At 72.7% G+C, this 56,013-nt stretch carries 56 protein-coding genes and 2 tRNA genes (2 of these 58 only partly in view); 22 read left to right on the top strand and 36 right to left on the bottom strand.

Translation table 11 applies throughout. From position 1 onward, the window contains the following. From O7607_RS12305 to O7607_RS12325, 5 genes are all read right to left on the bottom strand, one after another. Positions 1-783, bottom strand: partial view of an acetyl-CoA carboxylase biotin carboxylase subunit gene (locus O7607_RS12305; protein ID WP_269706955.1) — the 5' portion only. Its footprint begins 555 nt before the window's first position; the window shows 783 of its 1,338 coding nt (coding positions 1-783); it begins with the start codon at positions 781-783; the stop codon falls past the left edge of the window. A 77-nt stretch (positions 784-860) separates the two neighbouring features. Beyond that, positions 861-1,475: a TetR/AcrR family transcriptional regulator gene (locus O7607_RS12310; RefSeq protein WP_120572441.1), complete on the bottom strand. Its 615-nt coding sequence runs from the start codon at positions 1,473-1,475 to the stop codon at positions 861-863. A gap of 71 nt (positions 1,476-1,546) precedes the next feature. Further along, a complete protein-coding gene (locus O7607_RS12315; RefSeq protein ID WP_269703247.1) occupies positions 1,547-4,390 on the bottom strand; it encodes a hypothetical protein in 2,844 nt (947 codons plus the stop codon). Continuing rightward, positions 4,383-6,176, bottom strand: coding sequence for an HSP90 family protein (locus O7607_RS12320; protein WP_269703249.1), 1,794 nt, complete (start codon positions 6,174-6,176; stop codon positions 4,383-4,385). The genes O7607_RS12315 and O7607_RS12320 overlap by 8 nt, the downstream gene beginning before the upstream one ends. A 164-nt stretch (positions 6,177-6,340) precedes the next feature. Then, on the bottom strand, positions 6,341-7,480 hold the full coding sequence (locus O7607_RS12325) for an FAD-dependent oxidoreductase (protein ID WP_269703251.1): 1,140 nt from the start codon (positions 7,478-7,480) through the stop codon (positions 6,341-6,343). 98 nt (positions 7,481-7,578) lie between these two features. On the opposite strand from O7607_RS12325, the gene O7607_RS12330 reads away from it, so the two are divergent. The 3 genes from O7607_RS12330 to O7607_RS12340 are packed head-to-tail and all read left to right on the top strand — an operon-like array spanning position 7,579 to position 9,909. Then, the gene (locus tag O7607_RS12330) at positions 7,579-8,199 is read left to right on the top strand and encodes a TetR/AcrR family transcriptional regulator (protein WP_269703253.1); all 621 of its coding nucleotides are present in this window, start codon (positions 7,579-7,581) and stop codon (positions 8,197-8,199) included. Next, positions 8,189-8,719 (top strand): SigE family RNA polymerase sigma factor, encoded by a 531-nt coding sequence (locus O7607_RS12335; protein ID WP_269703254.1) that lies wholly within the window; start codon positions 8,189-8,191, stop codon positions 8,717-8,719. The genes O7607_RS12330 and O7607_RS12335 overlap by 11 nt, the downstream gene beginning before the upstream one ends. Beyond that, positions 8,716-9,909, top strand: coding sequence for a hypothetical protein (locus tag O7607_RS12340; RefSeq protein WP_269703256.1), 1,194 nt, complete (start codon positions 8,716-8,718; stop codon positions 9,907-9,909). Before O7607_RS12335 ends, O7607_RS12340 begins: the two co-directional genes overlap by 4 nt. A 44-nt stretch (positions 9,910-9,953) precedes the next feature. On the opposite strand, the gene O7607_RS12345 is transcribed toward O7607_RS12340, so the two are convergent. The 4 genes from O7607_RS12345 to O7607_RS12360 form a co-directional block, all read right to left on the bottom strand. Then, positions 9,954-10,856: a sulfurtransferase gene (locus O7607_RS12345; protein ID WP_269703259.1), complete on the bottom strand. Its 903-nt coding sequence runs from the start codon at positions 10,854-10,856 to the stop codon at positions 9,954-9,956. An 89-nt stretch (positions 10,857-10,945) separates the two neighbouring features. Next, positions 10,946-13,879, bottom strand: coding sequence for a hypothetical protein (locus O7607_RS12350; RefSeq protein WP_269703261.1), 2,934 nt, complete (start codon positions 13,877-13,879; stop codon positions 10,946-10,948). A gap of 158 nt (positions 13,880-14,037) precedes the next feature. Further along, on the bottom strand, positions 14,038-14,484 hold the full coding sequence (locus O7607_RS12355; protein ID WP_269703263.1) for a hypothetical protein: 447 nt from the start codon (positions 14,482-14,484) through the stop codon (positions 14,038-14,040). 2 nt (positions 14,485-14,486) lie between these two features. Next, the gene (locus O7607_RS12360; protein ID WP_269703265.1) at positions 14,487-15,257 is read right to left on the bottom strand and encodes an SGNH/GDSL hydrolase family protein; all 771 of its coding nucleotides are present in this window, start codon (positions 15,255-15,257) and stop codon (positions 14,487-14,489) included. A gap of 254 nt (positions 15,258-15,511) precedes the next feature. Here O7607_RS12360 and O7607_RS12365 point away from each other — a divergent pair, with 254 nt between their 5' ends. Then, on the top strand, positions 15,512-16,996 hold the full coding sequence (locus O7607_RS12365; RefSeq protein ID WP_269703267.1) for a hypothetical protein: 1,485 nt from the start codon (positions 15,512-15,514) through the stop codon (positions 16,994-16,996). 19 nt (positions 16,997-17,015) lie between these two features. Further along, positions 17,016-18,422: a PQQ-like beta-propeller repeat protein gene (locus O7607_RS12370; protein WP_269703269.1), complete on the top strand. Its 1,407-nt coding sequence runs from the start codon at positions 17,016-17,018 to the stop codon at positions 18,420-18,422. Positions 18,423-18,434: 12 nt separating this feature from the next. Here O7607_RS12370 and O7607_RS12375 read toward each other — a convergent pair whose 3' ends face one another. From O7607_RS12375 to O7607_RS12385, 3 genes are read right to left on the bottom strand one after another with little or no spacing between them, the layout of a single operon-like run. Further along, entirely contained in the window at positions 18,435-18,950 is a 516-nt protein-coding gene (locus tag O7607_RS12375) for a putative immunity protein (protein WP_269703271.1), read from the bottom strand. Next, positions 18,947-19,504 carry a putative immunity protein gene (locus tag O7607_RS12380; protein ID WP_269703273.1) on the bottom strand — a complete coding sequence of 186 codons (558 nt, stop codon included), beginning with the start codon at positions 19,502-19,504 and terminating at the stop codon, positions 18,947-18,949. The genes O7607_RS12375 and O7607_RS12380 overlap by 4 nt, the downstream gene beginning before the upstream one ends. Then, the gene (locus tag O7607_RS12385) at positions 19,501-19,836 is read right to left on the bottom strand and encodes a hypothetical protein (protein ID WP_269703275.1); all 336 of its coding nucleotides are present in this window, start codon (positions 19,834-19,836) and stop codon (positions 19,501-19,503) included. The genes O7607_RS12380 and O7607_RS12385 overlap by 4 nt, the downstream gene beginning before the upstream one ends. Positions 19,837-19,931: 95 nt before the next feature. Here O7607_RS12385 and O7607_RS12390 point away from each other — a divergent pair, with 95 nt between their 5' ends. After that, positions 19,932-20,735 carry a helix-turn-helix domain-containing protein gene (locus tag O7607_RS12390; RefSeq protein ID WP_269703277.1) on the top strand — a complete coding sequence of 268 codons (804 nt, stop codon included), beginning with the start codon at positions 19,932-19,934 and terminating at the stop codon, positions 20,733-20,735. Then, a complete protein-coding gene (locus tag O7607_RS12395) occupies positions 20,726-20,920 on the top strand; it encodes a DUF397 domain-containing protein (protein ID WP_269703279.1) in 195 nt (64 codons plus the stop codon). Before O7607_RS12390 ends, O7607_RS12395 begins: the two co-directional genes overlap by 10 nt. On the opposite strand, the gene O7607_RS12400 is transcribed toward O7607_RS12395, so the two are convergent. Continuing rightward, positions 20,895-21,668, bottom strand: a complete 774-nt coding sequence (locus O7607_RS12400; RefSeq protein ID WP_269703280.1) for a class I SAM-dependent methyltransferase — start codon at positions 21,666-21,668, stop codon at positions 20,895-20,897. The genes O7607_RS12395 and O7607_RS12400 overlap by 26 nt on opposite strands. Then, positions 21,665-22,042, bottom strand: coding sequence for a VOC family protein (locus O7607_RS12405; RefSeq protein WP_269703282.1), 378 nt, complete (start codon positions 22,040-22,042; stop codon positions 21,665-21,667). The genes O7607_RS12400 and O7607_RS12405 overlap by 4 nt, the downstream gene beginning before the upstream one ends. Positions 22,043-22,216: 174 nt before the next feature. Here O7607_RS12405 and O7607_RS12410 point away from each other — a divergent pair, with 174 nt between their 5' ends. The 4 genes from O7607_RS12410 to O7607_RS12425 all read left to right on the top strand — a co-directional run bounded on the left by O7607_RS12410 (position 22,217) and on the right by O7607_RS12425 (position 25,619). Next, positions 22,217-23,986, top strand: a complete 1,770-nt coding sequence (locus tag O7607_RS12410) for a proline--tRNA ligase (RefSeq protein ID WP_269703284.1) — start codon at positions 22,217-22,219, stop codon at positions 23,984-23,986. A gap of 54 nt (positions 23,987-24,040) precedes the next feature. Then, positions 24,041-24,460, top strand: a complete 420-nt coding sequence (locus O7607_RS12415) for a CBS domain-containing protein (RefSeq protein WP_269703286.1) — start codon at positions 24,041-24,043, stop codon at positions 24,458-24,460. 80 nt (positions 24,461-24,540) lie between these two features. After that, a complete protein-coding gene (locus O7607_RS12420) occupies positions 24,541-24,966 on the top strand; it encodes a SufE family protein (RefSeq protein WP_013283255.1) in 426 nt (141 codons plus the stop codon). A 20-nt stretch (positions 24,967-24,986) separates the two neighbouring features. Next, a complete protein-coding gene (locus O7607_RS12425; protein WP_269703288.1) occupies positions 24,987-25,619 on the top strand; it encodes a DsbA family oxidoreductase in 633 nt (210 codons plus the stop codon). Positions 25,620-25,655: 36 nt separating this feature from the next. Here O7607_RS12425 and O7607_RS12430 read toward each other — a convergent pair whose 3' ends face one another. The 4 genes from O7607_RS12430 to O7607_RS12445 form a co-directional block, all read right to left on the bottom strand. Further along, the gene (locus tag O7607_RS12430) at positions 25,656-26,204 is read right to left on the bottom strand and encodes a YbaK/EbsC family protein (protein ID WP_269706956.1); all 549 of its coding nucleotides are present in this window, start codon (positions 26,202-26,204) and stop codon (positions 25,656-25,658) included. 59 nt (positions 26,205-26,263) lie between these two features. Beyond that, a complete protein-coding gene (locus O7607_RS12435; RefSeq protein WP_269703290.1) occupies positions 26,264-26,461 on the bottom strand; it encodes a hypothetical protein in 198 nt (65 codons plus the stop codon). Positions 26,462-26,497: 36 nt separating this feature from the next. Next, positions 26,498-27,277 (bottom strand): SDR family oxidoreductase, encoded by a 780-nt coding sequence (locus O7607_RS12440; RefSeq protein ID WP_269703291.1) that lies wholly within the window; start codon positions 27,275-27,277, stop codon positions 26,498-26,500. 286 nt (positions 27,278-27,563) lie between these two features. Further along, entirely contained in the window at positions 27,564-28,940 is a 1,377-nt protein-coding gene (locus O7607_RS12445) for an MFS transporter (RefSeq protein WP_269703293.1), read from the bottom strand. 159 nt (positions 28,941-29,099) lie between these two features. Between O7607_RS12445 and O7607_RS12450 the strand changes: the two genes are divergently transcribed. Continuing rightward, a complete protein-coding gene (locus O7607_RS12450) occupies positions 29,100-33,596 on the top strand; it encodes a cation-translocating P-type ATPase (RefSeq protein WP_269703296.1) in 4,497 nt (1,498 codons plus the stop codon). On the opposite strand, the gene O7607_RS12455 is transcribed toward O7607_RS12450, so the two are convergent. Beyond that, positions 33,593-34,540 carry an L-threonylcarbamoyladenylate synthase gene (locus O7607_RS12455; protein ID WP_269706957.1) on the bottom strand — a complete coding sequence of 316 codons (948 nt, stop codon included), beginning with the start codon at positions 34,538-34,540 and terminating at the stop codon, positions 33,593-33,595. The two genes, O7607_RS12450 and O7607_RS12455, sit on opposite strands and share 4 nt — an antisense overlap. Before the next feature lie 86 nt (positions 34,541-34,626). Further along, complete coding sequence (locus O7607_RS12460) at positions 34,627-35,205, bottom strand: winged helix-turn-helix domain-containing protein (RefSeq protein ID WP_269703297.1); 579 nt, start codon at positions 35,203-35,205, stop codon at positions 34,627-34,629. 65 nt (positions 35,206-35,270) lie between these two features. Between O7607_RS12460 and O7607_RS12465 the strand changes: the two genes are divergently transcribed. Further along, a complete protein-coding gene (locus O7607_RS12465; protein ID WP_269703298.1) occupies positions 35,271-35,861 on the top strand; it encodes a dienelactone hydrolase family protein in 591 nt (196 codons plus the stop codon). Positions 35,862-35,866: 5 nt separating this feature from the next. Here O7607_RS12465 and O7607_RS12470 read toward each other — a convergent pair whose 3' ends face one another. The 4 genes from O7607_RS12470 to O7607_RS12485 are packed head-to-tail and all read right to left on the bottom strand — an operon-like array spanning position 35,867 to position 37,854. Continuing rightward, complete coding sequence (locus O7607_RS12470) at positions 35,867-36,565, bottom strand: PH domain-containing protein (RefSeq protein WP_269703299.1); 699 nt, start codon at positions 36,563-36,565, stop codon at positions 35,867-35,869. 42 nt (positions 36,566-36,607) lie between these two features. Then, a complete protein-coding gene (locus tag O7607_RS12475) occupies positions 36,608-37,156 on the bottom strand; it encodes a hypothetical protein (protein WP_269703301.1) in 549 nt (182 codons plus the stop codon). Positions 37,157-37,165: 9 nt separating this feature from the next. Next, the gene (locus O7607_RS12480; protein ID WP_269703302.1) at positions 37,166-37,552 is read right to left on the bottom strand and encodes a VOC family protein; all 387 of its coding nucleotides are present in this window, start codon (positions 37,550-37,552) and stop codon (positions 37,166-37,168) included. Then, positions 37,549-37,854 carry an ArsR/SmtB family transcription factor gene (locus O7607_RS12485; RefSeq protein ID WP_269703303.1) on the bottom strand — a complete coding sequence of 102 codons (306 nt, stop codon included), beginning with the start codon at positions 37,852-37,854 and terminating at the stop codon, positions 37,549-37,551. Before O7607_RS12485 ends, O7607_RS12480 begins: the two co-directional genes overlap by 4 nt. Positions 37,855-37,905: 51 nt before the next feature. On the opposite strand from O7607_RS12485, the gene O7607_RS12490 reads away from it, so the two are divergent. The 7 genes from O7607_RS12490 to O7607_RS12520 all read left to right on the top strand — a co-directional run bounded on the left by O7607_RS12490 (position 37,906) and on the right by O7607_RS12520 (position 42,381). After that, positions 37,906-38,442, top strand: a complete 537-nt coding sequence (locus O7607_RS12490) for an ATP-binding protein (RefSeq protein ID WP_269703304.1) — start codon at positions 37,906-37,908, stop codon at positions 38,440-38,442. A 79-nt stretch (positions 38,443-38,521) separates the two neighbouring features. Then, the gene (locus tag O7607_RS12495) at positions 38,522-39,262 is read left to right on the top strand and encodes an LPXTG cell wall anchor domain-containing protein (protein WP_269706958.1); all 741 of its coding nucleotides are present in this window, start codon (positions 38,522-38,524) and stop codon (positions 39,260-39,262) included. A 112-nt stretch (positions 39,263-39,374) separates the two neighbouring features. Then, entirely contained in the window at positions 39,375-39,506 is a 132-nt protein-coding gene (locus O7607_RS12500; RefSeq protein ID WP_269703305.1) for a hypothetical protein, read from the top strand. Positions 39,507-39,540: 34 nt separating this feature from the next. Continuing rightward, positions 39,541-39,819: a hypothetical protein gene (locus O7607_RS12505; protein ID WP_269703306.1), complete on the top strand. Its 279-nt coding sequence runs from the start codon at positions 39,541-39,543 to the stop codon at positions 39,817-39,819. 158 nt (positions 39,820-39,977) lie between these two features. Continuing rightward, positions 39,978-40,871, top strand: a complete 894-nt coding sequence (locus O7607_RS12510; RefSeq protein ID WP_269703308.1) for an NAD(P)H-binding protein — start codon at positions 39,978-39,980, stop codon at positions 40,869-40,871. After that, positions 40,868-41,704, top strand: a complete 837-nt coding sequence (locus tag O7607_RS12515) for an NAD(P)H-binding protein (protein ID WP_269703309.1) — start codon at positions 40,868-40,870, stop codon at positions 41,702-41,704. The genes O7607_RS12510 and O7607_RS12515 overlap by 4 nt, the downstream gene beginning before the upstream one ends. 299 nt (positions 41,705-42,003) lie before the next feature. Beyond that, positions 42,004-42,381 (top strand): carboxymuconolactone decarboxylase family protein, encoded by a 378-nt coding sequence (locus O7607_RS12520; protein WP_269703310.1) that lies wholly within the window; start codon positions 42,004-42,006, stop codon positions 42,379-42,381. 47 nt (positions 42,382-42,428) lie between these two features. Here the strand turns inward: O7607_RS12520 and O7607_RS12525 are convergent. From O7607_RS12525 to gyrB, 6 genes are all read right to left on the bottom strand, one after another. Then, positions 42,429-42,504, bottom strand: a tRNA-Ala gene (locus O7607_RS12525). Positions 42,505-42,514: 10 nt separating this feature from the next. After that, positions 42,515-42,643: a DLW-39 family protein gene (locus O7607_RS12530; protein WP_013283222.1), complete on the bottom strand. Its 129-nt coding sequence runs from the start codon at positions 42,641-42,643 to the stop codon at positions 42,515-42,517. A 43-nt stretch (positions 42,644-42,686) separates the two neighbouring features. Further along, a tRNA-Ile gene (locus tag O7607_RS12535) sits at positions 42,687-42,760 on the bottom strand. Between the two features lie 144 nt (positions 42,761-42,904). Continuing rightward, entirely contained in the window at positions 42,905-43,834 is a 930-nt protein-coding gene (locus O7607_RS12540) for a DUF3566 domain-containing protein (protein WP_269703312.1), read from the bottom strand. Positions 43,835-43,837: 3 nt separating this feature from the next. Then, entirely contained in the window at positions 43,838-46,357 is a 2,520-nt protein-coding gene (gene gyrA, locus O7607_RS12545; protein ID WP_269703313.1) for a DNA gyrase subunit A, read from the bottom strand. Positions 46,358-46,488: 131 nt separating this feature from the next. After that, on the bottom strand, positions 46,489-48,435 hold the full coding sequence (gene gyrB / locus O7607_RS12550; RefSeq protein WP_269703316.1) for a DNA topoisomerase (ATP-hydrolyzing) subunit B: 1,947 nt from the start codon (positions 48,433-48,435) through the stop codon (positions 46,489-46,491). 547 nt (positions 48,436-48,982) lie between these two features. Between gyrB and O7607_RS12555 the strand changes: the two genes are divergently transcribed. After that, positions 48,983-49,537 carry a hypothetical protein gene (locus tag O7607_RS12555; RefSeq protein ID WP_269703319.1) on the top strand — a complete coding sequence of 185 codons (555 nt, stop codon included), beginning with the start codon at positions 48,983-48,985 and terminating at the stop codon, positions 49,535-49,537. Here O7607_RS12555 and O7607_RS12560 read toward each other — a convergent pair. Further along, positions 49,522-50,010 (bottom strand): MarR family winged helix-turn-helix transcriptional regulator, encoded by a 489-nt coding sequence (locus O7607_RS12560; RefSeq protein ID WP_269703321.1) that lies wholly within the window; start codon positions 50,008-50,010, stop codon positions 49,522-49,524. The two genes, O7607_RS12555 and O7607_RS12560, sit on opposite strands and share 16 nt — an antisense overlap. Before the next feature lie 86 nt (positions 50,011-50,096). Here O7607_RS12560 and O7607_RS12565 point away from each other — a divergent pair, with 86 nt between their 5' ends. Next, positions 50,097-50,336 (top strand): hypothetical protein, encoded by a 240-nt coding sequence (locus O7607_RS12565; protein WP_269703323.1) that lies wholly within the window; start codon positions 50,097-50,099, stop codon positions 50,334-50,336. Here the strand turns inward: O7607_RS12565 and O7607_RS12570 are convergent. The 5 genes from O7607_RS12570 to dnaA all read right to left on the bottom strand — a co-directional run. Next, positions 50,327-50,932 (bottom strand): DUF721 domain-containing protein, encoded by a 606-nt coding sequence (locus tag O7607_RS12570; RefSeq protein ID WP_442929479.1) that lies wholly within the window; start codon positions 50,930-50,932, stop codon positions 50,327-50,329. The two genes, O7607_RS12565 and O7607_RS12570, sit on opposite strands and share 10 nt — an antisense overlap. Further along, entirely contained in the window at positions 50,922-52,055 is a 1,134-nt protein-coding gene (gene recF / locus O7607_RS12575) for a DNA replication/repair protein RecF (RefSeq protein ID WP_269703325.1), read from the bottom strand. Before recF ends, O7607_RS12570 begins: the two co-directional genes overlap by 11 nt. Positions 52,056-52,071: 16 nt before the next feature. Next, on the bottom strand, positions 52,072-52,944 hold the full coding sequence (gnd, locus tag O7607_RS12580) for a phosphogluconate dehydrogenase (NAD(+)-dependent, decarboxylating) (RefSeq protein ID WP_269703327.1): 873 nt from the start codon (positions 52,942-52,944) through the stop codon (positions 52,072-52,074). Positions 52,945-52,983: 39 nt separating this feature from the next. Continuing rightward, positions 52,984-54,117 (bottom strand): DNA polymerase III subunit beta, encoded by a 1,134-nt coding sequence (dnaN, locus tag O7607_RS12585; protein WP_269703328.1) that lies wholly within the window; start codon positions 54,115-54,117, stop codon positions 52,984-52,986. Positions 54,118-55,172: 1,055 nt separating this feature from the next. After that, positions 55,173-56,013, bottom strand: the 3' portion of a protein-coding gene (dnaA, locus tag O7607_RS12590) for a chromosomal replication initiator protein DnaA (protein WP_269703330.1). 1,037 nt of this gene lie beyond the right edge of the window; 841 of the gene's 1,878 nt are visible here — the last part of the coding sequence; its start codon lies off the right edge, out of view — the gene reads right to left on this strand; it ends in the stop codon at positions 55,173-55,175.

Consider the following 56,013-nt stretch of genomic DNA (forward strand, 5'->3'; position numbering starts at 1 on the left):
GCGTACCGCGGCGGCCAGGAAGCGCTCGCGCAGCTCGGGCGAGACCGCCGGGGACGGCGACTCCTCGACCAGCTTCTGGTTGCGCCGCTGCACCGAGCACTCCCGCTCGCCGAGCGCCACCACCCGGCCGTCGGCCAGGCCGAGGATCTGCACCTCGACGTGGCGTACCCGGGGGAAGTACCGCTCGATCAGCACCGAGCCGTCGCCGAACATCCGCTCGGCGAACGCGCGGACCTTGTCGTACTCGGTGCGCAGCGCCGCCTCGTCGGCGGCCACGCCCATGCCCATGCCGCCGCCACCGGCGGCGGCCTTGACCATCACCGGGTAGCCGATCTCCGCGGCGGCCGCGACCGCCGCGTCCAGGTCGCCCGCCGGTTCGGCGGTGCCGGGCGCGACCGGCACGCCCGCGGCGGCCATCAGGTTCCGGGCGTTGATCTTGTCGCCCATCGCGGTGATCGCGTCGGCGCCGGGCCCGACCCAGATCAGGCCGGCCCCTTCGACGGTACGGGCGAAGTCCGCGTTCTCGGACAGGAAGCCGTAGCCGGGGTGGATCGCCTGCGCCCCGGTGCTCCGGGCGGCGTCGAGGATCGCGTCGGCGTTCCGGTAGCTCTGCGCCGGGTTCGCCGGGCCGACACAGACCGCCTCGTCGGCCTCGGTCACGAACGGCAGCGCGCCGTCGGCCTCCGAGTGCACCGCGATCGTCCGGATCCCGAGCCGCCTACCGGTACGGATGATCCGCCGCGCGATCTCCCCCCGATTCGCGACCAACAACGATTCGATCATCTTCTGCACGGACGTGACCCCTTCTCGACGTGAAGCCGGGGTCCCTTCTTAACACGCGTTAAGGTGCGCGCGGCGTGTCAGGTCGGGTCGGTGGGCGCGAGCAGGGCCGCAAGGGTCGCGCCGCGCAGCAGTTCGGCCCGGCGCCGGCGATCCACCTCGCCGCCGAGGAACGGGGTCGAGTTCATCAGACCGAACGCCGCGTGGGCGAGCACCCGGGCCTCGCCGTCGGGCAGGCCGGGGTGCAGCGCGGTCAGCACGGTGACCCATTCCTCGACGTACATCCGCTGGAGCCGGCGGATCCGGCGGCGCGGCTCGTCCGGGAGGCGGTCCAGTTCGTGCAGGTGCAACGCGATCACGGCCGGGTTGGCCAGCGCGAAGTCGACGTGGAAGTCGATCAGCGACTCCAGCGCGGCACGCGGATCGCCCGGGTGACCGGCGGCGCGTTCCCGCCCGCCCGCGAGCAACCCCTCACTCACCGGGATCAGCGCGGCGACGAGCATCGCCTCCTTGCCGGCGAAGTGGTGGTAGAGCGCCGGCCCGGTGACCCCGGCCGCCGCGCCGATGTCGTCCATCGACACACCGTGGTAGCCGCGCGCCGCGAAGAGGCCGACCGCGATCTCCAGGATCTCGTCCCGCCGGGACCGGCGCCGGGCCGCGCCCGCCGCCCCCCGTGCCTGCTGTTCCACCGCCACCGGGCCAGCCTAGACCTCGTGTTCGCGCTGGGGCAGCCGCGGTTACCCAACGGTTGCCCCAGCCCGCCGCGTCAGTCCTCCTCGATGCCGTGGTCGGCGCGGATCTTCGCCGCCTCGGCCTCCCGGCCCTGCTCGTCGAGCGCACGGGCCAGCAGCCAGGCGGCCTGCGTGGCCGGACGGGAACCGCTGGGCAGCCCGCCGAGGACCGGGCGCAGCAGCCCTTCGGCCTGCTCCGGGCGCCCGTCGCGCAGCAGCAACTCGCCGGTCAGCACCTCGACCTGCGCCGCCTCGCCGAACGCCTCGATCGACCGCAGGCGCTCCGGTACGCCGGCCACCCGGTCCAGCGCGGCGGTGAGCCGGTCCTCGCCGATCAGCACCCGGGCCACCGCGTCGTCGGCCATCGCCCGCTCGTACGTCACCACGGGACGCTCGTCGGCCCCGGCCGGGAGCGCGGCCGCCGCCTCGTCCACCCGCTCGATCGCGGCGACCGCGGCCGGCAGGTCACCGGACCAGTGCAGGGCGAGCAGTTCCCGCCGCCGGGCCCGCAGCTCGTCGACCTGGAAACCGGCCAGCCGCCAGGCGGTCGCCGCCGCCGCGAACCGCTGCGCGGCCAGGGCGTCCCGGTCGGCGTCGTAGAGCAGGCCGCCGGACTCCTCCAGCACCTGCGCGCGGTGGGGGAGATTGTCCGGCCCGTCCAGGTTGTCGGCGAGCGTGTCGAGCACCGCGAGCGCCAGATCCGTCTCGCCGAGACCCGCGTAGATGCCGGACAGCATGTGCCGGCAGCGGTCCGCCTCGGCCTGCGCGCCTGCCCGGTCGAGCCCGAGCACCGCCTCCTCGGCCACCTCGGCGGCCTCCGCCAGCCGCCCGGCGACCCGGTACGCGTCGGCCAGCTCCCAGCGCAGCAGCGCGTCGCCCTCCAGCCCCTGCTCGACGCAGAGGGTGACCGCCTCGGCCAGATCCTCCACCGCCTCACCGGCCCGGTCGGCGGCCATCAGCGCCCGGCCCCGGGTCACCCGCAGCGGCAGGTACGCGCCGGCCGGCGCGACCGACAGCGCCTCGTCGCAGGCGGCCACCGCGTCGGCCGCGTCGTCGGTGGCCCGGGCGTACGCCAGGCAGGCGCCGGTGAGCATCTCGGCGTCGCCCAGCTCGCCCGACAGCCGACGGGACCGCACCGCCGCCTCCCGGAACTCCTCGGCCCGCTCCAGCTGCTCCAGCACGTGTGTGCGGTGCAGCGCGACCCGCCCCGCGAGCCACGGATCGGCGTCGGCCTCCGCCTCGGCCCGGTCCAGCGCGTCGAGTGCCTCCGCCCACCGCTCGCCGTGCACGTGGGCCAGGGCGAGCCGGTCCCAGCCGGCGGCCCGGTCACGGGGTCCGCCGTGCTCGCTCAGGTAGTCGGCCGACTCCCGGGCCAGGGTCAGCCCTTCGTCGGCGCTCTCCTCGACCATGCTGAGCAGCACACCGAGCCGGCCGGCCACGACCTGGGCGCGCAGCGGGTCCGGCACCTCCCGCCACGCGGCCAGCGCCTCCTGGTTGACCTCGATCGCCGCCGGGACGCTGTCGTCGTCCTGGGACAGCTCACCGGCCCGCAGCTCCAGCCGCCAGGCCCGGGTGGTCGGGGGCAGGTCGGCGTCGCCGAACCGCTCGTCGTACGCGTGCAACGCGGCGACCAGGCCGTCCCGGCGGTTGGTGCGCCAGCACTCCTCGGCCAGCGCGAGCAGCTCGTCGGCACCGGCGTCGGCGGGCACCGTCACCGGCTGCGGAGAGGTCGCCGGGCCGTCCGGCCCGGTACGCGGCGCGGGCACCGTCGGGCGGCGCAGGCTCGCCGACAGCGGCAGGTGCTCACCGACCGGCCCGGCCGCCAGCTTGCGGGCGATCAGGCCCGACTGGTGCGTGGTGCCGTTGCGGGCGTCGAAGCGCTCGGCCAGCGCGGTCGCCGTACCGGCCAGCTCGTCGGCGAGCACGCCCACCGGCACGTCGGCCGCCGGTCGCTCGCCGGAGGCGCGGCGGTGCACTGTCAACTCGGCCGGCACCTGACGCAGCGCGGCCGAGGCGGCGGCCGCGAAGTGCATCGCGGCGGCCGGGGTGGGCGCCCGGTCCAGCCAGTCCAGGTGCCGCTCGACCAGTTCCAGCGCGCGGGCCTCGTTGCCGGTCACCGTGCAGAACTCGACGTGCTCGCCGATGTCCCACAGGTCGGCGAGGTGCCCGCGCACCCGCCGGTACGCCTCCCGGTGCGCGTCCCGCGCCGCGTCGGTCCGGCCGGTCTCGCGGTAGGGCGTGAGCAGCGCGGTGAGGATCCCCTGCGGCTGCTCGCTACAGGTCAGCCGCCCGGCGAGCACCGGCTCGGCCAGCGCCACCGCCTCCTCGTGCCGGCCGTGCCGCGCCAGGTGCGCGACCTGCGTGGTCGGGTCACACCCGGCGCAGTCGGACAGCGCGTCCCGGGGCGTGGTCATCCACTTGCGGTACCACTGCTCCGCCGCCTCGTCGTCGCCCAGGTGCGCGGCCACCAGGTAGCGGTGCTTGTAGACGGCCTGCAGCGAGTGCCCGGAGTCGCGGTAGCGCCGTTCCATGTCGTCGAGCACCGCGTACGTCCGGTCCAGCGGCAGCTCCGGGAACTTCACCATGGCGTTGACCATGTACTTGAAGAACCAGAGCAGCTGGTGCGTGTAGCGCTGGTGGTAGGGCTGCGGATCCTTGTCGTACTCGGCGAGGCACCAGGAGAACGTGACGAAGGACTTCGCCGGTTCGCCGCCGTAGACGTACGCGGTGGTGCCGGTGACCCGGGCGGCGAAGGCGAGGTGCCGGTCGTCGCCCGCGTCGGCGCGCCGCAGCAGCTGTTCCAGCGCGGCGATCTGCCCCGGCCCGTACGGCATGGATTCGATCTCGTGGTGCATCCGCCAGAGGTCGTCGTCAGTCACGGATCTCTCCCGGTACGGCCCGGCCGAGCAGGCCGAGGAAGGAACTGTTCAGCAGTGCGGCGTCGGCCGCCCGGATCGGGTGGTGCCCGAGCAGCAGGGCCTGCCCGTAGAGCGCCTCGACGGCCAGCCCGACCAGTTCCGGGTCGGCGAGCGTGGTGACCCGGCGGACCAGCGGGTTGCGGTGGTTGAGCACCAGTTGCGGGCGGTCCGGCGGGGCGGAGGCGGCGAGCGCGTCGAGCACGCCGCCCCACAGCTCGTCGGCCCGGTCCCGGCTGGCGGCGAGCTGGTCGTGGAACGCGGCCGAGCGGGACACCAGGTAGAGCGCCGGCAGCGAGACCGGGTCGTACGCGCGGATCACGACCTCGCAGCCGAGCCGTTCCAGGGCCCGCTGCGCGGCGGTGAGGAACGGCCGCAGGGCCAGCTCGGTCGCCGGGTCGAGGATCTCGAACCGGGTGGTCAGGTCGCTCGGCTCCAGCCGCTCGATCAGCACCGAGCGGTCCACCGCGGGCAGTCGCTCGATCAGCTCGGTGTCGTACGTGTAGCCGCCGTTGACGACTGCCAGGTCCTGCGCGGCGGCCACGGCGGCGAGCTGGCGGAACTCGTCCAGGCTGGCGGCGTACCGGAGCACGCCGTGCCGCTGCCGGAACTCGGCGAGCGTCATCGTGCCGACGTTGGTGTCCATCGGCCACCACTGGTCGACCAGCCGCAGCATCTCGTCGTCGTGGATCGCGAGCGCCTTGACCCCGAGGTGGTGCACCTGGAGGAACTCGCCGAGCCGGCGCGGGTCGTGCTTGGCGAGCCGGACCAGCCACCCGCGGATCTGGTCGCCGAGCGCGTCCCGGACGGAGGTGAGCAGCGTGTCCTCGTAGAGCGCCTCGCGGCTGGCGGTGGGCCGCAGCTCGCTGGCGTCGATCACGCAGTGGGCGAAGAAGGCCCACTCCGGCAGCAGCCCGTCGGCGTGCTCGCTGAGCAGCATCCGCTTGAGGTAGACCCGGTGCCCGGCCCGGGCGGCCGGGTTCACCGCGGCGGGCAGGATGAACGCCACCCCGGTGAGGCCGGCCTCGGGCACCGACAGCGGCACCACGTCGAACGGGGCGAAGCCGAGCAGCTCCTGCGCGTACCGCTGGAGCGCGGCCCGGTCGACAGGCGCCCCGGGTGTGGTCGGCCACGGCGGCGGGCCGCTGGTGGTCGGCGTGTCACCGACCCGGACGTCGACCGGCAGCAGGCTGCCGTAGAGGCGGGCCAGTTCGGTGACGGTGGGTACGCCGAGCCACTGGTCGGCGTCGCGCCGGGGCACCAGCGTCACTGTGGTGCCCGGCTCGTCGCGGGTCTGTTCCGGGTCGGCGAGCCGCACCGCGTACCGCCCGTCGGACCAGCCCGTCCAGAGCACTGTGGGCTCGTCGGCGTGCCGGGTGACCACCCGGATCTCGTCCGCGACCAGGAAGCAGGAGAGCAGGCCGATGCCGAACTGGCCGAGGAACTCGTGCCGGGAGAAGCCCAGCTCGTCGCGCTTGGAGCTGCGGCCGATGGTGGCGAGCAGTTCGTGCACCTGCGACTCGGTCAGGCCGATGCCGGTGTCGTACACGCGCAGCGTCCCGTCGCCGGTCAGCTCGGGCGGCTCGATGCGGACCCGGGCCGGGGCGTTCGGCTCGGTGGACCGGCGCGCGGTGATCGCGTCGACGGCGTTTTGCAGCAGCTCGCGCACGTAGACCCGCGGACTGCCGTAGAGGTGATGACTGAGCAGGTCGACCACGCCACGGAGGTCCACCTGGAAGGTGCGGTCCAATCGCGCTCCCGGTTCGGATTTTCGGCGCTCACCGTACCGGTCAGCGCCGACAGTGTCCGTCCCGTTTCATCCCTCCCCCTCCCGCCGACCTCCCCGCCGATCTTGCACCTTCCGCCCAGGCGAACGCGCACAAAGTGGACCCGCCGAGGGCCGCAACTGCAAGATCAGCGGGGTGGTGGCTCGAAGCCCGCGAGGCGGGTGGCGATGCGGTGCCGGGCCGGGGGGAGGGTGGAGACCAGGCGGAGCAGCACGTTGCGCAGGGGGCGCGCGGAAGGTGGGGCGGCGGCCAGGCGGGTCAGGCCGGCGGCGAAGCCGAGCACCTCCTCGGCGCGGGGACGGCGGTCGGCGGCGTACCCGTCGAGGGCCTGCCCTCCGGCGGCGAGCGCGTCGCCGAGGGCGACCGCGTCCCGCAGGCCGAGGTTCATCCCCTGACCGCCGGCCGGGCTGTGCACGTGCGCGGCGTCCCCGGCGAGCAGCACCGGCCCGCGACGGTAGGTGCTCGCGATCCGGTGGTGGATCCGGAACCGGGACGACCACGCCATGCCTGTGACCCGGTCCGGCCGGCGCGCCGGACCGCGCTCGTCGAGCAGCGCCTGGAAGTGGTGCGCCTGCGGGTCGCGCGGCGCATCATCCACAGTGGCGACCAGCCGGACCGTGCCGTCGGGCAGCGGCGCCCAGACCAGCGGGCCGCGCCGGGAGAGGAAGAGGCTCACCTGGTCGCGCGGGAGCGCGCTGTCCACGCGGACGTCGGCGAGCAGGAAGGACTCCCCGGGGTCGGCCGGTCCGCCGAATCCGATGCCGGCGAGTTCGCGGACCCGGCTGTGCATCCCGTCCGCGCCGACGACCCAGCGCGCCCGGACCGCGCGGCCGCCGTCGAAGCGCGCGACGGCGCCGTCGCCGTCGAGGTCCAGCCCGGTCATCTCGTACGGCCGCAGCACGCGCCCGCCGAGCGCGGCGAGCCGGTCGGTGAGCACCGCCTCGGTGTCGGCCTGCGAGATCAGCAGCGCGTACGGGTAGCGCGACGGCAACCTGTCGAAGGGGACGGTGACCAGCACCCGGTCCCGGTCGCGAACGCTGAACCGGGCCGAGTGCAGCCCGCGGGCGGCCAGCGGGTCGGCGATCCCGATCCGGTCGAGCGCCTCAAGGGTGCCGGCGTGCACGACGGCGGCGCGCGACGTGACGGGCGGCTCGGCGAGCCGGTCGACAACCGTCGCGGCGATCCCGTGCCCGGCCAGTGTCACCGCCACCGCCAGGCCGGTCGGCCCGGCTCCCACCACGAGGACGTCGGTGCGTTCGGGCAGCATCGCTTCCACCTCCGAGCTCCGGTCAACAACTGTTTGCCAACGCTTGTTGACTTCACTGTAGAGCCGATGTCAACACGTGTTGGCCTACAGTCGTGGACGTGACCGAACCCGCCACCCGCACCCGCCGCTCGGACGCCACCCGGGCGGCCATCCTGCGCGCCGCCCGGGAACGCTTCGCCGCCGACGGCTACGACCGGGCCACCATCCGGGCCATCGCCGCCGACGCCCGCATCGACCCCTCGATGGTCATGCGCTACTACGGCAGCAAGGAGGGTCTGTTCGCCGCGGCGGCCGAGTTCGACCTGCGCCTGCCCGACCTGGCCGAGGTGCCGCCGGACCGGCTCGGCGAGACACTGACCCGGCACTTCGTCCGCCGCTGGGAGGCGGACGGGACACTCGTCGCCCTGCTCCGGGCCGCCGCCACCAACCCCGGTGCGGCCGACCGGATGCGCGGGATCTTCGCCGGCCAGCTCGCCACCGCGGTGGCCCGGTCCGGTGCCGACCCGGCAACCGCCGACCGCCGGGCCGGTCTGGTGGCCAGCCAGATCCTCGGCCTCGCGCTCACCCGGTACGTCGTCCGGCTGCCACCAGTGGTGGACCTCGACCCGGAGGAACTGGCCGCCTGGGTCGGCCCGACGATTCAGCGCTACCTGACCCAACCTTTACCCCCCGTCCCGCGCGTCTGGCCGGTGACGGAGGAGGAGCCGGATGGGGCGTGACGCGGACGACGGGCGGGCGGACTACCTCGCCTTCGTCGAGTCGCACCAGCACCGGTTGCTGCGCGCCGCGTACCTGATCTGCGGCAACCGGCACCAGGCCGAGGATCTGCTCCAGGATGCGCTGCTCAAGCTGGCGCTGCGCTGGCCGTCGGTGCGCGACGGCGACCCGGCCGCGTACGTGCGCGCCATCCTCTACCGCGACGCCGTCTCCTGGTGGCGACGCCGGCGGCGGGAGTGGCTCAGCGCGTACCCACCGGACCGGCCGGGTTCGGACGCCGACGCGGCGCTGCGGCTCACCGTGCGCGCGGCGCTGGACCGGCTGCCGCCACGCCAGCGGGCCGTCGTGGTGCTGCGCTACTTCGAGGACCTGACCGAGGTCGCCACCGCCGAGGCGCTCGGCGTCACCGTCGGCACCGTCAAGAGCCAGTGCCACGACGCGCTGCGCCGGCTGCGCGACGTCGTACCCGCCCCCGGCACGTCCGGAGACGACCTGGTGACCGGGATGGAGGCGAACCCGTGAACGAGCCCGAGCTGACCCGGCTGCTGACCCGGGCCGCCGAGGAGATCCGGCCGACCCGGCCCGCCGAGAGCGGATGGGACCGGGCCGGGCGGGTCCGCCGCGCCCGCCGGGCCGCCGGTGCCGCGGCCGTCGCTGTGGTCCTGCTCGGCGGCGGTACGACGGCACTGCTGCACCGCCCCGGCCCGCCCCCGGCGGCACCGCCCCGCCCGACTGTGACGTCGGCGCCGAGTGCCCCGGTGGTGCAGCGGCCCCCGGACCGGCTCGGACAGGCGGGTGACCCGCTGGGCCGGCTCGGCGACCGGGTCGCCTACGGCCTATCCGACCGGCCGGTGAGCCGGGCGCTGGCGCTGTACCAGCCGATCGACCCGGAGACCGGCGACGCCGGTCCGGTCCGGGTGCTGGGTGACGACGGCATGGTCCGGGAACTCGACGTGGTGACGCTCGCGCCCACCCGCGACGCCGGCGGCAACGAGGCCGCTCCGCTCAAGCCGGGCAGCCTGTCGCCGGACGGCCGGACCGCCGCGTTCGCGCAGACCGACGAGGTGATCGTGATCGGCCTGACCGACGGCGCGGTCCGCCGCTACCCGCTCACCGGCTACCTGGAACACGTGGTCTGGGCCGGGGACCGGCTGGTCGTCGGGGACAACGACACCGCGTACGAGCTGGACCGGCGCACCGGGTCGGCACGGAAGCTCCCGGTCGACCCCTGGACGCTCGTCGTACCCGAGCCGGCCCGGCCCGGTGACCTGTTCACAGTGGGCGGCTGGGCCGGGGACGGCGGCCTGGCCGTACGCCGGTTCCCCGCCTCCGGTGGCGCGCCGGAGCGGCGGCCGGTGACCACCGGGGAGCTACCCCCCGGTTACCAGCTGAACGAGGTCTACGGGCGGGGCTGGCAGCGCGGCGACCGGATCGGCCAGGCCGGGTGGACCACCACCGCGGGCCCCGCCGGCACGATGAGCGGCGCCGAGGGCGTGGCGGTGCTGGACGCCCGTACCGGGGCGGTGACCCGACTGCTCGACCTCGGGCGCGAGGACCGCGCGAAGGGCTGCTGCGAGGTGCACGGCTGGACCGCCGACGGCGACCTGCTGTTCCGCTACGACGCCGGACTGGCCCGGTGGCGGCCGGAGACCGGCGCCGTCGACTGGGTGGCGAGCAACGTCCCCGGGCGCCTGTCGATAGCCGCCCGCTGACCGGCCGGTCCCGCCGACGGGTGCGGCGGGACCGGCCGGGACGCTCAGCGGGTCAGGCCGCCGGGCTGGTCGCCCTTCACGACGGGGGCCCGGACCAGGTTGCCCCACTCGGTCCACGAACCGTCGTAGTTGCGCACCTGCGGGAACCCGAGCAGGTGGTGCAGCACGAACCAGGTGTGGCTGGACCGCTCCCCGATCCGGCAGTACGCCACCACGTCGTCGGACGGGCTCAGCCCGAGCTGGTCGGCGTAGATGGCGCGCAGGTCGTCGGCGGACTTGAACGTGCCGTCGTCGTTCGCGGCGGACTTCCACGGCTTGCTCACCGCGCCCGGAATGTGTCCGCCACGCAGCGCGCCCTCCTGCGGGTAGTCCGGCATGTGCAGCATCTCGCCGGTGTACTCGCCGGGCGAACGCACGTCCACCAGCGGCCGGCCGGCCGCCACGTGCGCCATGACCTGCTCCCGGTACGCGCGGATCGGCGCGTCGTTGCGCTCCGGCACCGGGTACGAGGCGCGGGGCCGGCTCACCTTGTCCCGGGTCAGCTCCCGGCCCTCGGCGATCCACTTCTGCCGGCCGCCGTCGAGCAGCCGCACGTCCTGGTGACCGAAGAGGGAGAAGACCCAGAGGGCGTACGCGGCCCACCAGTTGAAGTTGTCGCCGTAGAAGACGACTGTGTCGTCCCGCCCGATGCCCTTCGCCGCGCACAGCTCGGCGAAGCTCGCGGCGTCCAGGTAGTCGCGGGTGACCTGGTCGTTGAGTTCGGTGTGCCAGTCGACCTTGACGGCGCCGGGGATGTGGCCGGTGTCGTAGAGGAGCACGTCCTCGTCGGACTCGACCACCACGAGCCCTTCGTCGCCCAGGTGCTCGGCCAGCCACTCGGTGGTGACCAGGCGCTGCGGGTCGGCGTACGACTGGAGGTGGGGATGCGGATCGCTCGGCACAGGCATGATCCCCAAGGTACGCCGGATCCGGGGCGGCGGATGTGACACCGGCCCCACCACCTCGGAAAGGTGGTGGGGCCGGTGCGATCAGATGCTCAGCCCTCGACGACGAACCACTGGTACGTGGGGTCCGACTGGTTGCCGGCCTTGTCGATCGCGTACACGGTCAGGGTGTGCCAGCCGGCCTCGGCCGGCGTGAGGGTGACCGAGGCGGAGCCGTCCGCACCCGCCGGCACGGTGACCTCCGGCGCGTAGTCGAACTGGTAGACGTACCTGTCCACGTCCGGCATGCCGGGGGTGAACGTGAAGACACCCGGCACGCCCGGACCGCCACCGGACCCGCCGATCGGGTAGGTCGTCGAGCTGACGCCCGGCGCGCTGCTGACCAGGAACGAGTAGCTCGTCTCCGGGGACAGCTCGCCGGACGCCGAGCGGGCCCGGACGGTGAGCGTGTTCCGGAAGGCCCGGTCCGGGGTGACGGTCAGCTCGGCGGCGGTGCCGTCGTTCACGTCGACGGTCTGCTCCGGCCCGCCGTTGAGCCGGTAGACGAACGCCACGGTGTCCGGCAGGTCGGAGTGGAAGCGGAAGCCACCGGGCACACCGATGCCGCCGCTCGAACCCCACTCGCTGTACAGGTACGAGATGACCTGCGGCTGCGGATCCCGGACCGTGAACTGGTATTCGCGCTGCCCGGTACGCGTGCCGTCAGCGGTCTCCGCGATCACCGTCAACTGGTGCCAGCCGGCCTGCTCCGGGGCCCAGGTGACGACGGCGGTCCCGTCGGCCGCCGCGTCGATCGTCGTCGTCTCCGCGCCCTGGAACGAGTAGTGGTACCGGACCACGTTCGACCGCTGCGGCGTGAAGGTGAAGGTCCCGGCGACTCCGGGCAGGCCGCTGCTGCCGTTCTCCGGATACTCCGCCGACTGGATCAGCGGGGCGTCGTTCACCAGGAACGTCCAGACCTGTTCCGGCGAGCGGGTGCCGTCCGCGGTGACCCCGACGACAGTGAGCGTGTGCTCCCCGCCCTCGGTGGGCGTCCAGCTCACCGTCGCCCGGTTGCCCGTCTCGACGCGCTGCTCGGCACCGTTGTCGAACCGGTAGAGGAACGCCACCGTCTCGGTGACCTGAGACGTGAACCGGAACTCGCCCGGCTGGCCCGGGCCCCCCATGGGCCAGTCACCCCGGTACGGGTCGCCGGAGACCGCGGGGCGCAGGTCCCGCACCCGGAAGGACCAGGTCGCCGGCTCGGACTCGGTGCCGTCGCGGCTCACGCTCCACACGGCGAGGTCGACCCAGCCCTCGTCGGTCGGGGTCCAGGTCACCGACGCGGTGCCGTCGGCCTTCGCGGTCACCGTGCCCGGCTCGTCGTTGAACCGGTAGCGGTAGCTGACCGTGTCGGGCAGGCGCGGGGTGAAGGTGAAGACGCCCGGGACGCCCTGCCCGCCGTCGAGGCCGTACTCCTCGTAGACGGTGGCCGAGATCTTCGGCTCGGTCAGCAGCTGGAACTCCCGGATGCCGGTGGCCTCCACGCCGCCGGCCGTCACGCTGGTGACGGTGAGGGTGCGGGAACCGCCCCGGGTCGCGGTGACGGTGATCGCGGCGGAGCCGTCCGCCGCGGCCTCCACCGTCCGCTCGGGGTCGCCGTCCAGGGCGTAGCGGTAGCGCACCACCCCGTCCATCTGCGGACGCAGCTGGAACGTGGCCGGCACCCCGATCTCGCTCAGCCGTCCCTCGATGACCGGCGACACGTCCGCGGCGAGGAAGTCGTACACGGTGGTCGTCGAGCGGTTGCCGACCGCGTCCAGGCTCCACACCCGCAGGGTGTTCGGGCCGCTGCCCGGGGTGAGCGTGACGGTGGCCGTACCGCCCGTCCGGTCCGCGTCGATCGTCTTCTCACCGCCGGAGTCCAGCGAGTAGCCGTAGCGCACCACGTCGGCGGCACCGTTGGCGGTGAAGGTGAACTCGCCGGGCAGGGCCGGGTGCCACGCGCCGTCGTCGGGGAAGTCGGCCGACGTCACGGTGGGCGGCGCGGCCGGGCCACGGACGTCGAGGCGGAAGTAGCAGACCGGGCTCCACTCGCCGGTGGCCCGGCTGTCCGCCGCCCGCATCTGCCAGGCGTACGTCCGGTCGTGCTCGAACGGTGACGGATAGATGTGGTCGAAGCGGCCGACGGCCCGCTGGCCGTCACGCGCGTAGTCGGTCTGCTCGATGCGCGCCTCCGGATCGTCGACCGGCCAGACCGCGAAGGAGACGGTGAGCTGGTCCGTGCCGCCGCCGTCGTTGCGGTCCCGGTCGTGCACCACTCCGGAAGGGACGGGGTAGCGGATCACCTGGTACGGCTCGGCGGTGGTGCACGCCGTGCCGTCGGTGCTCTGCAGGTCGGTGGGCACGCCGGGGCGGAAGTTGTAGTCGATCGAGATGCCGACCGTGGTGGCGTACTTCCGGGCCAGTGCCGGATCCCGCTCGGCGTCGGCGGGCAGCCGCAGGGAGAGGGTCAGCGTCGACCGGCCCTCGGCGAGCGCCTGGCGCAGCCCGTCGATCGCGTCGAACTCCACCCGGGGCGCCGGGCAGACGGTCTGGTCGGTGAGCCGGCGGCTGTCGACCAGGCCCAGGTCGGCCGGCGGCTTCTGCCAGCTCGACTTGCCGGTGTACGCGGCGGTACGCCGCAACTCGATCTCCGGACGCTTGGTGCAGTCTCCGCCGGCCGTCTCCTTCACGTCGAGGACGGCCGACCGGATGTCGGCTCCCCGGTAGCGGGAGATGTCGAACGTGAAGTAGGCGCGCGAGGTGTGCGCGTGTCCCTTCGCGTCCGTCCAGGTGCCGACCGGCATGTCACCGGGCCGGTCGATATTGATCTTGGCGGGTGAGTGCGAGTCGGTCCAGGCCCAGGAGGTGTTTCGCTCGTAGCGGATGTCGTACGCGACCGCCGGCGCCGCGGTGGCGGTCACCGTCCCGGCTGCGACCACAATCGACAGCGCGGCGGCGAGCAGGCTTCGCCGGCCGGTCCGACGTGGATTTCTGTCAGGCATGAGGATCAAACCCCATCCACCTTTCCCCGATGTCGCCCCGTGCTCGATCGACGGGGGCAGCGGATGCTACCCAGACGGGCGGACATCGGGCGATCCCGATCTGGGACCGACGGAGCACATCGGACGATCGGCGGTCAAGATCGAGCCGTCCGGCCGGGTCAGGCTCGGCGGTGCACCAGGCGGCCGGCGACCACTGTGGCCAGGCAGGAGCCGTCCGGGCCGAACACGGCGAGGTCGGCCCGCCCGCCGGTCACCAGTGCGGGCGGCCGGGCGGCAGGCAGCACCGCCACGTCGTTGCGGGCGGCAGCCGACCGCAACGCCGGATCGGCCATGTGCTCCTCGACCACCGCGGCGACGCCGAGCCGGAACAGCGCGTGCACCCGCTCGCGCGGCGTGGGCGCCGGGGGCAGCGGGCCGTCGTGCACGAGCGCCGGCCCGAGCGTGCCGGCCCAGCGCCGCACCCGCACCCCGGGGTACGCGCCGGGAAGCTCGTCGGTCGGCACGATCGCCTCGACGCGGTCACCGTCGACCACGACGGCCAGCCCGGCTCGGGGCGGGTCGTCGGGTGTCAGCCGCAGCAGGTCGGCGGCGTGGGCGGTGCGCACGCTCAGTCGGCGTCGACCGGCCCGAGCACCGGCCGCTTGGCGGTGACGAAGTCGCCGGAGGACCGCCCGGTCAGCCGGCGCCTGATCCACGGTGCCAGGTGCTTGCCGGCCCAGCGCAGGTCCGCCGCGCGCGCGGCGAGCCACGGGCTGGGCGCCGGGTGCGGCGGGACCAGCAGCCACTCCTCGTCGCAGCCGACGCCGAGCGCGGTGAGCACCTGCGCGGCGACCCGGCGGTGGCCCGCCGCCGACAGGTGAATCCGGTCGGTGCTCCAAAGGAGCGGGTTGAGGTAGGTGTCGTCGGAGTAGAGGTCGACCAGGATCGCGCCGTGCCGCTCGGCCACCTCGCCGACCACCCGGTTGAGCAGCGTCACGCGCGGCGCCATCAGCCGCTGGCCGGGCAGCCGGGACATCACGTCGGCGAACCGGAACAGCACCACGTCGCTGCCGCCGGAGCGCAGCCGTTGCACCACCGAGTCGAAGCGGGGGACGAACGCGTCCGGGTCGAAGCTGCGGCGCAGCACGTCGTTGCCGCCGGCCGCGAAGCTGATCAGGTCGGGCTTCATGGCCAGCGCGGACGGCACCTGCTCGGCCACCACGTTCGGGAACAGCCGGCCGCGGATGGCCAGGTTGGCGTACCCGAAGTCGGGCCCGGCCTCGACGGCGAGGCGGGTGGCGAGCAGGTCGGCCCAGCCCCGGTAGCTGCCGTCCGGATATGCGTCGTCCATGCCCTCGGTGAAGCTGTCGCCCACCGCCACGTAGCTGCGCCAGCGCACGGCGCCCCCCTCAGACGTTCCGGCAGAAGTGCGTCGCACAGTCTGTCACCGCGCGGACCGGTCCCGCTGGCCCTGAACCCCCGACGTGGCGGATGTCTCGACGTCCTGTTCACGACAGCCGCCCCACGGGACAAAAGCCCCGACACGTCCGGGCGGGCCACAATCCGTCGGCCGGAACGGGGATGATGGCTGCCGTCATCCGGCTGTGCGAAACCGTCCGGCCGGTCCCGCACCCGGCACGAGCGAGGAACCACATGACGCAGGGGCACCCACCGGCGGCAGGCTGGCCACCGCCCGGCAATGCCGATCCCCGGTACGGCGCGGCACCGCCGCCCGGGCAGCCGACGCCGTGGGGGCCGCCGCCCCCGGCGCCGAAGTCCCGCCGTGGGCTCTGGATCGGCCTCGCGGCGGGCGCGCTCGCGCTGGCGGTCTGCGCCGGCACTGCGGTCGGCGTCGGGCTGGGCCTGCGCGGTGACGACGAGGACGGCCCGGCACCGAAGGCGGCGGCCGGCGCGAACGGCGTCACCGTCACGGACGCCGAACTGGCCGCCCTGCTCGACCGGCACAGCAAGGCGCTGGCGGCGAAGGATCTGGACGGCTACCTGGCCGCGTTCGACCCGGACCGCAAGGATCTGATCGCCGGTCAGACCCAGCTCTTCCGCAACCTCATGAAGTTGCCGCTGTCGGTGGCCCGCTACGAGATGCTCGAGAAGCAGGGCCGGGTGAGCGACGCCTTCGGGCAGGGCGTCACGTTCCAGCTCGACGTCTCGTTCGTGCACCAGCTGGACGGCTTCGACCTGGCACCGGTCGCCGAGTGGTACCGGTGGACGATCGTCCGCGCCGGCAAGGACGCGCCGATCCGGGTCGTGGCGGTCACCGGAGCGTCGGCCGGTGGCAACGGCGACTCGAAGACCGTCTACTACCCCGGGCCGTGGGACAAGTGGCGGGACATCCATGTCGAGCGGACCGCGTACGCCCTGATCATCACCGATGCGGCCCGGGCCGACCTGGCGGTGCGGTACGCCCTCGCCGTCGACAGGTCGGTGACGGACAGCCTCGCCGTGTGGCGGGCCAACGCGCCGCCCGAGCCGATGACTGACAAGTTCGTCGTCACGTTCGCCGCGGGCAAGGACGAGATGACCTCGCTCTACCGGATCGGCACCGAGAAGGCCACCGAGGCGGGCTACTCGGTGGGCATGGTCGCGGCCGAGCGCAAGAACGGCAAGGCCACGATCGGCGGGACCCGCATCGTGGTGGACACCACCGATCGCTACTTCACCCGCTCCGGTGGCGACAACGACGCCCGCATGGTGTTGCGGCACGAGATGGCGCACTCGCTGATGACGCTCCGCACCGACCTGACCGCCGTGGACGAGTTCAGCAAGCTCGACGAGTGGGTGGTCGAAGGCTTCGCCGAGTACATCGCCTTCAGCGGCCGTCCGCTGACCGCCAGCGCGCGCACCGCGCCGTCCCTGCAGTTGGTCCGCAACGGCTGGAACGGCAAGCTGCCCGGCAACAGCGACTGGGACAACCCCGGAATGCTGACCTTCCACTACTGGCTCGGGCACACCGCCATGACCCACCTCGCCGACAAGCACGGTGAGCCGAAACTGTTCCGCTTCGTCGAGGCGGTCTACGCCGGCACCCCGACCGACCGTGCTGCCCGGGACGTGCTCGGCGTGTCGCTCGACGACTTCCAGGCCGGCTGGGCCGACTACGTCCGCGCGCAGGCGGGCTGACGGGAACGGGAGACGACCGATGACCTATCAGCACCAGCAGTACCCGCCGCCCGCGTACCCGCCGGTGGTCCGGCCGGGTCCGGCCGGTGCGCCGCCGGCGGCGCCGAAGCGGCGCGGGCGCGTCGCGTTGCTGGTGGCCGGTGGCCTGGTGGCGGTGCTCGCGGTCGCGGCCGGTACCGCCTACGGCGTGTCCCGGCTGGTCGGCGGCGGTGACGACGACGGGCGGAAGCTGCGCACCGCGTGGGTGCTCGACTTCCCGGAACTCCAGCGCAACGGGCTGAAGACGTACGACGGGCAGGACATGTTCGGCGCCTGGCTGGTCGGTGACGCGGTGGTCCGGGCCCAGCCGGACGGCATCATCGCCTACCGGCTCGGCGACGGCGGCCAGGCGTGGGGCGTGCCCGCGCCGCAGGCGTCCTCGCTGTGCGCAGCCGCGCAGACGCTCGCCGAAGGGCGGGGCGTGGTGGCACTCGGTTCCGCCGACTCCTGCGACACGCTCGTCGGTTTCGACGCGGCCGGCGGCACGCAGACGTGGCGGGCGACGTTCCCTGTCGAACGCCGGACGGGCCGGTCCGAGATCGTCGCCCCGGACCTGTCCGTGGCCGCCGGGCAGGTGGTCGTGCGCAGCGGCGAGAGCGTCCTCGGCTACGCGCTGGCCGACGGCAAGCGGCTGTGGCAGACCGACGCCGACCGGCTGCTGCCCGGCCGCGACTGCCGCCTGACCGACGCGCAGGCCGCCGGGGACCAGGCGGTGGTCACCGCGCTCTGCGACGGCGGCGACCGGGGTGCGCTGCTCGGCCTGGACCCGGCCACCGGCAAGCCGCGCTGGCAGCAGCAACTGCCGGCCGCGCAGCAGAGCGACGGGGTGCTGAGCGTCGACCCGCTGGTCAGCCTGCCCGGCCTCAACACCGAGACGTTCGTCGCGCGCGACGCCACCGGCAAGGAGCGGGCCACGTTCGGCAACCCCGTCGACGGTACGCGGTTCAGCGACCTGCCGGTCAACCGCTCCAACACGGTGAGCGGCCCGGGGATCAGGCCGTACCTGGCCGACGCGGACACGCTGTACCTGCCCACCGAGGCTTCTCCGGTGGGCGACAAGATGCGCCAGGCCAACCAGGTGGTGGCGATCGACCTGGCCACCGGGAAGCGGCGCTGGGTGTCGGCCGGGCACACCGACAGCGAGGTGGAACTCGTCCGCCTCGACGAGCAGGGTCTGCTGGCGTGGGAGGTGGGCGACCGGCGGGACCTCGCCCCGCGGCTGGTCCGGATCGACCCGGCCACCGGGAAGGTGAGCGTGGTGGCCGAGGCGCCGCTGTCGGCCGGCACCGAGGGCAGCGACGCGAAGGTGCTGGAGCGCGACGGCACCGTGGTGCTGGTGCCGTGGAAGCAGGTCACGGCGGAAGCGGCGATCACCGTGCTGCGCTGAGCAGCGGCGGCGTCAGCAGTCGAAGACCGACCAGCAGATGTCGTTGCGCAGCCGCTGGTCGTCCAGGACCAGCTCGCGGATCTCGGCCGGAAGCTGGTCGCGCTGCCACCGGCACTCGTCGCGCCCGGCCGCCTCGCCGAGACCGGCGGGCGCCGCCGCGCGTACCGCCTTGATCGCGTACGCGGCGGCGCCGAGTTCGTGGGCGGCCACGTGGGCCACGACGGCGGCCTGACCGGCGGCGTACGCGGCGTTGCGTGCCGCCCCGCGCAGGTCACGGGCCGCGCCCATGGCGTGCCCGCCCGCCGCACGCGCCTCCATCATCCTGACCTCGCCCCGCACCCAGGCACGGGCGTGCGCGATCGCCTCACGCGGGCGGTTGTCGTCCGGCCGGACCGCCTCGAACAGGCCGAGGACGTGCTCGGCGCAGGTGGCGGCCCAGAGCGCCAGCAGGTGGTGGTGCTCGTCGGTGAGCGTGCCGCCCCGGCGGATCGTGACGAACCGGGGATCGCGGATCTTCGGCAGGATCACGAGGTGGTCTCCGGTCCGGCGGCGCCCCGGCGCAGGTCGTGGTCCAGTGTGCTCATCAGCCGGGCCACCCGGCTGCCGCCGCCGGTCAGCGGCGGATAGCGGCGCAGCACGTCGACCAGCACTGGTGTGGCGAGTCGCCGGTACCGGTCCAGCACGGCCTCCCCGACGGTCTCGTCGCCGCCGGCCTCCAGTTCGGCGACGCGCGCGGCGTTCGCGGCGGCCCGCAGGATGTGACCGACCTGGGTGGCCTTCGCGATCGGGTGCAGGTACGCGGCCGCGGCGGCGTCACCGGCGGCCCGGGCGGCCAGGCGCGCGGGCTCGGTGGGCGCGGCCCGGGCGGCCCGGTGCGCGTCGAGCGACGCGACCCGCTGGAGTTTCGTCCGGGCGGCCCCACGCGCGAACGTCCACGCCGCATCGACAGCCGCGCGGGGACGCGGATCGCCGGGAACCGCCCGCTCGTAGACCGGGAGGACGTCCTCCGCGTGCCGGACCGCGTACCGCGCCACCTCGCGCAACTCGTCCGTCGTCAGGTCGAAGTCCCCGGGCGCAGTCATGTCGCGGGCATCGTATCGGTGATGCCCCGCCGGTACGGGCCCCAGCCGACGAACCGCTCGAACAGCTCGCGCGGGGTCGGCCCGTCGTGCGGATTGAGGCGGAACAGGTCGTGCGTGGCCTCGTGGTAGAGCCCGGACAGGTAGACGGCCAGGTCGACGGGGTGGTCCGCGTACTCGACCTTGAGCAGCAGGCGCGCCTGGGCACAGGGCCACGGTCCGCCACAGGCGCGGCACAGCCAGAGCGGCCGGATCGGCAGGTGGGCCGGGTGGTCCGGCGGGTAGGGGCGCGGCCGATCGGGGTACGGCCCGAGCCGCGGTACGGGAAGGTTCATGCGTGACAGTCTGCTGACCACACCACTACGCTCGGAAGCCGTCACGGCCGGTCCGGGAACCGGCCGGGGGACCGGCGGCGGACTGGGGAGGACGTGTGGAGAACGAGCCGACCGCCGAGCTGATCCGCGCGCAACTGCGGCGGCTGCGAGTGCGGGCCGAGCTGAGCCAGGAGGAGTTCGGGAGGCTCGTGCACTTCTCCGGCTCCCAGGTGTCGGCGGTGGAGCTGGGCCACCGGCCGCTCGACCGGTTCTTCCTCGCCCGGGCCGACGAGGTGCTCGGCACCGGCGGGCTGTTGATGTCGCTGCTCAAGCTCGCCGAGCGCGACGGCCAGCCGAGCTGGTTCCGCCCCTGGCTGGAAGCCGAACGCCAGGCCCAGCAGTTGCGCACCTACCAACCGACCCTGGTGCCCGGACTGCTCCAGACCGAGAACTACGCCCGCGCGATGATCCGCACCGATGATCTGATCAGCGACGACGAGGTGGAGCGGCGGCTTGGAGTACGGCTCGACCGACAGTCCATCCTGTCCGACCCGGGTCGCCCGAAGTACATCGCCGTCATCGAGGAGGCCATCCTGCGCCGCGCCGACGAGGGCTGTCGCGGACTCATGGCCGAGCAGATCGCGCACCTCGTCGAGTGCGCCGAGCGCCCGCACGTCGACATCCACATCGTGCCGGCCTCGGTCACCATGCACGTCGGCCTGGTCGGACCGTTCGCACTGGCCCGGGGAACAGACGGCGGCTGGGTCGGTCACCTGGAGAACCAACTCGGCGGCGTCGTGGTCGACAAGGACGAGGACGTGGCTATCCTGCTGTCCAGATGGGAGAGTGTCCGCAGCGAGGCACTACCGCGCCGACAGTCGGTCGAGCTGATGAAGGACGTGATGACCTCGTGGAGCTGACCGGAGCGATCTGGCGGAAGTCCACACGCAGCGGCACCCAGGGCGACTGTGTCGAGGTGGCGGACAATCTGGCCGGGGTGGTCGGGGTGCGGGACAGCAAGGACCCGGCCGGGCCGGTGCTCACCTTCACGCCCGATGCCTGGCGCACCTTCGTCCGGGTCAGCGGGAGCCGCGCGTCGCGCTGATCAGCACGGTGTGCTTGCGTACCCGGAAGGCGCCGTCGGCGTCGATGCGGGCCTCGATCGCCGCGCGCGCGGCCAACTCCTCCGCCACTGTGAGCGGCCCGATCATGCTGGCGACGTACGCCAGGATCGGCTCCGCGGCGGGCACCACCAGCTCGTCCGGGTAGCGCTCGACGGTCACGTCGTCGAAGTGGGCGGCGACACGGGCCGGTGTCGCCTCGGCGGTGACGTCGTTCCGGTGGTGGAACCGGACGGCCAGGTCGGGGCACCCGATCACCGGGCCGAGCGTGTTCAGCTCGGCCGTGTGGTCGCGGCCGTTCACGGCGACAGCCAGCCGGCCGCCGGGGCGCAGCACCCGGGCGAACTCGCGCAGCGCGGCGTCCGGGTCGTCCAGGTGGTAGAGCATGCTGTTGGCTATCACCGCGTCGACCGTGCCGGCGCGGAACGGCAGGTACGTGGCGTCGCACCGCAGCACCCGAGCGCCGGGCACCTCGCGCAGCCGCGCGCACATGGCGGGCGAGAAGTCGGTGACTGTGAGCCGGCCGCTATGACTCACCCGGTGCCACAGCTCGCCGGTGCCGGCGCCGACCTCCAGGACGTCCCCGGCCAGTGGAAGCCGCTCGCCCAGCCAGCCGAACCAGCCCTGGGGGTTGGTGCCGTACGAGTGCAGTGCCATGCGCGCGGTCAGGTTGCCGGTCGTCGTCGCGTACTGGCTGGTGGCGAGCGCCGACGCGATGACGTCGCCCGTCATGAGAGGTAGAAGCAGAACGGGTGACCGGCCGGGTCGAGGAGCACCCGGACCTCGTCCTGCGGCTGGAAGTCGGGCAGCGTCGCGCCGACCGACACCGCGTACGCCACGGCCCCCTCCAGGTCGTCGACCTTGATGTCCAGGTGGACCGACATCTGCTGGTCACCGGGACCGGCCGGCCACACGGGCCGCACATAGGCCGACTCGTCCTGGAACGCCAGCCAGTGGCCGCCCTCCGGCGGGGCGAGGACGACCCACTCGGGTTCCTCCTCGCGCCGGGTCCAGCCGAGCAGCCGCTCGTAGAACGCGGCCAGGTCCTCTGCGGACGGCGCGTCCAGCACCGTGGTCGTCAGCTTCATCAGGGGTCGCTCAGCCATGCCGCATTCCTACCGGACCCCCGCGACATTTACCGGCCCGTCCGCGCCGGCTCGGCGGGGTGGCGGCATCCGGCTGGTATCGATACCGCCACCTCGCCGAACTGGCGGCGATCGGTCCCCACCCGACACCGAAAGGGGTCGCACGGCCGTCCGCTCGCGCCATAAGCTGCGGCAATGCTGCTGCGCATGTCGACCCTGCTGCTTCGGACCCTGCGCGAGGACCCGGCCGACGCGGAGGTGCCGAGCCACCGGCTGCTGCTGCGCGCCGGATACGTGCGCCGGGCCGCGCCGGGCGGCTACACGTGGCTGCCGCTGGGCAAGCTCGTGCTGGACCGGATCACCGCGATCGTGCGGGACGAGATGACCGCGATCGGCGACCAGGAGGTGCACTTCCCGGCGCTGCTCCCGGCCGAGCCGTACCGGACCAGCGGGCGGTGGACCGAGTACGGGGACGACATCTTCACGTTCGCCGACCGCAAGGGTGCCGACCACCTGCTCGCGCCGACCCACGAGGAGTTGGCCGCGCTGCTGGTGAAAGACCTGTTCACGTCGTACCGGGATTTCCCGGTGACGCTGTTCCAGATCCAGACCAAGTTCCGCGACGAGGCCCGCCCCCGGGCCGGTCTGCTGCGCGGGCGCGAGTTCCTGATGAAGGACGCCTACTCGTTCGACCTGGACGAGGCCGGGCTACAGGCGGCGTACGACAGGCACCGCGCCGCCTACGAACGCATCTTCACCCGCCTCGGGCTGGAATTCGCCACCGTCCACGCGATGTCCGGCGCGATGGGTGGGTCCGCGTCGGAGGAGTTCCTGGCCGCCACGCCGGTCGGCGAGGACACGTTCGTCGGCTGCACCGCCTGCGACTACGCGGCGAACACCGAGGCGGTCGTGACCCGTGCCCCGGCCGCTGGCGACCCGGACGCGCACCCGCCCACCGAGGTGCACGACACCCCGGAGACGCCGACCATCGCCGCCCTGGTCGAGCTGGCCGAGGCCCGGAAACTGGGCGGGCGCACCGGCTGGACCGCCGCCGACACGTTGAAGAACGTGGTCCTCACCGTCCGCCGCCCCGGCGCCGAGCGGGCCGAGCCGCTGGTGATCGGCCTGCCCGGCGACCGCGAGGTGGACCTCAAGCGGGTCGAGGCGGTGCTCGCCCCGGCCACAGTGGCGGTCTTCGAGGACTGGGACGCCCACCCGGAGCTGATCCGCGGCTACATCGGGCCGCAGATCCTCGCCAAGCACGGCATCCGCTACCTGGTCGACCCCCGCGTGGTGCCCGGCACCGCGTGGCTGACCGGCGCGAACGAGCCGGGCCGGCACGCCACCGACGTGGTGTGCGGGCGGGACTTCGTACCCGACGGCACGATCGAGGCCGCCGAGGTGCGGCCCGGCGACCCCTGCCCGGCCTGCGCCGACGGCGAGCTGACCATCCGGCGGGGCATCGAGGTCGGGCACATCTTCCAGCTCGGACGCCGCTACACCGACGCGTTCGCGGTCGACGTGCTCGGCCCCGAGGGCAAGCCGGTCCGGCCCACCATGGGCTGCTACGGCATCGGCGTTTCCCGGGCGGTCGCCGCCGTGGCCGAGCAGCACCACGACGACCGAGGGCTGGTCTGGCCGGCCGCTGTGGCGCCGTGCGACGTACACCTGGTCGCCGCCGGGAAGGGGCCGCAACTCGACGCGGCGCTCGACCTCGGCGGGCGCCTCGCCGCCGCCGGCCTGCGCGTGCTGGTCGACGACCGCACGCACGTGTCCGCCGGGGTGAAGTTCACCGACGCCGAGCTGATCGGCATCCCGCGCGCCGTCGTGGTCGGCCGTCGCCTGGCTGACGGGTACGTGGAACTGCGCGACCGGGCCACCGGCGAGCGCACCGAGCTACCGGTGGAGGCCATCGTGGAGCGCCTGCGCGCCGATGTGGGCGCGACGCGCCGCGACGGGGTGTAGCGAACGCGCCACCGGGTACCGCAAACGGATCGACCGAGGCGTTCGGAGGCTCTCATGTACCGCGTCAGTGACGTGATGACCAGGCAGGTGATCTACCTCTCCGCGGAGACCCCGCTGGACGAGGCGGCCCGGGTGATGAAGGAGTCGGACATCGGCGACGTGGTGGTGACCGACGGCGCCACGCTGGCCGGCATGCTGACCGACCGCGACATCGTGGTCCGGGCGGTGGCCGAGCGGGCCGACCCCGGCACCACCACGATCGGCTCGATCATCACCCGCGAGGTGGTGATGATCGAGCAGCACTGCACGGCGAGCGAGGCGGCGGCGCTGATGCGCGAGCGCAACATCCGCCGGGTGCTGGTCTGCGACAGCGACCGCAAGCTCGTCGGCATCGTCTCCCTCGGCGACCTCGCCATGCAGCTCGACCCCCAGTCGGCGCTCAGCGACATCAGCGAGGCCGCGCCGAACGTGTGAGTGCGGGCCCCGCACGCCTGCGGCGGGGCCCCGCCCGGCACCGCCGGGTGACGACGCGCCACGGCGGATAGCCTCGACCCATGCCCGAGATGCCGACCAAGCTGGCCGAGATCGTCGACGAGTTCGCCGCCGCGCCCCGCGACGTCGTCCTGGAGATGCTGCTGGAGTTCGCGGACGTGATCCCGCCCCTGCCCGAGGGTGTGAACCGGGAGGAGCTGGAGCAGGTCCCCGAGTGCCAGACCGCGTTCTTCCTGCGCGCCGAGGTGAACGCCGACAAGACGGTGAGCACTGTCTTCGACTGCCCGCCGGAGGCGCCCACCACCCGGGCGTTCGCCGGCATCCTCGCCGAGGGGCTGGCCGGGGCGAGCGCCGAGGAGGTGCTCGCCGTACCGGACGACCTGTACCAGCGGATGGGCCTGGCGCAGGCGATCAGCCCGCTGCGGGTACGCGGCGGCACCGCCATCCTGGCCCGGCTCAAGCGCCAGGTCCGGGAACAGATCTCCTGACCCGCGGGTTGTCGCTGGTCATGGACATCGAGATCTACGCCGACGTGGTCTGCCCCTGGTGCTGGATCGGCAAGCGCCGACTGGAACAGGCTCTGGAGTCGTACGACGGCGAGGTGACTGTCCGGTTCCGGCCGTTCCAGCTGGACCCGACGCCGGTCACCGAGCCGAAGCCGCTGCTGGAGGCGCTCGGCGACAAGTTCGGCGGCCGGGAGAAGGCCGAGGGCATGGCCGCGCACGTCACCGGCGTCGCCGCGGGCGCGGGTCTCGACCTGCGGTTCGACCGGGCGGTGGCCGCGAACACGTTCGACGCGCACCGGCTGGTGCGTTTCGCCACTGAGCACGGGCGCTCCGCCGAGATGGTCGAGCGGCTCTACCGGGCGCACTTCCACGACGGCGTCGACGTCGGCTCGATCGACGCGCTGGTCACGCTGGCCGGCGAGGCCGGGCTGGACGAGACCGAGGCGCGGCAGTACCTGGAGTCGAACCTGGGTCGCCGGGAGGTCGCCGCCGACCTGAGCACCGCGCACCAGCTCGGCGTCTCCAGCGTGCCGACGTTCGTGCTGGCCGGGAAGTACGCGGTCACCGGTGCGCAGGAGCCGGAGACGCTGCTGGCCGCGCTGCGCGAGGTGGCGCAGCGCGAAGCGGCAGCCTGATGTTTCACGTGGAACAAGATCGATGCGGATGAGGACCTAGGCCGGCTTGGCCAGGTCCTCCACCACCCTCGCCCCGGGCAGTGCGCCGAGCGCCGGCCCGGGCAGGGCGATCTTGCTGTGCCGTACGCCCGATCCGATGATCACGTGCGGTGTGGCGATCACCCGGGAGTCGACGAGGATCGGCCAGTCCGCCGGCAGGCCGATCGGCGTGATGCCGCCGTACTCCATGCCGCTGCGCTCGACCGCCTCGGCCATCGGCGCGAAGCTCGCCTTACGCACGTCGAGCAGCTTGCGGACCACGCCGTTCACGTCGGCGCGGGTGGTGGCGAGCACGACACAGGCCGCGTACCGGGTCTCGCCGCCACGCTTGCCGGCGACCACCACGCAGTTGGCCGACTCCTCCAGCCCCACCTCGTACGCCTCACAGAAGGCAGCGGTGTCGGCCAGGTCGGCGTCGATCGGGGCGACCAGCACCTCGTCCACGTCCACCGGAGCCTCGGCCGGCCACTCCTGCAGCGCCGCGGCGACCGGCGGGGCCAGCAGGTCGAGCCGCGTGCGGGCCGGCTCCGTCTTCAGCGTCCCCATCATGCCGCGATCCTCGCACCCACCCGGCGGATCGACCGGCCGGACCCCGCCCCCGCCCTTCAGTTGGGATTGGTGAGGAACGCGTTCTCCTGGGCGAAGTCCCGGTTCTCGGTGGTGGTGAGCTGCCGGCGGCGCAGCACCTCGGGACGGTTCGCCTCGGCGTCCTCGATGCCGTGCCGGACGCCGACCCGGATCACGCCGTAGAGGAAGACGAAACCGAAGACGTAGAGGAGCACTGTGGCGACGAAGACCAGCATGCGGTCACCGTAGGCCGGCGCGGACCCGACCGGTTCTCATCTTCCGCCGGTTCCCCCGTACGTGTCCGCCAGGTAGTCGGCCCAGGTCCGGCTGCCGGTCGGCGTGGCGGTCGTGGTGAGCCCACCCGCACGCAGTTCCCGCCCGAGCCGGCCGGGGATCCGGACCGGCAGCAGCGGACGGCGGACCCGCCGGGCCGCCAGCCAGGCGCGGGCCGCGTCGTCGTAGCGCAGCACCTCCGGTCCGCCGAAGTCCTCCACCCGGTGCGACGGCCCGGCCAGCAACAGCACCGCGAGCCGGTCCGCGACGTCGACCGGGTCGACCGGCTGGGCGAGCACGGCCCGGTCCCCGATCACCGGGCCGAGCCGGCTCGCGCCGCTCAGCAGCCCTTCCAGGAACTCCGGGAACTGGGTCGCCCGCAGCACGCTCCACGGCACCGGCCCGGCGGCCACCACCTGCTCGGCCGCGAGCTTGTGCCGGTAGTAGCCGAGCGGCACCCGGTCGACGCCGACGATCGAGACGAACACCAGGTGACGCACCCCGGCGTGACCGGCGGCCACCGCCAGGCGGCGGGTGCCGAGCACGTCGACGTCGTGGGTGCGCCGGTTGGGCGACGAGGCCAGGTGCAGCACCGCGTCCACCCCGGCGACCGCCTCCGCCAGCCCGGCGCCGGTGGCCAGGTCGGCGCTCACCCATTCGACCCCGTCTCCGGTACGCGGCCGGCGGCTGACCGCCCGCAGCGTGAAGCCCTCGTCCCGCAGCCGTGGCACCGCCACCCGCCCGAGCCGTCCGGTCGCCCCGGTCACCAGCACCCGCATCGCCACTCCTCCCGCACACGCGCAGCCGCCACACCGCGGCTCCACGGTGGGACGGGACGCCGACCCGGATCGTGACAGCGACCCGCTCGACGCCACCCCACCCCGATCCTGCGCCACCCGACGGCCCTCGCGACCCGGATCGCTCCACCCGCCCGCCCCCCACCAAGTTGACCAAGGAGTTTGTGTCGGATGACGGCCCCTCGTCGGACACAAACTCCTTGATCAACGGCAGAGGCACGGGCGGGCGCCGGGCGGGCGGGTGGGCCGAGGGTGGGCGGGGTGAGGGTCAGGGGGTGGGGCGGGGGACCACGCGGGCGGCCAGCAGCAGGCCGAGCAGGCCGCAGGCGGCTGCCACGGCCAGCGTGGTCGCGTAGCCGGCCGGGCCAGGGGACGCACCGGCGGCCAGGACCGCGCCGGTGAGCGCCAGCACGGTGGCGGCGGCGAGCGAGTCGCCCAACTGCAGCGCCGAGCTGTTGCGGCCCTGCTCGGCCGGGGCGGACTGCTCCAGGGTGAGCACCGACAGCGACGGATAGAGCAGCCCCATGCCCAGCCCGGCCACCGACCAGCTCAGCACGGCCGGCAGCACCGGCAGGCCGGGCACCAGCGCCGACGCCACGCCCGCCGTACCGATCGCGATGCAGGCCAGCCCGGCCCGGGGCAGGGTCGCCGCCGAGCGGGGTGAGCCGATCCGGCCCTGGATCCACGAGCCCACCGACCAGGACAACGCGCCGACGGTCAGCACCAGGCCGGCGCCGGTGGGCGAGAAACCGCGCTCCCGGGACAGCATCAGCGGGATCACCACCTCGGCGGCCACGAACGCCGCCGACGCCAGCGCGCGCAGCCCGATCACCGTCGGCAGTCCCCGTGCCGCGCGCAGGAAACCGGTCGGCAGCAGGTGCGGTACGCAGACGAGCAGCCCGGCCAGCGCCGCGGTGATCAGGCCGGCGGCGAGAACGCCGCGCTGCTGCCCCCCGTAGTGCAGCAGTGCGGCGCTCGCCCCCGCCCCGCAGGCCCAGCCGATCCGGGCCAGGGCGCCGGCCGGCGGCCGGGTCGCCACGGTGGCGGTCAGCGCGCGCAGCCCCGGCTGGACCAGCAGCGCCGCCGGGATCGCCACCGCCGGCACCGCAAGGAACACCCATCGCCAGCCCAGATGTTCCACGATCAGCCCGGCCAGCGCCGGGCCGACGAGCGACGGCACCACCCAGGCCGCGGCGAACGCGGCGAAGATCCGCCGCCGCAACTGCTCCGGGTACGCCTGACCGACGACCACGTACAGCGCCACCGAGACCAGTCCGGAGCCGAAGCCCTGCACCACCCGCCCGACGACCAGCACCTCCATGGTTGTCGCGGCGCCGGCCACCACCAGCCCGGCGACGAACCAGACGACCCCGTGCCACATGGCCTGGCGTGGTCCGCGCGCGTCGCACCAGATGCCGGAGGCGACCATCGCCACCACGCCGGAGGCGAACGGGCCGCCGAACGCCAGCGCGTACAGGCCGAGTCCGTCGAGGCTGCGCGCCACGGTCGGCATGGCGGTGCCCACCGCCAGCGCCTCGAACGCGAGCAGGGACACCAGGGCGACACTGCCCACAGTCATCGCCCGCAGGCGCGGCGACCAGAGGTCGACGGGTGGGTCAGCCGGTACGGCGGTGGTACTGGTCATGGCGTTCAGCCTGGGACCTCACCCCTGGTTGAGGTCAACTGTGGCGCGTGTCTCGTCCGGCGGAAGCAGCGGCGCACGCCCGGAAACTTCCGCCGTCGGGGTGGCATAACGGACGCCGCGCCGGGAAGTCGGGCCGCCGGGACGAGACCGGGAGGCGAGATGGCGCTGGGACGGTTCGCCGGCCTCCTGCTGTCACCGACGGTCGTACCGGAAGCCGCCGCGCGTGTCGCGCGTACCGTCGGCTCGGCCCTGCCCACGGACGCCGTGCCGGCCCGGGTCAGCGAGGTGGCGGGCAGCGTCGGTACGGCCGCGGCCCGGCTGGCCCGCCTCACCGGGCTGACCAGCCGCCGGGTGTGGTCGCAGGACGGCCGCCACCACATCGAGGTGCACGGCGTCTGCCAGGACGGCGGCGACCGGCTGGCCCGTCAGGTCGAGGCGGCGCTGGAGTCGACGCCGGGGGTGACCTGGGCGCGGGTGAACGCGCCGTCGGGCCGGGTGGTGGTGGCGACCGGTGAACCGGCGCCGAAGCTGCGCGACCTGATCGCCACTGTGGCGCGCGTCGAGCGGACCTGCCCGTACGAGCCGGACCCGGAGATCGAGCCGCCGCAACCGCCCGAGGACGGACCGCGTACCGCGCGGACGTTCGGCGCGCTGCTGTCCGACGTGCTCGGGCTGAGCATCTCCGCGGCTACCCGGGTGCTGCCGCTCACCCCCATTCCGGCCGAGGTCGCCGGGCTGCTCGGCGCGGTCGACCTGCACCCGAAACTGCACGCGCTGGCCGGTCTGGGCATCCGCGCGGACCCGCGCGCCGAGGTGCTGTTCCCGCTGGCCGAGGCGGTGGTGCAGGGCCTGACCGGCGGCTGGGCCGGCATCGTGCTGGACGGCGCGCAGCGCGTGGTGCAGTGGGGCGAGGGTGCCGCGCAACTGGCCGCGTGGCGGCGGGCCGAGCCGCACCTGACCGGTGACCCGGAGCGGGCGGTGGCCCGGGTGCCGGACGGCGAACGGCCCTGCCCGGTGCCGGACGGTCAGCCCGAGCGGTACGCCAAGCGGGTGCTTCCGGCCGGCGCGGTCGCCGGGGCGGCGGCGCTGCCGGTGCTGGGGCCGAAGCGGGCCGCCGCGCTGGCGCTGTCCTCGCTGCCGAAGGCGCCCGGCTCCGGCCGCGAGGGGTACGGCGCCCAGCTCGGCCGGATGCTCGCCCGGCGTGGCGTGATCGCGATGGACCGCAGCGTGCTGCGGGAGCTGGACCGGATCGACACGGTGGTGCTCGACGCGGCGGTGCTCGGGTCGGACCGGGGCGTCCTTGCCGACCTCGCGCCGCTGGCCGACGCCGACACCGGGCAGGTCGCCGCCCGGGCGTTCGCGTTGTTCGACCCGGCCGAGCCGGACGCCGTACGCGCCGCCGACGGCTGGCGGATCGGCCCGCTCGACCGGCTCGGCGCCGACGATCCCGGGGACACGCCGGACAGCGCCCGGCTGCGCGCCGACGGTGGACGGCTGCTCGGGCTGGCCGAGAACGGCCGGCTCGCCGCCGTCCTGCGGGTCGAGCCGGAGCCCGCGCCCGGCGTGGACGCGCTCGCGTCGGCCGCCCGGCAGGCGGGCCTGCGGCTCGTGGTCGGCGGCGCGGACGACGGCCGGTACGACTTCGCCGACCTGCTCGTACCCGGCGGTCCCGACCTCGCCGACGCGGTGCACGACCTGCAACGCGAGGGCGCGACGGTGATGGTGGTCTCCGGTGAGCGGTCGGCGCTCGCCGCGTCGGACTGCGGCCTCGGCGTGTACGGCCCGGACGACCTGCCGCCGTGGGGCGCGCACCTGCTGGTCGGTGACGATCTGCGGGTACCCGCACTGCTCATCGACGCCGCCGGGGTGGCCCGCCGGATGACCGCGCAGAACGTCCGGATCTCCATGGCCGGCAGCGGGCTCGGCGCGCTCGCCGCGTTCACCGCCGACCGGCGACGGCTGCCCCGCCCGACCCTGGCGGCGGTGAACGGCGCGGCGGCGCTCGCGTTCGCGCACGGCGTGTTCCGGGCGCACCGGCTGCCGGACCGGACCGGCGCACCGATGCCCTCGCTCACCGCGTGGCATCTCATGCCGGTGCAGACCGTCCTGGACCAGCTCGCCACCGACCCGTCCGGGCTGGCCGAGGACGAGGCGGCCCGGCGCCGGCGCGTCGAGGTCGGGGACGAGCACGGTCCGGCCGGGCTGCTCCGCGCGTTCGTGGAGGAGCTGTCCAACCCGCTCACCCCGGTGCTGGCCGCCGGTGCGGTGCTCTCCGCCGCGTTCGGCTCGCTGGTCGACGCCGCGCTGGTGGGTGGCGTGGTGGGCGGTTCCGCCCTGGTCGGCGCCGTGCACCAGCGCAACACCGAACGGTCCCTGGCCGAGCTGCTGTCCCGCTCGGCGGTCACCGCCCGGGTGCTGCGGGACGGCACCGAGCGGGTGGTCCCCGCCGAGGAGCTGGTACGCGGCGACGTGATCACCGTCAGTTCCGGGGACGCCGTACCGGCCGACTGCCGGGTGCTGACGAGCGACGGGCTGGAGGCCGACGAGTCGTCCCTGACCGGCGAGTCGCTGCCGGTGGCGAAGAGCCCGGAACCGGTGGTGGCGGCGGCCATCGCCGAACGGCACTCGATGCTGTTCGAGGGCACCACCGTCGCCGCCGGACTCGGCACCGCGGTGGTGGTGGCGACCGGTGCGGAGACCGAGGCCGGGCGGAGCCTCGCCATGGCCCGGCAGGCCCCGCCCGCCAGTGGTGTGGAGGCCCGGCTCGGCAAGCTGACAAGCAGCGCCGTACCCCTGGCGGCCGCCTCGGCGATCGCGGTCGCAGGGGCGGGGCTGCTTCGGGGCGTACCCCTTGCCGAAACGGCGGCGACCGCCGCGAACCTGGCCGTGGCGTCGGTGCCGGAGGGGTTGCCGTTCCTGGTCAGCGCCGCGCAGCTGGCGGCGGCGCGGCGGCTGGCCGAGCACGGCGCCCTGGTCCGCAACCCCCGGACCATCGAGGCCTTGGGCCGGGTCGACGTGCTCTGCTTCGACAAGACCGGCACGCTCACCGAGGGCAAGCTGCTGCTGGCGGGGGTGGGTACCGGTGACGGCCGGTACGCCGTGCTGGACGAACTGGACGAGTCGCTCCGGTCGACGCTGGGCGCCGCAGTGCGGGCCACCCCGTCCGCCGCCGACCCGGACGAGTTGCCGCAGCAGACCGACCGGGCGGTACGCCACGGCGCGGACGCCGCCGGGGTGGACGAGCGGACCGGCGCGGCGGACTGGACCGCCACGGCCGGGCTGCCGTTCGAGCCGTCCCGGGGCTACAGCGCCGCGGTCGGCCGCACCGCCGGCGGGCTGCTGCTGAGCGTGAAGGGCGCCCCCGAGTCGGTGCTGCCGCGCTGCGCGTCCCGGCGCACCGCCGAAGGGGACCGGCCGCTCGACGCGGCCGGACGCGAGGAGGTGCAGGCCATGCTGGCCGGGCGGGCCGGCGCCGGGCACCGCATCCTCGCCGTGGCCGAGTGCCCGGTCTCCACCGAGCAGGTGAGCGACGAGCAGGTCGTCGGGCTGGTCTTCGTGGGTTTCCTGACGCTCGCCGACGGGGTGCGGGACAGCGCCCGGCCGGCGGTGGCCCGGATCCGGGCCGCGGGCGTGCACACCGTCATGATCACCGGCGACCACCCGGCCACGGCCGAGGCGATCGCCGCCACGATCAGCCCGGACGACGGCGGGCAGCGCGTGGTCACCGCCAGCGACCTGGACCGGCTGGACGACGCCGCGCTCGCCGAGCGCCTGATGGCCACCGACGTGGTGGCGCGCTGCACGCCCGCCCACAAGGTACGGATCATCCAGGCGTTGCAGCGCCAGGACCGCACCGTCGCGATGACCGGTGACGGCGCCAACGACGCCCCGGCGATCCGGCTGGCCGACGTCGGCATCGCTCTCGGTCAGCGCGGCACTCCCGCCGCCCGCGCCGCCGCCGACCTGGTGGTCACCGACGACCGGCTGGAGACGATCATCGCCACGCTGGTCGAGGGGCGGGCCATGTGGTCGTCCGTCCGCCACGCGCTGAGCATCCTGGTCGGCGGCAACCTCGGCGAGATCGCGTTCAGCGTGCTGACCGCCGCCGCGACCGGCCGGTCCGCCCTCACCGGCCGGCAACTGCTGCTGGTCAACCTGCTCACCGACCTGGCGCCCGCGCTCGCCATCGCGGTCCGCCCGCCGGCCGACGACAGCGCCGACCATCTGCTGCGGGAAGGGCCGGACTCCTCACTCGGCGTCACCATGACCCGGGAGATCGGGCTGCGCGCGGCGGCGACCACGCTGGGCGCGACCGCCGGCTGGACGATCGCCAGGTGGACCGGCACCCAGCGGCGGGCCGGCACCGTCGCGCTGGCCTCGCTGATCGGCACGCAGCTCGGGCAGACGGTGCTGGCCGGCGGCACCAGCCCCAGCGTGCTCGTCGCCACCGCCGCGTCGGTGGGCGTGCTCGTGGCGGTGGTGCAGACGCCCGGGGTCAGCCAGTTCTTCGGCTGCACCCCGCTCGGCCCGGTGGGCTGGACCATCGCCACCGGCTCGGCGCTCGGCGCGACGTTCGCCAACGGCGCGCTGACCAAGCTGGTGGACCGTCTGCCGCAGCCCGGCTCGCATCCGCGACCCGACGCCGACCAGTCCTAGTGCCAGGTGGCGGCGGCGCGGCGCAGCCGATCGTTGATCGCCCGGCCCACGCCGGTCTCCGGTACCGGCTCGGCGACGATCTCGGTAACCCCGGCCGCGTCGAGCCGGTGCAGCGCGTCGAACAGGCGCGCCGCCGCCGCCGTCACGTCGCCGTCGGGCGACAGCACCTCCACCGCCGCCCAGTCGCCGTCCGCCGGTGGTTCCCGGAAGGCCAGGAAGCCCCTCCGGCCTTCGCCGGGCTCGGTCGCCGCGCCCAACCGCAACGGGGTACGCGGGGCGTAGTGCGCGGCCAGCGTCCCGGGCGCGACCGGCTGACCGGAGCTGCCCTGGCGCACCTCGACCGGCCCGACCGCCTCGACGAGCGCCTCGATCGGCAGCGCGCCCAGCCGCAGCACCACCGGCCGGTCACCGCGGGCGTCCACGATCGTCGACTCGATCCCGCACCGCGTGGGCCCACCGTCGAGCACCACGTCCACGGCGCCGCCCAGCCCGGCCACCACGTGCTCGGCGCGGGTGGGGCTGAGCTGGCCGAAGCGGTTGGCGCTCGGCGCCGCCACCGGCACGCCCGCAGCGGCGATCAGCGCCCGCGCCGACGGCTCGTCCGGTACGCGTACCGCCATGGTGTCCAGGCCGGAGGTGACGATCGGCGGGATGATCTCCGGCCGGTCCACGATCAGGGTGAGCGGGCCGGGCCAGAACCGCTTCGCCAGTTCGGCCACCGCCGCGGGCACCTCGCCCACCAGCGCGGCCAGATCGGCGGCGTCGGCGAGGTGGCTGATCAGCGGGTCGAAGCTGGGCCGGGCCTTCGCCTCGAAGATCCGCGCGGCGGCCCGGGCGTCCAGCGCGTTCGCGCCCAGCCCGTAGACCGTCTCGGTGGGGAAGGCGACCAGCCCGCCGGCGCGCAGGACGGCGGCTGCCTCGTCGATGCCGCTCTCGGCCGGCAGGACGCGCAGGGATCCGGTGCTCACGCGTCCGACGCTAGCCTGCCCGGGGCGCCGCCCCGGCACGACCCTGCCGTCCGGTGCGTCCGTCAGTCGCGTGGGTCCGTGTCGGGGAGCGTGGGCGCGTCGGTCGGGTAGAGGCCGGCGGCGAAGCCGTACACCTGGTCCCCGGCGCGGGGGATCTGCGCGAACCGCCGGGCCAGTGCCTGCACCTCGGCCCAGAACTCGCGGACGTCCTCGATCGGGATGCGCGCGTGCACGAGTGTGCACCGCAGCTCGTCGGCGGCATGTGCGGCTGCCGATTCGGCGGCTGCCTCGGCGAGCCCGTTGATCCGGGACACCACCTGCTTGTCCTCCGCGCGGGTGAGCGCGCCGACGTAGTAGGTGCGGGCCACCCGCCCGTAGAAGCGCTCCTCGATCGCGCGTACCCGCCGGGTCCGCACCACGCGCAGCAGACCGGCGTCCACCAGTTGGTTCACGTGGTACGCCACGCTGCTCTTGGGCCGGTCGACGGCGCGGGCCATCTCGTTCACCGTGGCGGCGCGCTCCAGGAGCAGTTCGAGCAGCGTGCTCCGCAGGGGGTCGGCGAGCGCACGCAGCTGCTCCGGAGCGGTGACCACGAGCAGATCGTCGAGGTCGTAGTCCGGGACTCGCTCATTGACCGACATTTCTCGACCGTTCTAAGATTCTGGTTCGTTCGATAACTCTGGTCTGACAACTCAGGAGTGTAGTGATGGCCGAGATCGTGCTCTTCCACCACATTCAAGGGCTCACGGACGGCGTCCGCGCCCTCGCCGACTCCCTCCGGTCCGGCGGGCACACCGTGCACGTCCCGGACTTATTCGACGGCGAACGGCCGGCCACCATCTCCGACGGCGCCGCGCTGACCAAGCAGATCGGCGGCGACGTCCTCGACCAGCGCGCCGACGCGTACGTCGCCGGGATGCCCGCCGATCTCGTCTACGCGGGCGTCTCCTGGGGCGCCGCCATCGCCCAGCGGCTCGCCCAGACCCGGGCCGGCGCCCGGGCCGCCCTGCTCTACGAGGCCTGCCTGCCGGTGACCGGCGAGTGGGCGATCGGCCCCTGGCCCGACGGGGTGGCGGTGCAGGTGCACGGCATGGAGCAGGACCCGTTCTTCGGGCTGGAAGGCGACGTGGACGCCGCCCGCGAGCTGGTGTCGATCGTCGGTCCCGAGCGCGGCGAGCTGTACGTCTACCCCGGCGACCGGCACCTGTTCACCGACAGCTCACTGCCCTCGTACGACCCGGAGGCGACAGCGCTGGTGGTGAGCCGCAGCCGCGAACTGCTCGACCGGCTCGGCTGACGCGCCTACCCGTCACCGCGCAGCCGCGCCAACTCGGCCGCGTACTCGGCGTCGGTCAGCACCCCACGCTCGTACTGTCTGGTGAGCGCGTGGATGTCGCGCCGCTGGGCGGCGCTCGGAGCGGGCCGCCGGACCTGCTCCGGCTGGTCCGGACGGCCGGCGCGGACCGGATCCGGCGCCGGGCTCGCCGGCCTCGCCGGACCGCGCTGCTCCGCGGGCCGGGCATTCCGGTGGCACTCCCGCAGGTTCGCGAGGATCTCGTCGTAGTGCTCCGGCCAGGTGACCAGCCGGGTCAGCTCCAGGCGGAACGGCCGGACGATGGCGCCGGACTGGATCGGCGTCTGCACCGGCTCGCCGTCGATCCGCTCGATGACGATCGCGTCGCGTCCCATGTCCAGACCCGCTATCGAAGCCGTACCGCTGTGGATCTCCACGACCGACGCCCACGGCACTGTGGTCGTGCGGAGCAGCGAGCGCGCGCGTACGCCGACGGGGCTCACCCAGACGCCGAGCATCGCGCGGCGGACCGCGACGGCGAGGACGCCGGCGTTCCACACTCCGAGGACCACCGCCTCCCCTTCCAGGAGTCTGCCGCTGCGGAACCCGAACACGATGAGCACGAAGAAGCCGACCGCCAGCCCCGCCACGACCATGAAGCCGGAGGTGGTCAGGTCCAACGCGTACGGGCGCCGCCACACCGTCATGCCGTCAGAGTGACCGATCGTGTCCAGCGGTTCCGCGTGGAGTCAACGCCCTCGCGCCAACTCCGCGACCTCGGCGAGGCTCGCGACCCGGTCGCACTCGTCGTCGGTCAACGTGTTGACGAGTGCCTTGGCGGCCTGGGCCTGGGGAGTCGTCGGCAGGGCACCGGCCAGCAGGTCCGGCAGGACCAGCTCGTAGCCGACCCGCGCCCGGGGTGAGTAGCGGTGGCGGCTGCGAGTCACCGCCGTGGCGACGCGCAGCGCGTGCTCGTTGCCAGGCGGCACGTGCGGGCGGTCGCGCTCGCGGGCGCCGAACCGCATGCGGTGGCGGAATTCGCACGTCTCACACGTCGCCGGTCCGGCGGTCAGCCGTGCCCCGCAATCCGGACAGGTCAGCCGGTCCACCGCGCCGTCCACGGTCCGCCAGTCGTACGCCCCGGGGTCGTCGACGACGAGCCAGGCAAGCTCTCGCTCCTCTGGCGAATCCGGCGCCACGTCCAGCTCACCGCGCAGCCGCGCCCAGGCGTCCCGGATCTCGTCCTCGAGGCGCTCCACCGCGGCGGACAGCGCCGGGCTGCGCCACGGTCCCTCCACTGCGACCCGCTACCGGTACTGTGCGATCTGGATCAGGTTGCCGCAGGTGTCGTCGAACACCGCGGTGGTCACCGGGCCCATGTCGACCGGCTCCTGGGTGAACAGCACGCCGAGGCTCCGCAGCCGGTCGTGCTCGGCGGCCACGTCGTCCACCGCGAACTGCGTCAGCGGGATCCCGTCGCCCGCGAGCGCCTCCTTGAACGCCTTGGCGGCCGGGTGCGCGTCGGGCTCCAGCAGCAGCTCCACGCCGTCCGGGGCGTCGGGCGAGACCACAGTCAGCCAGCGGTACTCCCCGGTCGGCACGTCGGTCTTCTTCACGAAGCCCAGCACCTCGGTGTAGAAGCGCAACGCCTTGGCCTGGTCGTCGACGTACACGCTGGTGAGGTTGATTCTCATGGGTTCTCCTGGGTGGGTGCGTCGGGCCTGAGCCATCGCTCGGCGATGGACCGCAGCGGCCGGGTGTCGAGGTGGTGGAACTTGTAGCGACCCTGCCGCCGTGTGACGACGAGGCCGGCGGCCTCCAGGACGTCGAGGTGCTGCGAGATCGCCTGCCGGGACGAGCCGACCTGGTGCTTCGTGGCCAGCCGGCCGCAGATCTCGAACAGGGTCTGACCGTCGCGCTCGGTCAACTCGTCGAGGATCAGGCGGCGGGTGTGGTCGGCCAGCGCCTGGTACAGATCGCCCACGTCACCCACCATAGGCAAGTAACGGCTTGCCTATCAAGAGCGTTGCCCGCATCGGAGGACGTCATGCCCGGATACATCCTCACCGGCGCCCCCGGCTCCGGTAAGACAGCGATCCTGCGCCGGTTGGAGATCGACGGTCACCCCGTCGTGGAGGAGGCCGCGACCGACGTGATCGCCCTTCAGCAAGCGCTCGGGCGGCCCGAGCCGTGGCGGGAGCCGGACTTCGCCGAGCAGGTGCTGGATCTCCAGCGGAGACGTCGGCGCCGAGCCGAGATGTCCGGCGGCGACGTGGTGTTCCACGACCGCTCGCCCGTCTGCACGCTCGCGTTGTGCCGCCACCTGGGGCTGACGCCGCCACCCGCGCTGGTCGACGAGATCGAGCGCATGACGACCGAGCGAACCGTCTTCTTCGTACGGAATCAAGGCTTCGTCGAGTCGACAGCCGCGCGTCGGATCAGCTTCGAGGAGTCACTCGTCTTCGAACGGATTCACGAGCTGACCTATCGCGAGGCCGGATTCGACCTCGTCGACGTGCCGGCGGGCCCACTGGCCAACCGGGTGGCAGCGATAAAAGAGGTAGTTGATCGACTGCGTCGTTAGCGCAATCAATGCCCCTTGCCTTTCGGACCGACGCCGGTAACATCTGCATGTTTTGATCTACACGGGGAGGAAAGTCCACATGCAATGGAAGATTCCGGCCGGTGCCCTGGTGGCGCTGGCCTTTTTGATTCCGGCGGCGCCGGCGGCGGCGCAAACCGCAGCGCCCGGGCTCAACGAGTCCTGCCAGACGGTCGAACGCAAGGTGTACAAGGACTTCCGCGAACTTGTCACCATCGATCTGGACAACGCCACCGTTGCCGAACTGCGGCTGCTGGCGTACCGGCTGCTGGACGAGGCGCAGGCCGAATCGTTGCCCGTTCTGCCGGGCGAGATCGAGGAGCGACTGAAGGGCACCTCGGACGACCTTCGCGCCTACCTCAAGAACGTGCAGGATCGCTGGGCGACGGCCCTGCGCGTCAGGATCGGCCAGACGATGACGGGCGCCGGCCCCAACGTGCGGGCCGCCGCGCAGAAGGTGCTCGACAGCCCGTCCGTCGAGGCCTACCTCGCCTACCTGAACATCGGCCTGTACGAGGCTCGTGCGCTCGACTGCGCGTCCCAGCCGACGGCGACTCCGACGCCGTCTCAGCCCACGAGCACGCCGACCGCGACGCCCAGCGCCACGTCGACAGTCGTACCGCCGGTCACCCCCTCCGCGGGCGTGGGCGCGCCCGGCGGTGACGGTGGTGGCGAGGGCGGCGGGCTGCCCGTGACCGGCGCCGACACCGCGACCGTGGCCGGCATCGGCGGGGCGCTCCTGCTCATCGGCGGCGCCAGCTACGTCATCGGACGCCGACGTCGTTCCCGCTTCGTCGCATAGTTCCCTGTGGCGCGCCCAGCTCGATGCCTCATCGGGCTGGGCGCGCCGCGTTTTCCGGGTCGGGCAGAAGCACGTCGACCTCGCCGTCGACCTCGCCGGCTTCGCACGGGCGATGATCGCGATCGACCCGATGGTCGGGCCGGTCAAGGAGGGCATCCAGCGCGGCGTACCCCTGGCGCAGTGCGACGAACTGACCCGCCGGTCGATCGCGGAGCTGGCGACCGGATCGACGGCCGGGCCGTGACCGGCGGAGGACGACCCTGTGAGAACCTGTCGCGATGTCGCGTGCCCGCCTGGCGCTCACCGCCGGGGTTCTCCTGCTCGTCGCCTCCTGCATGCTGCCGTGTCTGCCGTTCCTGGACCTGTCCGGCATCTCGATGCCCTACCAGGATCCGACCCCCGAGATGCTGGAGAAGCAAGCCGCCGACATCGCCGCAGCCGAACGCAGACTGGCCATTTACGCGGCCGTCGCCGGCGCACTCGCCGTCATCGGCCTGGCAGCCGTCGTCTACGCCTTCACGCACCGACGTTCCCGTAAGGCCGGTCAAGGAAGCTAGATCCTCCGTCGGCTGATCGACGACTCCTGCGCCTCGCACATATGTACGATGTGCGGCCTTCGAAATTTTGACCTAGCGTGGCGACCGCCGCCGCGCCATTGGCCGTGGATTCGCGGCGGCGGTCTATTGCCCATCCCAGGTATTCGAGAAGGAGCAACGTGACAATCCTAGTAACCGGGGCGACCGGCAACGTGGGCCGCCAGGTGGTGTCCCGGCTGGTCCGGGCCGGACGAACGGTGCGGGCGATGACCCGCCGGCCCCAGACGGGCCTGCTGCCGCACGGGGTCGAGGTGGTCCAGGGAGACTTCGAACGTCCCGATACCTGGCGCGCGGCGCTGGACGGCGCGCAGTCCGTTTACCTTTTCCCCTTCGTCTACGGCGCGGCCGACAACGGTTTCCTCGACGAGGCGGTGAAGACCGGCGTCACCCGGTTCGTCGTGCATTCCGCGGCGGCGGCCGGGTTCCCACCCGGAACCGGCGGCGACGGCGTACTCGGGCGGCATCTGACCGAGGAGCGGGAAGCGCATCGCGGGCTGGAACTGCTTGTGGAGGCCACCGGCGCCGAGTGGACCCACGTGCGGCCCGGGCTGCTTGCCGTCAACGCGCTGCGGTGGGCCCACCGGATCCGGACCGAGCGGGTGGTGCGCGAGCCGTACGCCGGCGCCGGCTACCCGGTGGTCCACGAGGCCGACGTCGCCGACGTGGCGGTCGCGGCGCTGCTGACCGACGACCACATCGGTGCCGCTCAGACCGTCACCGGCCCGGCGAAGGTCTCGCAGGCGGAGCAGGTCGCCGCGATCGGCGCCGCCATCGGTACGCAGGTGCGGTTCGAGGAGATCGATCCGGCCGAGGCACGCACGCAGTGGCTGCGCGACGGCTACGACGAGGAGACCGCCGACTGGATGATCGCGCTGCTCGCCGACGCCGTCGACGGGACGGGCGCACTGCCGCCGACGGACACCTGTCTGCGGGTGACGGGGCGGCCACCGCGCACGTTCGCCCAATGGGCGAACGACCACGCCGCCGATTTCCGGCCCGAGGTGACGCGATGACGATCCTGGTCACTGGCGCGACAGGCATGGTCGGCCGACACGTCGTCGCCGAACTGATGAAGACCGGGCATCGGGTACGCGCGCTCACGCGGACACCGTCGGCGGCGGGCCTTCCGGCCGGAGTGGAGGTGGTCGGCGGCGACCTGACGGACCCGGCGTCCCTGGAATCGTCGCTGCGCGGCATCGAGAGGATGTACCTGTTCCCGGTCGGGCGTACGGCACGTGAGGTGGTTGTCGCCGCGAGGCAAGCCGGGGTACGGCGCATCGTCGTGCTGTCCGGTGCGCTGGCCGACACCGACGACAGCGAGGACGGATACCTGGCGGTCGAGCGTGCCGTCGAGGAGTCCGGTCTGGAATGGACGCACGTCCGGCCCGGCGAGTTCGCCGCGAACTGGCTGGACTGGGCCCCCTCCATCAAGGAACGCCGGGTGGTCCGCCGCCCGTACGGCGCGGCGCTGACCCAGCCCACCCACGAGGCGGACATCGCCGCGGTCGCCGCAACGGTGCTCGTCGAGGACGGCCACGCCGGCCGGACCTACACATTCGCCGGCCCCGAAGCGCTCACCACCGTCGCGCAGGTCGACGCGATCGGCGCCGCGATCGGCACCACCGTGCGGTTCGAGGATCTGGATCCGGTCGAGGCTCGGGCCGAGTGGATCAGCGACGGTTATCCGGAGACGTTCGTCGACTGGATCTTCGCCATGTGGGCCGAGTCCACGCGTAACCCCGCGCCGACGAACCAGCAGTGGGCAGACGCCGTCCCGCGCCTGATCGGCCGACCGGCGCGGACATTCGCGCAGTGGGCCAGGGACCACGCGGCCGACTTCCGGTAGACCCTCGTGGGACCTCGTGACTTGATCGGGGCACGAGGTCCCACGCGACCGTCCACCGCATTCGCAGCCGAACGCACCGACAGAGATCACCAAAATCGGGCTGCCGCTGTCGGCGCCGGCTGTCCGGGCGTCGAAGTCGCAGCGGGTGCACCGGTGGGTATGGGACGGCGGACCGCCCGACTGCACTCGGCACCGAGATCAACGGTGGTTTCCCGGAACGGCGGACCGAACGCCGGGGTGGGCACGATGCTGGAACCGAACGGCAGTCGATCGGCTGACACGTGCGGAGGTGGCAACGCATGCCCGACGATCCCCGATACCAGCAGGCCCTCGACACCGCGGAGCGCCTCCTCGGCGAACCGTTGACCCTGCCGCTGGCCGACGGGGAACCCGCGGTCGGTCAGGACTTCCGGCGGCTGGCGACCGAGCACACCTTCGGCGACTCGTGGCCGCGGCCGGGCCTGGACCTGCGGAGCCGCTGCCTGATCTCAGTGGCCGTCGCGGCGGCGCTGGGCACCCACGAGCCGCTGCGGGGGCAGTTGCGCATCGCGCTGACGTCCGGCGTGACCAAGGAGGAGATCGTCGAGCTTTTCATCCACCTGGAGGCGTACGCCGGGGCGGCCCGGGCGTTCGACAGCTACCAGGTGGCCACGGCGGTTTTCGGCGAGCACCGCTGACGACGTTGCCAGCACCCGTCAACGGGCCGTGACCTGGCCAGATGATGTGGTGGAGCCCAGGGGACTCGAACCCCTAACCCCTGCCTTGCAAAGGCAGTGCTCTGCCAGTTGAGCTAGGGCCCCGTGTCGGCGTTCAGCGCAGGTCGGGCGCAGTGGTCGCCTCGTGCCACAGGGCGCGCTCGTCGTTCGAGGCCTTGACCTTCTTGGCCACGACGGCGGCCACACCGACGATGCCGGCCAGGATCAGGAGCTTCTTGAACATGTGCTTGACCCCTCGCGCTCGACTACCGTCGGACGATGTGCGGTGGGGCTAGCTGGAATCGAACCAGCGACCTCAGAGTTATCAGCTCTGCGCTCTAACCGACTGAGCTATAGCCCCGCGTAGCGACGAGCTAGGTTAACCCATCGCCTCCACCGCGCCCAAATCGGGGGTACGTGGTGGAAGCACCCGCGCCATCTCGAACCTACCCGGACGCACGACGCCGGGGCGACCGCTTTACGCGGTGCCCCGGCGTCGGGTTGATCAGTCCCGCTCGGCGAGCGTCAGCTCGATCCCGCCGACCAGATCGGCGCAGACGTTGTAGACGAATGCGCTGAGCGTGGCCAGCGCGGTGAACAGCACGACGTTCACCAGGCCGATCAGCGACGACGTCAGGATCACGCCCTTCGCGGTGATCCGGAAGCCACCGCCACCCTGGCCGCCACCGGCGTTCACCAGGTCGGTCAGGCTGTCGTTGACGCTCTTGAACACACCCATCGCGTCGAGCGCCAGGTAGAGCACCGACGTCGCCACGACGACCACGATGAAGAGCACCACGGAGACCGCGAAGGCGAACTTCATCACCGACCACGGGTCGATCCGCTTCAGGTTCAGCCGGGCCCGTCGCGGTCCGCGCGACGCGGCCGAGCTGACCGAGGTACGCGCGGAGCGTACCGCCTCACCCACGCGCGCGGCCCCGACCGCTGCCGCGCCGCTGATGCCCGGCGGCAGGCCGCCTCCGTTGGCGGGCCGGGACTGACCGGCGGTGCCGGTGCCGCCCGGGCGCGAGCCGTCCGGCGAAGCCTTCGGGGCGGTGCCCAGGCCGGCGCCGATCCGCGGCTGCGTGCCGGTCGTCCCGGTCGAGGCCCGGCCGGTGGCCGGCGGCGTCTTGATCGACTGGGTGCTCGTGGCGTTCGCGGGCTTGCCGGCCGGAGCGGCCAGACCGTCGGCCGACGTCGGTGCGTCCACCTTGGTCTCGGCCGAATCCCGGGAACCGGAGTCCTCGGACGGCTTGTCCGGAGGCGGGGCCATGCCGGGAGCCCGGGTGAACTTCGGGGCAGGCGCGTCGGCGGGAACCGTGGCCCGGCCCACAGCCGCGCGGCCGGTCGCTGGTGTGCCGCCCTGTGCGGCCTCCTCCTCGACCGGGGTGGCCGAGGTCCCCTTGTTCCCCGACTTCGCCTGTGTCTCCGTCATCAACTAGTCCTGTTCGTCAGGCTCGTCGGCATTGCGAGCAATCGCCACGATAGTCACGCCGTCCGGGAGGTCCATCAGCTTGACCCCCATTGTGTTCCGGTCACGCGTACGGCGTACAGGCTTCACCGGAGTCCGGATGACGCCGCCGTTGCTCGTGATGGCGAACAGCTCGTCCTCCGGATCGATCACGACCGCGCCGACCAGGCCACCGCGTCGCTCGGTGATCTTCGCGGTCAGCACGCCCTTACCTCCCCGGCCCTGGACCGGGTATTCCTCGATCGGGGTACGTTTCGCGTAACCCCCGTTCGTCGCGACCAGAACGTCCAGACCCTCTCGCACCACCTCGACGGCGAGCAACTCGTCCTCGCCGCTGAAGCGCATGCCGATCACCCCGGAAGTCGCCCGGCCCATCGGGCGCAGCGCCTCGTCGGTGGCGTTGAAGCGGATCGCCTGGGCGTTCTTCGACACGAGCAGCAGGTCGTCCTCCGGAGCGACCAGTACCGCACCGACCAGTTCGTCCTCATCGCGCAGGTTGACCGCGATGATGCCGCCGGAACGGTTGGAGTCGAACTCCTCGAGCCGCGTCTTCTTCACCAGGCCGTTCTTCGTGGCCAGTACCAGGTAGGGGGCCACCTGGTAGTTCGGGATTTCAATGATCTGCGCGATCTGCTCGTCGGGCTGGAACGCGAGCAGGTTGGCCACGTGCTGGCCCTTGGCCACCCTACTGGCCTCGGGAAGCTCGTACGCCTTCGCCCGGTAGACCCGACCCTTGTTCGTGAAGAACAGGATCCAGTCGTGGGTAGAGCATACGAAGAAGTGGCTGACGATGTCGTCCTGCCGGAGCGTCGCCCCGCTGACGCCCTTCCCGCCGCGCCGCTGTGACCGGTAGAGATCGACCTTGGTCCGCTTCGCGTAGCCGGTGCGAGTGATCGTCACCACCACGTCCTCGCGGGCGATGAGGTCCTCCATCGAGACCTCGCCGTCGAACGGGACGATCTTCGTACGCCGGTCGTCGCCCCACTTCGCGACGATCTCGCCCAGCTCCTCCGACACGATCCGCCGCTGCCGCTCCGGCTTGGCCAGGATGTCCTTGAGGTCGGCGATCTCCAGCTCGAGCTTCGCCAGGTCGTCCAGGATCCGCTGCCGCTCCAGGGCGGCCAGCCGGCGCAGCTGCATGTCCAGGATCGCGGTCGCCTGAACCTCGTCGATGTCCAGCAACCGGATCAGGCCCTGCCGGGCGTCCTCGACGGTGGGCGAGCGCCGGATCAGGGCGATCACCTCGTCCAGGGCGTCCAGCGCCTTGGACAGACCACGCAGGATGTGCGCCCGCTCCTCGGCCTTGCGCAGCCGGAACGCGGTCCGCCGCCGGATCACCTCGATCTGGTGCTCGACGTAGTAGCGGATGAACTGGGCCAGGTTGAGCGTGCGCGGCACGCCGTCGACAAGCGCCAGCATGTTGGCGCCGAACGTCTCCTGGAGCTGGGTGTGCTTGTAGAGGTTGTTCAGCACCACCTTGGCGACCGCGTCGCGCTTGAGCACGAGCACGATCCGCATGCCGGTACGCCCGGAGGACTCGTCGCGGATGTCGGCGATGCCGGCGAGCTTGCCCTCCTTGATCAGCTCGGCGATGCGCTCGGCGAGGTTGTCCGGGTTGACCTGGTACGGCAGCTCGCTGACCACGAGCGCCGGCCGGCCCCGCTTGTCCTCCTCGACCTCGACCACGGCGCGCATCCGGATCGAGCCGCGCCCGGTCCGGTACGCGTCCTGGATGCCCGCCTGGCCGACGATCAGACCGTGGGTCGGGAAGTCCGGGCCCTTGACGATCTCGAGGAGGGCTTCCAGCGTGGTGGCCTCGTCGGCCTCCGGGTGCTCCAGGCACCACTGCACCGCCGCGCCGATCTCGCGCAGGTTGTGCGGCGGGATCTTGGTGGCCATGCCGACCGCGATGCCCTCGGAGCCGTTGATCAGCAGGTTCGGGATACGCGACGGCAGGATGGTGGGCTCCTTGGCCCGGCCGTCGTAGTTGTCCTGCAGGTCGACGGTGTCCTCGTCGATGTCCCGCAGCATCTCCATCGCCAGCGGGTCGAGCTTGCATTCTGTATATCTCATGGCGGCAGCCGGATCATTACCCGGCGAACCGAAGTTGCCGTTGCCGTCGACCAGCGGGTAGCGCAGCGACCACGGCTGTGCCATCCGGACGAGCGCGTCGTAGATGGCCGAGTCGCCGTGCGGGTGGAACTGGCCCATCACGTCACCGACGACGCGGGAGCACTTCACGTACCCGCGGTCCGGCCGGTAGCCGGAGTCGAACATGGCGTAGAGGATCTTGCGGTGGACCGGCTTGAGCCCGTCCCGGACGTCCGGCAGGGCCCGCCCGACGATGACGCTCATCGCGTAGTCGAGGTACGAGCGCTGCATCTCGACCTCGAGGCCGACCGGCTCGATCCGGTCGTGCTGGACGACCGCGGCCAGTGTCTCCGGGGTCTCCGGCTCGTTCGGGGTGGACTCGGGAGTATCGGTCACTGTTAACCCTTATCAGACTCTTCAGTCGTGGTCTCGCTGTGGATAACGGCTGTGGAAAGCGTTCAGGCTGTGGATAACTCTGTGGACTTCCGGGCCGGCCGGTGGATGTCCGGCCGGCCCGGGTGCGTCCGTCAGATGTCCAGGAACCGCACGTCCTTGGCGTTGCGCTGGATGAACGACCGGCGGGCCTCGACGTCCTCGCCCATCAGGACGCTGAACAGCTCGTCCGCGGTGGCGGCGTCGTCGAGCGTGACCTGGCGAAGCGTACGGGTGGCCGGGTTCATCGTGGTCTCCCACAGCTCGGGGTAGTTCATCTCGCCGAGACCCTTGAACCGCTGGATGTCGTCCGGGCGGGCGTTGGGCTTCTTCTGCTGGCGCAGGGCGATCAGCCCGTCGCGTTCCCGGTCCGAGTACGCGTACTGGGCGTCGTCGCCCTTCTTGTTCCACTTGATCTTGTAGAGCGGCGGGGCGGCCAGGTAGACGTGGCCCAGCTCGACCAGCGGTCGCATGAAGCGGAACAGCAGGGTGAGCAGCAGCGTCTGGATGTGCTGGCCGTCCACGTCGGCGTCGGCCATCAGCACGATCTTGTGGTAGCGCAGCTTCTCGATGTCGAAGTCGTCGTGGATGCCGGTGCCGAGCGCGGTGATCAGCGCCTGTACCTCGTTGTTCTTCAGCACCCGGTCGATCCGGGCCTTCTCCACGTTGAGGATCTTGCCGCGGATCGGCAGGATCGCCTGGACGCGCGGGTCGCGGCCCTGCTTGGCCGAGCCGCCGGCCGAGTCGCCCTCGACGATGAAGACCTCGGACTCGCGCGGGTCGGTGGACTGGCAGTCGGCCAGCTTGCCGGGCATCGAGCCGGACTCCAGCAGCGACTTGCGCCGGGCGAGCTTGCGCGCCTGCTGCGCGGCGATCCGGGCCCGCGCCGCCTGGGACGCCTTCTGGATGATGATCTTCGCCTCGGCCGGGTTGCGGTCGAACCAGTCGACGAGCGACTCGTTGCAGACCCGCTGCACGAAGCCCTTCACCGGGGTGTTGCCCAGCTTGGTCTTGGTCTGACCCTCGAACTGCGGGTCGGTGAGCTTGACCGAGATGATCGCGGCCAGGCCCTCGCGGATGTCCTCACCCGAGAGGCGCTCGTCGCCCTTGAGCAGCTTCTTCTCGGCGCCGTAGCGGTTGACGACGCTCGTCAGCGCGGCCCGGAAGCCTTCCTCGTGGGTGCCGCCCTCATGGGTGTTGATGTTGTTGGCGAAGGTGTAGACCGACTCGCCGTACGACTCGTTCCACTGCATGGCGATCTCGACCGACATGCCCGTCTCCTCGGCCCCGAACTCGACCACCGTCTTGTGGATCGGGCTCTTGGAGGCGTTGAGGTGCCGGACGAAGTCGGCGATGCCGCCCTCGTAGTGGAAGGTGACCTCGCGGGTCTTGCCGTCCTCGTCCTCCGGTACCCGCTCGTCGAGCAGGTGGATGGTGAGACCGCGGGTGAGGAAGGCCATCTCCTGCAGACGCCGGTAGATGGTGTGGAAGTCGAAGTCGACGGTCTCGAAGACGTCCGGGTCGGGCCAGAAGGAGACGGCCGAACCGGTGCGGTCGGTCGCCTCGCCCTTCTCCAGCGGCGTCGGCTTGGAGTGGTCGTACTGCTGGCGCCAGACGAACCCGTCCTTGTGGATCTCCACGGCCATCCTGGTGGACAGCGCGTTCACGACGGAGACGCCGACGCCGTGCAGGCCGCCGGAGACGGCGTACGCCTTGCCGTCGAACTTGCCGCCCGCGTGCAGCACGGTCAGGGCGACCTCGACACCCGGCTTCTTCAGCTTGGGGTGCAGGTCGACCGGGAAGCCACGGCCGTTGTCGGTCACCCGGACGCCGCCGTCGGCCAGCAGCACCACGTCGATGGTGTCGCAGTGCCCGGCCAGCGCCTCGTCCACCGCGTTGTCGACGACCTCCCACACCAGGTGGTGCAGACCGCGCTCACCGGTGGACCCGATGTACATACCGGGCCGCTTCCGGACCGCTTCCAGGCCCTCGAGCACGGTGATCGACTCGGCACCGTACTTCTTGTTGTCCTCCGCTGCCACGCTCGGCCACTTTCTCGCACCGGCCGCGCGTGGGCGCGGGGCGCGGGTTCGGCGGACAGGACGCGACGTCGGCGCGCATGGTCCGCCCCTGGGGTCGCCAGGCTCGGATCATGTGCGCCGGGCGCCGCGGTTGCCCGCGGATCGCGATCGGCTCGGACCCGGTACGGGACTATGATCGAGGGCTCATGAGGGCCCTGGTCCGTCGCTCCGTCTCGGGTCTTTCGTCTCGCCCTCAATCTTACTGTGCGGAGCCGACCAAACCGCCACTCGGCACCCTCTCCGGGGCGGCTGAGAATGCCGTAGCCGGACGAACCGCGCTGCCCACGACTCCCCCTACACGCCAACGGGGTGGTATCGCGCCACCGGCCACCGTGAGCCGCGACGGTCATCCGACCGGTGATCGGCAGCTGCCCCTACCGGGGGTCGCGGCCGGGCCCGGCGTGCCGTAGCTTTTGCGGCGCCGCCGTTGCGGTCTTGATCTTTTGCGCCCGGAACCGGGACGATCGTCGGAGATGGTCCGAAAACGCTTGGTGAGAGGTGACGCCAGATGGGGCTGGACAACGTCGCGGTGCACTGGCCGCGGACCGGCCGCTTCTACGATCCGGTCGCGCCGGCTGAGTTCGTGGACTTCGGCGAGATCGTGGACATGCCCCGGATCTCCGCGCCGACAGCGGCGCTCGCCGAGCTGATCGCGAAGACCGGCACGGTACGCGCAACCGCGTACACCGAGCTGGTCGACCTGATCCTCGGGCTGGAGAATGTGCTCTACGCCACGGAGAACGCGGTCGAGGACGAGGATCCGGTGATCGACCCGGACGGCTGCTCCTGGATCGCCGAGGGTGTGGAGAAGTTCGTCGCCCGGCACCGGCCGTACGGCGAGTCGGTCACGTTCGAGTCGGTGAGCGAGGTGCTGCGCGCGCTGCTCGGCGACGGGCGGCTGGCCGAGCAGCAGCTCCGCTGGCTGGACAGCCGCCTCGACCGGCTGCGGGACGAGAGCGGCGATCCGCCGCAGTGGAACTTCACCTGCGCCGAGCTGAGCGTGCTGGCGGCCTTCTACCGGCGCTGCGCGGAGCGGGGCTTCGCGGTCTACGCCGACGCCTGACCGGGCGCCGCAGCGCCGGGAGAGGACGTGGCCTGGTTGGCGGCCGCGATCACCTCGGTCAGCGCGGCGTGCAGGTGCCGCAGGTCGGCCGGCGGCAGGCCGAGGCGCTGCACGATGGCCGGCGGGATCCGCTCGGCCTGCGCACGCAGCGCCTGCCCGGCGGCGGTGAGCGAGACGGCCAGGCTGCGCTCGTCGGCGGCGTCGCGCTCCCGCCGGATGTAGCCGGCCGCCTCCAGGCGCTTGAGCAGCGGTGACAGCGTGCCGGGGTCGAGCTGGAGCAGCCGGCTCAGATCCCGGCCGGACAGCGGCGCGTGCTGCCAGAGCGCCAGCATCACCAGGTATTGCGGGTGGGTGAGCCCCATCGGCTCCAGCAGCGGCCGGTAGACCGCGACGACGCTCCGGGCGGCGACGGAGAGCGCGAAGCAGACCTGTTGCTCCAGCGCCAGCGGGTCCTCCTCGATGCCGTCGGCCACTCGCGTCCTCCTTGTCGTCGTTGCGATCGTCGCAATGGTTGGTGTACCAATTGTTTGTACACCAACCAGGAGGGGCGGACGGCGGGATGAGCGACGACGAGCAGGTGGGCGACGCCGCCGGCAAGGGTGGCCGCCTGTTGGGTTGGGTGTTCCGCAACCTCGCCGGCCCGTCCCAGGTGCAGGGTGCCGTGCAGGGCGGCTCGAAGCTGGCCCGCGACGCGTGGAAGGAAGACCTGGAACGCCGCAAGCAGTGGAGCCGGGAGCAGCGCGAACTCAAGCGCGCCCGGCGCGAGGCGCGGCGCTCGGGGGGCCTCGGTCAGCCGTAGGTGTCGCGGGGCCCGCGCCCGCGTACCCGTCGAGGGCCGCGCGACCACGACGGCGCCGCCGGCCCGTGGATGTGCAGCTTGCGCACCACGTTGTGGCCGACCTCCCGGGCGATCTGCTTCAACAGCGAGCCCGCCAGCAGGCGCAACTGGGTCGCCCAGGCCGTCGACCGGGCCTCCACCGTCAGCTCGCCGTCCTCCAGCTTGACCGGGCGGCTGTGCTGCGCGACCTCCGGGCCGACCACCTTCTCCCAGGCGCCGAACACTGTCGCCTCGGCCGCCGGCTGCTGCCAGCCCCGCGCCTTCATCAGCTTGTCCAGCACCGCGCCGAGCGGCTGCGGGTCGCGCGGATCCGGACCCGGGCCGGAGTAGCCGCGCAGCCGCTTCTCGCCGTCGCCGCGGACCGCGCCGCGCCGTCGCGGGGCCGCCGCCTGCCGCCGGGCCTTCGCCGCGTCGAGCACCGCCCGGGCCAGTTCCGGCCCGCTCGTGCCCTCCGGCAGGTTCGCGCCCGGCTCACCGTCCGCGGGCTTTCCGGGGGTACGCGCGTCGCGTCCCGGCCCGAGCCGTGCGGGCGGGAGCTGCACCTCGTCATCCGGCACGCCGCACCGTCCCCTCGCCCACCGCGTACCGGGTGCCGCGCAGCGTCGCCGGCACGTCGTCGTCCACCGCGCAGGTGACCAGGAGCTGGCTCGCACCGCCCACCAGCTCGGCCAGCCGTTCCCGCCGGCCGGTGTCCAGTTCGGCGAAGACGTCGTCGAGCACCAGCACCGGCTCGATCCCGTCGGCGCGCAGCAGGTCGTACCCGGCCAGCCGCAGCGCCAGCGCGTACGACCAGGACTCGCCGTGGCTCGCGTACCCCTTGGCGGGCAGCGGGCCGAGCGTCAGCGCCAGGTCGTCGCGGTGCGGGCCGACGAGCGTGGTGCCGCGCTCGATCTCGGCGGCGCGGTTCGCGGTGAGCGCGGCGGCGAGCGCCTCCGCCAGCGCCGCGCGGTCGGCACCGGGTTCGGGCAGCTCCACCGAGGGCCGGTACGCGATGCCCGCGGCGCCGCGGCCGGCCGCCACCGCGTCGTACGCCTTGGCCACGTGCGGGGTCAGCGCGGCCACCAGCTCCAGGCGCCCGGCGAGGAGGTCCGCGCCGTGCTGTGCCAGGTGCGCGTCCCACACGGCCAGCGTCGACAGGTCACCGCCGCGCGAACCACCGGTCTTCCGAGCGAGGTACGACGTACGCAGCAGCGCGTTGCGTTGTTTGACCACGCGCTCGTAGTCGGCCCGGACACCCGCGTAGCGGGGCTGGCGGGTGACCAGCAGGTCGTCCAGGTAGCGGCGGCGTTCCGAGGGGTCGCCACGGACCAGTTCCAGGTCCTCCGGCGCGAACAGGACCAGGCGCAGCGCGCCGAGCACGTCCCGGGCGCGCCGGGCCGGGGACCGGCCGAGCCGGGCCCGGTTGGCCTTGCCCGGGACGATCTCCAGCTCGACGAGCAGTTCCCGGCCCTCGTGCACCACGGCGCAGCGGATCACCGCCGAGGTGGCGCCCATCCGCACCAGCGGGGCGTCGGTGGCGACCCGGTGCGAATCCAGGGTCGCCACGTAGCCGAGCGCCTCGACCAGGTTGGTCTTGCCGACGCCGTTGGCGCCGACGAGCACGTTCGGCCCCGGCTCCAGGTCGACGCCGACGCGCTCGTACGAGCGGAAGTCGACCAGTTCGAGCCGGCGGACGTACACAGCCTGTGGATACCGGTCAGCGCTTGTGGACGGCGTGGCCGCCGAACTGCTGGCGCAGCGCGGCGACGGCCTTCATCGCGGGCGAGTCGTCCTGCCGGGAGGCGAACCGGGCGAACAGCGACGCGGTGATGACGTTGAGCGGCACGGCGAGCCGGACCGCCTCGTCCACGGTCCAGCGGCCCTCGCCGGTGTCCTCGGTGTAGCCGCTCAGCTCGGCCAGTTCCGGGTCCTCGTCGAGTGCCCGGTCCAGCAGGTCGAGCAGCCAGGAGCGGACCACGGTGCCCTCGCGCCACGACTTGAACACGCCGGGCACGTTCGTCACCAGCTCGGAGGCGGCGAGCAGCTCGTAGCCCTCGGCGTACGCGTGCATCAGGCCGTACTCGATGCCGTTGTGCACCATCTTGGCGTAGTGGCCGGCGCCGACCGGGCCGGCGTGCACGAAGCCGAACTCACCCTCGGGCTTGAGCGCCTCGAAGATCGGCATCAGGCGCTCGACGTGCTCCTGCGCGCCGCCGACCATCAGCGCGTACCCGTTCTGCCGGCCCCAGACGCCGCCGGAGACGCCGACGTCGATGTAGCCGATGCCCTGCTCGTTGAGCCGCTCCGCGCGCGGGGCGTCGTCGCTGAACCGGGAGTTGCCGCCGTCGATGATGATGTCGCCCTCGCCCAGCACACCGGCGAGCTCGTCGATGGTGGCGTCGGTGACGCCGGCGGGAACCATGACCCAGACCGCGCGGGGCGACTGGAGCTTCTCGGCAAGCTCGGCCAGGCTCGCGGCGTCGCTGATCTCCGGGTTGTGGTCGTAGCCGACCACCTCGTGCCCGGCGGCGCGCAACCGCTCCCGCATGTTGCCGCCCATGCGGCCGAGTCCTACCAGGCCGAGCTGCATCTGCTCCTACCTCCGTACGTCAGGGTCGTGCTGCTGCGGTCAGCGGGACACGCGAATCGGCATGATGAGGTACCGGTACCCCGGGATGACCTCGCCGTCCTCGCCTGCCGGGGAGATGACCGCGGGCTTGAACGCATCGACGAACCGGAGCAGGGCGTGCTGGGCGCCCAGGTTGGCCAGGCCGTCGATGAGGTACTGCGGGTTGAACCCGATGGTCAGCGGCTCGCCGCTGAAGGTGGCCTCCATGGCCTCGCTGGCCCGGGCCTCCTCGGTGCCGCCCGCCTCGACCACGAGACCGTCGGCGCTGAAGCTGAGCAGGACCGGGGTGGTGCGCTCGGCGACCAGCGCGACGCGCTTGACCACCTCGATGAGCGAGGAGACGGCGACGCGCGCCTCGGCGTTGTGGTCGGCCGGGAACAGCGAGCGCACCGGCGGGTAGTTGGCCCCGTCGAGCAAGCGGCTGGTGGTCCGGCGGGTGCCGCCGGAGAAACCGATCATGCCCTCACCGGCGCCGCCGGAGGAGAGCGCCATGGTGACGTGGCCGCCGAGCGGGCCGAGTGCCTTCGCGGTGTCGTGCAGCGTACGAGCCGGCACCAGCGCGTTGAGGCTGATCTCCGGGTCGTCCGGGTTCCACTCCATCTCGCGCAGCGCGAGGCGGTAGCGGTCGGTCGCCAGCATGGCCATCGTGCCGCCGCTCAGCTCGATGCGCACACCGGTCATCATCGGCAGCGTCTCGTCGCGGCCGGCGGCCACCGCCACCTGGGCCACGGCGGCGGCGAAGGCGGCGGCGTCCACGGTGCCCGCGCTCTCCGGCATCTCCGGGAGCGTCGGGTAGTCCTCCACCGGCATGGTGGGCAGCGTGAACCGGGCGCTGCCGCAGACCAGTTCGAGGTGGGCGCCGACGGCGGCGATGTCCACCGGCTTGGCCGGCAGGGCCTTGGTGATCTCGGCGAGCAGCCGGCCGGAGACCAGGGCGGCGCCGTCCGCGTCACCCTGCACCTCGACCGTCACCTGGCTGGAGACCTCGTAGTCGAAGCCGGAGACCTGGAGGTTGCCGTCGGTGACCCGGAGCATCACTCCGGCCAGCACCGGTACGGAGGGTCGGTTGGGCAGGCTCTTGGCGGTCCACGCGACCGCCTCGGCGAGCGCGTCGCGCTCCACTCGGAACTTCATCAATGCCTCCGCGTCGACGTCAGCGACAACTCTCTCATGCCGACCGCTGCCACCCGTCCCGCCCGACCGTGCGGGTACCCATCGCACCTTAAGGCGCTGGGGCATCGGCTGTGCGCCCGACCCCGTGGATCCAGGTGCCCGGGCGACTGCCGACGGCAGTGCTTCGGCCCGATCCACAGGAAGTCCAACGGTGATGATTGGTTTTTGTTGTTTAGAAGAGATAACTCATCGTCTTCATCGCACCTGTGCAAACTGTGGAGAACCGGCGTCCGCGCAGGTCAGACACGTTATCCACCGGTGGTTTGGCTGTGGAGAACCAGGGGTAGAACTCGTGTCCCGGTCCACAGCCCTCGCCAGCCGCCGGGTTTTCCACGGCTGTCCACCGCTAATCCACCGGTTTTCTCCCCAGCGCTGTGGACAGCGCCGCAGAGGTCCACAGCCGTCGTCCCCAGAACCTTCAACAGCCCGCCCACAGGCGACCCGCTGTCTGGGGACAACGGGACCGTCATCCCCAGGCGTCCACAGCGTCGTCCCCAGGAGTTGTCCACAGTCTGTGGGTAACCGGGCGAGTGCACAGTGTGGTTGTCCACCGCCTGTGACACAGGGGCTGTGGACAACGGGTACGAGCTGTGGACGAGCACAGGACAAATCCTGGGCCCTCTACCGGCTCGAGGGTCAACCGTCGCCGCTGTCGGCAACTTGCCACCCGCCGGCCGAGCCCTCCCGCAACACCCGCGCCAGGCCCCGCCGTCGCCGTTGCTCGCGTTGATCATGAAGTTGGCGGCATTTGGCGTCCGGTTTGTCACCGTCAACCTCATGATCGTCGGGGTCGAGGGTGCTCGCCTGACTGCGGCCGGTCCATCCTGAGGCTTGACGTTGAGCTTCCAAGATCTGCGGTGGTGTCCGCGCTGGCCAGGAGTCGGCCGAGGCGAGCGCCCCGCCCTCCTTGTTGACCAAGGAGTTTGGGGTGGGGATGACGTGTCTCCCGGACACAAACTCCTTGATCACCGCCGGGAGCAGCCGGAGCGTGGAGGGGAGCGCAGAGGGAGGGAGAGTCAGGTGTTCTGCTTGATGCGGTTCGTCAGCTCGGCGATCTGATTGTAGAGCGAGCGACGCTCTGCCATCTGCTGACGGATCTTGCGGTCCGCGTGCATCACTGTGGTGTGGTCCCGGCCGCCGAACGCCTGCCCGATCCGGGGCAGCGACAGGTCGGTCAGCTCTCGGCAGAGGTACATGGCCACCTGACGCGCGTTCACCAACACCCGGGAGCGGGAGTGGCCGCGCAGGTCCTCGAGGCTCACGCCGAAGTAGTCGGCCGTGGACACCATGATCTGGTCCGCGGTGATCTCCGGGCCGGCGCCGTCCGGGATGAAGTCCCGCAGCACCTCCTCGGCCAGCGACAGCTCTACCGAGGACCGGGTGAGGCTGGCGAAGGCGGTGACGCGGATCAGTGCCCCCTCCAGTTCGCGGATCGAGTTCGACACCCGCGAGGCGATGAACTCCAGCACGTCCGGCGGCGCGTACAGCCGCTCCTGCGCCGCCTTCTTCTGCAGGATCGCGATCCGCGTCTCCAGGTCCGGCGGCTGGATGTCGGCCAGCAGACCCCACTCGAAGCGCGTACGGAGCCTGTCCTCCAGCGTCGCCAGCTGCTTCGGCGAGCGGTCGGACGTGATCACGATCTGCTTGTTCGCGTTGTGCAGGGTGTTGAAGGTGTGGAAGAACTCCTCCTGCGTCCGTTCCCGGTTCTCCAGGAACTGGATGTCGTCGATCAGGAGGATGTCCACGTCCCGGTAGCGGCGCTGGAACGCGCTGGTCTTGTCGTCACGAAGCGAGTTGATGAAGTCGTTCGTGAATTCCTCGGTCGAGACGTACCGGACCGAGCGCGCGTTGCCGAGC

The sequence above is a fragment of the Micromonospora sp. WMMA1949 genome, assembly GCF_027460145.1.
Lineage (GTDB): Bacteria > Actinomycetota > Actinomycetes > Mycobacteriales > Micromonosporaceae > Micromonospora.

Bases quoted from the DNA above. Each gene is read 5' to 3' on its own strand.
- O7607_RS12450 (WP_269703296.1), top strand. From the start codon at position 29,100: ATGGCGCTGGGACGGTTCGCCGGCCTCCTGCTGTCACCGACGGTCGTA.
- O7607_RS12505 (WP_269703306.1), top strand. From the start codon at position 39,541: ATGTCGCGTGCCCGCCTGGCGCTCACCGCCGGGGTTCTCCTGCTCGTC.
- O7607_RS12380 (WP_269703273.1), bottom strand. From the start codon at position 19,504: ATGACTGCGCCCGGGGACTTCGACCTGACGACGGACGAGTTGCGCGAG.
- O7607_RS12465 (WP_269703298.1), top strand. From the start codon at position 35,271: ATGGCCGAGATCGTGCTCTTCCACCACATTCAAGGGCTCACGGACGGC.
- O7607_RS12370 (WP_269703269.1), top strand. From the start codon at position 17,016: ATGACCTATCAGCACCAGCAGTACCCGCCGCCCGCGTACCCGCCGGTG.
- O7607_RS12480 (WP_269703302.1), bottom strand. From the start codon at position 37,552: ATGAGAATCAACCTCACCAGCGTGTACGTCGACGACCAGGCCAAGGCG.
- O7607_RS12350 (WP_269703261.1), bottom strand. From the start codon at position 13,879: ATGCCTGACAGAAATCCACGTCGGACCGGCCGGCGAAGCCTGCTCGCC.
- O7607_RS12530 (WP_013283222.1), bottom strand. From the start codon at position 42,643: ATGTTCAAGAAGCTCCTGATCCTGGCCGGCATCGTCGGTGTGGCCGCC.
- O7607_RS12460 (WP_269703297.1), bottom strand. From the start codon at position 35,205: ATGTCGGTCAATGAGCGAGTCCCGGACTACGACCTCGACGATCTGCTC.
- O7607_RS12400 (WP_269703280.1), bottom strand. From the start codon at position 21,668: ATGACGGGCGACGTCATCGCGTCGGCGCTCGCCACCAGCCAGTACGCG.
- O7607_RS12420 (WP_013283255.1), top strand. From the start codon at position 24,541: ATGCCCGAGATGCCGACCAAGCTGGCCGAGATCGTCGACGAGTTCGCC.
- O7607_RS12445 (WP_269703293.1), bottom strand. From the start codon at position 28,940: ATGACCAGTACCACCGCCGTACCGGCTGACCCACCCGTCGACCTCTGG.
- O7607_RS12515 (WP_269703309.1), top strand. From the start codon at position 40,868: ATGACGATCCTGGTCACTGGCGCGACAGGCATGGTCGGCCGACACGTC.
- O7607_RS12430 (WP_269706956.1), bottom strand. From the start codon at position 26,204: ATGGGGACGCTGAAGACGGAGCCGGCCCGCACGCGGCTCGACCTGCTG.
- O7607_RS12405 (WP_269703282.1), bottom strand. From the start codon at position 22,042: ATGGCTGAGCGACCCCTGATGAAGCTGACGACCACGGTGCTGGACGCG.
- O7607_RS12425 (WP_269703288.1), top strand. From the start codon at position 24,987: ATGGACATCGAGATCTACGCCGACGTGGTCTGCCCCTGGTGCTGGATC.
- O7607_RS12565 (WP_269703323.1), top strand. From the start codon at position 50,097: ATGAGCGACGACGAGCAGGTGGGCGACGCCGCCGGCAAGGGTGGCCGC.
- O7607_RS12345 (WP_269703259.1), bottom strand. From the start codon at position 10,856: ATGCCTGTGCCGAGCGATCCGCATCCCCACCTCCAGTCGTACGCCGAC.
- O7607_RS12325 (WP_269703251.1), bottom strand. From the start codon at position 7,480: ATGCTGCCCGAACGCACCGACGTCCTCGTGGTGGGAGCCGGGCCGACC.
- O7607_RS12470 (WP_269703299.1), bottom strand. From the start codon at position 36,565: ATGACGGTGTGGCGGCGCCCGTACGCGTTGGACCTGACCACCTCCGGC.
- O7607_RS12520 (WP_269703310.1), top strand. From the start codon at position 42,004: ATGCCCGACGATCCCCGATACCAGCAGGCCCTCGACACCGCGGAGCGC.
- O7607_RS12335 (WP_269703254.1), top strand. From the start codon at position 8,189: ATGGGGCGTGACGCGGACGACGGGCGGGCGGACTACCTCGCCTTCGTC.
- O7607_RS12440 (WP_269703291.1), bottom strand. From the start codon at position 27,277: ATGCGGGTGCTGGTGACCGGGGCGACCGGACGGCTCGGGCGGGTGGCG.
- dnaN (WP_269703328.1), bottom strand. From the start codon at position 54,117: ATGAAGTTCCGAGTGGAGCGCGACGCGCTCGCCGAGGCGGTCGCGTGG.
- O7607_RS12410 (WP_269703284.1), top strand. From the start codon at position 22,217: ATGCTGCTGCGCATGTCGACCCTGCTGCTTCGGACCCTGCGCGAGGAC.
- O7607_RS12490 (WP_269703304.1), top strand. From the start codon at position 37,906: ATGCCCGGATACATCCTCACCGGCGCCCCCGGCTCCGGTAAGACAGCG.
- gnd (WP_269703327.1), bottom strand. From the start codon at position 52,944: ATGCAGCTCGGCCTGGTAGGACTCGGCCGCATGGGCGGCAACATGCGG.
- O7607_RS12435 (WP_269703290.1), bottom strand. From the start codon at position 26,461: ATGCTGGTCTTCGTCGCCACAGTGCTCCTCTACGTCTTCGGTTTCGTC.
- O7607_RS12495 (WP_269706958.1), top strand. From the start codon at position 38,522: ATGCAATGGAAGATTCCGGCCGGTGCCCTGGTGGCGCTGGCCTTTTTG.
- O7607_RS12485 (WP_269703303.1), bottom strand. From the start codon at position 37,854: ATGGTGGGTGACGTGGGCGATCTGTACCAGGCGCTGGCCGACCACACC.
- O7607_RS12365 (WP_269703267.1), top strand. From the start codon at position 15,512: ATGACGCAGGGGCACCCACCGGCGGCAGGCTGGCCACCGCCCGGCAAT.
- O7607_RS12500 (WP_269703305.1), top strand. From the start codon at position 39,375: ATGATCGCGATCGACCCGATGGTCGGGCCGGTCAAGGAGGGCATCCAG.
- O7607_RS12555 (WP_269703319.1), top strand. From the start codon at position 48,983: ATGGGGCTGGACAACGTCGCGGTGCACTGGCCGCGGACCGGCCGCTTC.
- O7607_RS12385 (WP_269703275.1), bottom strand. From the start codon at position 19,836: ATGAACCTTCCCGTACCGCGGCTCGGGCCGTACCCCGATCGGCCGCGC.
- O7607_RS12540 (WP_269703312.1), bottom strand. From the start codon at position 43,834: ATGACGGAGACACAGGCGAAGTCGGGGAACAAGGGGACCTCGGCCACC.
- O7607_RS12415 (WP_269703286.1), top strand. From the start codon at position 24,041: ATGTACCGCGTCAGTGACGTGATGACCAGGCAGGTGATCTACCTCTCC.